This window comes from Sediminicola arcticus (genome assembly GCF_040566695.1).
Lineage (GTDB): Bacteria > Bacteroidota > Bacteroidia > Flavobacteriales > Flavobacteriaceae > Sediminicola > Sediminicola arcticus.
In genome coordinates this window covers 461,374-519,044 of sequence record NZ_JBEXAE010000003.1, presented here as the reverse complement: position 1 = coordinate 519,044, position 57,671 = coordinate 461,374, and the positions used below count along the sequence as shown (strand labels likewise).

General features: G+C 36.3%; 49 protein-coding genes, 1 tRNA gene and 3 pseudogenes (1 of these 53 running past the window's edge). 33 read left to right on the top strand and 20 right to left on the bottom strand.

Annotation, left to right across the window (positions count from 1 at the left end):
* Positions 1 to 146 precede the first annotated feature (146 nt).
* Positions 147 to 965, top strand: a complete 819-nt coding sequence (locus tag ABXZ36_RS09030; RefSeq protein WP_354615181.1) for an alpha/beta hydrolase — start codon at positions 147 to 149, stop codon at positions 963 to 965.
* Positions 966 to 1,818: 853 nt separating this feature from the next.
* Here ABXZ36_RS09030 and ABXZ36_RS09025 read toward each other — a convergent pair.
* Positions 1,819 to 1,903 (bottom strand) — tRNA-Ser (locus ABXZ36_RS09025).
* A 323-nt stretch (positions 1,904 to 2,226) separates the two neighbouring features.
* Here ABXZ36_RS09025 and ABXZ36_RS09020 point away from each other — a divergent pair.
* Positions 2,227 to 2,862: a nitroreductase family protein gene (locus tag ABXZ36_RS09020; RefSeq protein ID WP_354615180.1), complete on the top strand. Its 636-nt coding sequence runs from the start codon at positions 2,227 to 2,229 to the stop codon at positions 2,860 to 2,862.
* A gap of 69 nt (positions 2,863 to 2,931) precedes the next feature.
* On the top strand, positions 2,932 to 4,125 hold the full coding sequence (locus tag ABXZ36_RS09015; protein WP_354615179.1) for a DegT/DnrJ/EryC1/StrS family aminotransferase: 1,194 nt from the start codon (positions 2,932 to 2,934) through the stop codon (positions 4,123 to 4,125).
* Between the two features lie 29 nt (positions 4,126 to 4,154).
* Here the strand turns inward: ABXZ36_RS09015 and ribB are convergent, their stop codons facing one another.
* The 11 genes from ribB to ABXZ36_RS08960 all read right to left on the bottom strand — a co-directional run bounded on the left by ribB (position 4,155) and on the right by ABXZ36_RS08960 (position 15,217).
* The gene (gene ribB / locus ABXZ36_RS09010) at positions 4,155 to 5,285 is read right to left on the bottom strand and encodes a 3,4-dihydroxy-2-butanone-4-phosphate synthase (RefSeq protein ID WP_354615178.1); all 1,131 of its coding nucleotides are present in this window, start codon (positions 5,283 to 5,285) and stop codon (positions 4,155 to 4,157) included.
* Entirely contained in the window at positions 5,275 to 6,720 is a 1,446-nt protein-coding gene (locus ABXZ36_RS09005) for an LptF/LptG family permease (RefSeq protein ID WP_435602321.1), read from the bottom strand. The genes ribB and ABXZ36_RS09005 overlap by 11 nt, the downstream gene beginning before the upstream one ends.
* 73 nt (positions 6,721 to 6,793) lie before the next feature.
* Positions 6,794 to 7,435 carry an outer membrane lipoprotein periplasmic chaperone LolA1 gene (gene lolA1, locus ABXZ36_RS09000; protein ID WP_354615176.1) on the bottom strand — a complete coding sequence of 214 codons (642 nt, stop codon included), beginning with the start codon at positions 7,433 to 7,435 and terminating at the stop codon, positions 6,794 to 6,796.
* A gap of 7 nt (positions 7,436 to 7,442) precedes the next feature.
* Positions 7,443 to 9,821, bottom strand: a complete 2,379-nt coding sequence (locus tag ABXZ36_RS08995; protein ID WP_354615175.1) for an FtsK/SpoIIIE family DNA translocase — start codon at positions 9,819 to 9,821, stop codon at positions 7,443 to 7,445.
* Between the two features lie 63 nt (positions 9,822 to 9,884).
* On the bottom strand, positions 9,885 to 10,250 hold the full coding sequence (locus tag ABXZ36_RS08990; RefSeq protein ID WP_354615174.1) for a diacylglycerol kinase: 366 nt from the start codon (positions 10,248 to 10,250) through the stop codon (positions 9,885 to 9,887).
* Positions 10,243 to 10,749 carry a thiol peroxidase gene (gene tpx, locus ABXZ36_RS08985; protein WP_354615173.1) on the bottom strand — a complete coding sequence of 169 codons (507 nt, stop codon included), beginning with the start codon at positions 10,747 to 10,749 and terminating at the stop codon, positions 10,243 to 10,245. Before tpx ends, ABXZ36_RS08990 begins: the two co-directional genes overlap by 8 nt.
* A 115-nt stretch (positions 10,750 to 10,864) precedes the next feature.
* The gene (locus ABXZ36_RS08980) at positions 10,865 to 11,125 is read right to left on the bottom strand and encodes a DUF6952 family protein (RefSeq protein WP_354615172.1); all 261 of its coding nucleotides are present in this window, start codon (positions 11,123 to 11,125) and stop codon (positions 10,865 to 10,867) included.
* A complete protein-coding gene (locus ABXZ36_RS08975) occupies positions 11,106 to 11,420 on the bottom strand; it encodes a thioredoxin family protein (protein WP_354615171.1) in 315 nt (104 codons plus the stop codon). The genes ABXZ36_RS08980 and ABXZ36_RS08975 overlap by 20 nt, the downstream gene beginning before the upstream one ends.
* 74 nt (positions 11,421 to 11,494) lie before the next feature.
* Positions 11,495 to 12,139: a peroxiredoxin gene (locus tag ABXZ36_RS08970; protein WP_354615170.1), complete on the bottom strand. Its 645-nt coding sequence runs from the start codon at positions 12,137 to 12,139 to the stop codon at positions 11,495 to 11,497.
* A gap of 297 nt (positions 12,140 to 12,436) precedes the next feature.
* Complete coding sequence (gene nhaC / locus ABXZ36_RS08965) at positions 12,437 to 13,927, bottom strand: Na+/H+ antiporter NhaC (RefSeq protein WP_354615169.1); 1,491 nt, start codon at positions 13,925 to 13,927, stop codon at positions 12,437 to 12,439.
* A gap of 69 nt (positions 13,928 to 13,996) precedes the next feature.
* Positions 13,997 to 15,217 carry an aminotransferase class I/II-fold pyridoxal phosphate-dependent enzyme gene (locus tag ABXZ36_RS08960; RefSeq protein ID WP_354615168.1) on the bottom strand — a complete coding sequence of 407 codons (1,221 nt, stop codon included), beginning with the start codon at positions 15,215 to 15,217 and terminating at the stop codon, positions 13,997 to 13,999.
* Between the two features lie 155 nt (positions 15,218 to 15,372).
* On the opposite strand from ABXZ36_RS08960, the gene ABXZ36_RS08955 reads away from it, so the two are divergent.
* Together ABXZ36_RS08955 and lpdA are read left to right on the top strand one after the other, a co-directional pair.
* Positions 15,373 to 15,831, top strand: coding sequence for an Lrp/AsnC family transcriptional regulator (locus tag ABXZ36_RS08955; protein WP_354615167.1), 459 nt, complete (start codon positions 15,373 to 15,375; stop codon positions 15,829 to 15,831).
* A gap of 92 nt (positions 15,832 to 15,923) precedes the next feature.
* Complete coding sequence (gene lpdA / locus ABXZ36_RS08950; protein ID WP_354615166.1) at positions 15,924 to 17,330, top strand: dihydrolipoyl dehydrogenase; 1,407 nt, start codon at positions 15,924 to 15,926, stop codon at positions 17,328 to 17,330.
* 57 nt (positions 17,331 to 17,387) lie between these two features.
* Here lpdA and ABXZ36_RS08945 read toward each other — a convergent pair whose 3' ends face one another.
* Together ABXZ36_RS08945 and ABXZ36_RS08940 are read right to left on the bottom strand one after the other, a co-directional pair.
* On the bottom strand, positions 17,388 to 17,621 hold the full coding sequence (locus ABXZ36_RS08945; protein WP_354615165.1) for a CDGSH iron-sulfur domain-containing protein: 234 nt from the start codon (positions 17,619 to 17,621) through the stop codon (positions 17,388 to 17,390).
* A 57-nt stretch (positions 17,622 to 17,678) separates the two neighbouring features.
* The gene (locus tag ABXZ36_RS08940) at positions 17,679 to 18,875 is read right to left on the bottom strand and encodes a heparan-alpha-glucosaminide N-acetyltransferase domain-containing protein (protein ID WP_354615164.1); all 1,197 of its coding nucleotides are present in this window, start codon (positions 18,873 to 18,875) and stop codon (positions 17,679 to 17,681) included.
* A 127-nt stretch (positions 18,876 to 19,002) separates the two neighbouring features.
* Here ABXZ36_RS08940 and ABXZ36_RS08935 point away from each other — a divergent pair, with 127 nt between their 5' ends.
* The 13 genes and pseudogenes from ABXZ36_RS08935 to ABXZ36_RS08875 all read left to right on the top strand — a co-directional run.
* The gene (locus tag ABXZ36_RS08935; RefSeq protein ID WP_354615163.1) at positions 19,003 to 19,536 is read left to right on the top strand and encodes an NADPH-dependent FMN reductase; all 534 of its coding nucleotides are present in this window, start codon (positions 19,003 to 19,005) and stop codon (positions 19,534 to 19,536) included.
* A gap of 7 nt (positions 19,537 to 19,543) precedes the next feature.
* Positions 19,544 to 20,842: an anthranilate synthase component I family protein gene (locus tag ABXZ36_RS08930; RefSeq protein WP_354615162.1), complete on the top strand. Its 1,299-nt coding sequence runs from the start codon at positions 19,544 to 19,546 to the stop codon at positions 20,840 to 20,842.
* Between the two features lie 58 nt (positions 20,843 to 20,900).
* Positions 20,901 to 21,722, top strand: a complete 822-nt coding sequence (locus tag ABXZ36_RS08925; RefSeq protein WP_354615161.1) for an alpha/beta hydrolase — start codon at positions 20,901 to 20,903, stop codon at positions 21,720 to 21,722.
* Positions 21,676 to 23,043 carry a tRNA lysidine(34) synthetase TilS gene (gene tilS, locus ABXZ36_RS08920; protein WP_354615160.1) on the top strand — a complete coding sequence of 456 codons (1,368 nt, stop codon included), beginning with the start codon at positions 21,676 to 21,678 and terminating at the stop codon, positions 23,041 to 23,043. Before ABXZ36_RS08925 ends, tilS begins: the two co-directional genes overlap by 47 nt.
* Complete coding sequence (locus ABXZ36_RS08915) at positions 23,040 to 25,046, top strand: protein-disulfide reductase DsbD family protein (protein WP_354615159.1); 2,007 nt, start codon at positions 23,040 to 23,042, stop codon at positions 25,044 to 25,046. Before tilS ends, ABXZ36_RS08915 begins: the two co-directional genes overlap by 4 nt.
* Positions 25,046 to 26,935 carry a CocE/NonD family hydrolase gene (locus ABXZ36_RS08910; protein ID WP_354615158.1) on the top strand — a complete coding sequence of 630 codons (1,890 nt, stop codon included), beginning with the start codon at positions 25,046 to 25,048 and terminating at the stop codon, positions 26,933 to 26,935. Before ABXZ36_RS08915 ends, ABXZ36_RS08910 begins: the two co-directional genes overlap by 1 nt.
* A gap of 91 nt (positions 26,936 to 27,026) precedes the next feature.
* Positions 27,027 to 29,420, top strand: coding sequence for a penicillin acylase family protein (locus tag ABXZ36_RS08905; protein WP_354615157.1), 2,394 nt, complete (start codon positions 27,027 to 27,029; stop codon positions 29,418 to 29,420).
* 127 nt (positions 29,421 to 29,547) lie between these two features.
* A complete protein-coding gene (locus tag ABXZ36_RS08900; protein ID WP_354615156.1) occupies positions 29,548 to 30,288 on the top strand; it encodes a hypothetical protein in 741 nt (246 codons plus the stop codon).
* Positions 30,285 to 33,056: a TonB-dependent receptor gene (locus tag ABXZ36_RS08895; protein ID WP_354615155.1), complete on the top strand. Its 2,772-nt coding sequence runs from the start codon at positions 30,285 to 30,287 to the stop codon at positions 33,054 to 33,056. The genes ABXZ36_RS08900 and ABXZ36_RS08895 overlap by 4 nt, the downstream gene beginning before the upstream one ends.
* A gap of 15 nt (positions 33,057 to 33,071) precedes the next feature.
* Positions 33,072 to 34,286 (top strand): DUF4249 domain-containing protein, encoded by a 1,215-nt coding sequence (locus ABXZ36_RS08890; protein WP_354615154.1) that lies wholly within the window; start codon positions 33,072 to 33,074, stop codon positions 34,284 to 34,286.
* A gap of 11 nt (positions 34,287 to 34,297) precedes the next feature.
* Positions 34,298 to 36,055 (top strand): hypothetical protein, encoded by a 1,758-nt coding sequence (locus ABXZ36_RS08885; protein WP_354615153.1) that lies wholly within the window; start codon positions 34,298 to 34,300, stop codon positions 36,053 to 36,055.
* 437 nt (positions 36,056 to 36,492) lie between these two features.
* Positions 36,493 to 36,660, top strand: a complete 168-nt coding sequence (locus ABXZ36_RS08880; RefSeq protein ID WP_354615152.1) for a hypothetical protein — start codon at positions 36,493 to 36,495, stop codon at positions 36,658 to 36,660.
* Positions 36,581 to 36,781 (top strand): annotated as a pseudogene (locus ABXZ36_RS08875) (ATP-binding protein); the annotation flags it as partial. The gene ABXZ36_RS08880 and the pseudogene ABXZ36_RS08875, both read left to right, overlap by 80 nt.
* 197 nt (positions 36,782 to 36,978) lie before the next feature.
* Here the strand turns inward: ABXZ36_RS08875 and ABXZ36_RS08870 are convergent.
* Positions 36,979 to 37,407 (bottom strand): DUF6526 family protein, encoded by a 429-nt coding sequence (locus ABXZ36_RS08870; RefSeq protein ID WP_354615151.1) that lies wholly within the window; start codon positions 37,405 to 37,407, stop codon positions 36,979 to 36,981.
* A 318-nt stretch (positions 37,408 to 37,725) separates the two neighbouring features.
* Between ABXZ36_RS08870 and ABXZ36_RS08865 the strand changes: the two genes are divergently transcribed.
* The 9 genes and pseudogenes from ABXZ36_RS08865 (at position 37,726) to ABXZ36_RS08825 (ending at position 45,897) form a co-directional block, all read left to right on the top strand.
* Positions 37,726 to 38,775: a DUF3667 domain-containing protein gene (locus tag ABXZ36_RS08865; protein ID WP_354615150.1), complete on the top strand. Its 1,050-nt coding sequence runs from the start codon at positions 37,726 to 37,728 to the stop codon at positions 38,773 to 38,775.
* Between the two features lie 1,059 nt (positions 38,776 to 39,834).
* Positions 39,835 to 40,911: a ketoacyl-ACP synthase III gene (locus ABXZ36_RS08860; RefSeq protein WP_354615149.1), complete on the top strand. Its 1,077-nt coding sequence runs from the start codon at positions 39,835 to 39,837 to the stop codon at positions 40,909 to 40,911.
* Between the two features lies 1 nt (position 40,912).
* On the top strand, positions 40,913 to 41,134 hold the full coding sequence (locus ABXZ36_RS08855) for an acyl carrier protein (RefSeq protein ID WP_354615148.1): 222 nt from the start codon (positions 40,913 to 40,915) through the stop codon (positions 41,132 to 41,134).
* Between the two features lie 75 nt (positions 41,135 to 41,209).
* The gene (locus tag ABXZ36_RS08850; protein ID WP_354615147.1) at positions 41,210 to 41,875 is read left to right on the top strand and encodes an acetyltransferase; all 666 of its coding nucleotides are present in this window, start codon (positions 41,210 to 41,212) and stop codon (positions 41,873 to 41,875) included.
* A gap of 39 nt (positions 41,876 to 41,914) precedes the next feature.
* Positions 41,915 to 42,432, top strand: a pseudogene (locus ABXZ36_RS08845) (magnesium chelatase subunit ChlI family protein); the annotation flags it as partial.
* A 258-nt stretch (positions 42,433 to 42,690) separates the two neighbouring features.
* Complete coding sequence (locus tag ABXZ36_RS08840) at positions 42,691 to 43,569, top strand: alpha/beta hydrolase (protein ID WP_354615146.1); 879 nt, start codon at positions 42,691 to 42,693, stop codon at positions 43,567 to 43,569.
* A gap of 47 nt (positions 43,570 to 43,616) precedes the next feature.
* Positions 43,617 to 44,579 (top strand): annotated as a pseudogene (locus tag ABXZ36_RS08835) (lipid A deacylase LpxR family protein).
* 512 nt (positions 44,580 to 45,091) lie between these two features.
* On the top strand, positions 45,092 to 45,691 hold the full coding sequence (gene merTP / locus ABXZ36_RS08830; RefSeq protein ID WP_354615145.1) for a mercuric transport protein MerTP: 600 nt from the start codon (positions 45,092 to 45,094) through the stop codon (positions 45,689 to 45,691).
* The gene (locus tag ABXZ36_RS08825) at positions 45,691 to 45,897 is read left to right on the top strand and encodes a GDCCVxC domain-containing (seleno)protein (protein ID WP_354615144.1); all 207 of its coding nucleotides are present in this window, start codon (positions 45,691 to 45,693) and stop codon (positions 45,895 to 45,897) included. Before merTP ends, ABXZ36_RS08825 begins: the two co-directional genes overlap by 1 nt.
* Positions 45,898 to 46,087: 190 nt before the next feature.
* On the opposite strand, the gene ABXZ36_RS08820 is transcribed toward ABXZ36_RS08825, so the two are convergent.
* A complete protein-coding gene (locus tag ABXZ36_RS08820; protein ID WP_354615143.1) occupies positions 46,088 to 46,468 on the bottom strand; it encodes a hypothetical protein in 381 nt (126 codons plus the stop codon).
* 905 nt (positions 46,469 to 47,373) lie between these two features.
* Here ABXZ36_RS08820 and ABXZ36_RS08815 point away from each other — a divergent pair.
* The gene (locus ABXZ36_RS08815) at positions 47,374 to 50,238 is read left to right on the top strand and encodes a M16 family metallopeptidase (protein ID WP_435602296.1); all 2,865 of its coding nucleotides are present in this window, start codon (positions 47,374 to 47,376) and stop codon (positions 50,236 to 50,238) included.
* Between the two features lie 472 nt (positions 50,239 to 50,710).
* Here ABXZ36_RS08815 and ABXZ36_RS08810 read toward each other — a convergent pair whose 3' ends face one another.
* Together ABXZ36_RS08810 and ABXZ36_RS08805 are read right to left on the bottom strand one after the other, a co-directional pair.
* Entirely contained in the window at positions 50,711 to 51,052 is a 342-nt protein-coding gene (locus ABXZ36_RS08810) for a hypothetical protein (RefSeq protein WP_354615142.1), read from the bottom strand.
* A 221-nt stretch (positions 51,053 to 51,273) separates the two neighbouring features.
* Complete coding sequence (locus ABXZ36_RS08805; protein ID WP_354615141.1) at positions 51,274 to 51,717, bottom strand: hypothetical protein; 444 nt, start codon at positions 51,715 to 51,717, stop codon at positions 51,274 to 51,276.
* Between the two features lie 277 nt (positions 51,718 to 51,994).
* On the opposite strand from ABXZ36_RS08805, the gene ABXZ36_RS08800 reads away from it, so the two are divergent.
* From ABXZ36_RS08800 to ABXZ36_RS08780, 5 genes are read left to right on the top strand one after another with little or no spacing between them, the layout of a single operon-like run.
* Positions 51,995 to 53,095: a DUF2891 domain-containing protein gene (locus ABXZ36_RS08800; protein ID WP_435602294.1), complete on the top strand. Its 1,101-nt coding sequence runs from the start codon at positions 51,995 to 51,997 to the stop codon at positions 53,093 to 53,095.
* 1 nt (position 53,096) lies between these two features.
* A complete protein-coding gene (locus tag ABXZ36_RS08795) occupies positions 53,097 to 54,290 on the top strand; it encodes an Nramp family divalent metal transporter (RefSeq protein WP_354615139.1) in 1,194 nt (397 codons plus the stop codon).
* Positions 54,291 to 55,034: a 5-oxoprolinase subunit PxpA gene (pxpA, locus tag ABXZ36_RS08790; RefSeq protein ID WP_354615138.1), complete on the top strand. Its 744-nt coding sequence runs from the start codon at positions 54,291 to 54,293 to the stop codon at positions 55,032 to 55,034.
* Complete coding sequence (gene pxpB, locus ABXZ36_RS08785) at positions 55,031 to 55,768, top strand: 5-oxoprolinase subunit PxpB (protein ID WP_354615137.1); 738 nt, start codon at positions 55,031 to 55,033, stop codon at positions 55,766 to 55,768. The genes pxpA and pxpB overlap by 4 nt, the downstream gene beginning before the upstream one ends.
* The gene (locus ABXZ36_RS08780; protein ID WP_354615136.1) at positions 55,761 to 56,600 is read left to right on the top strand and encodes a 5-oxoprolinase subunit C family protein; all 840 of its coding nucleotides are present in this window, start codon (positions 55,761 to 55,763) and stop codon (positions 56,598 to 56,600) included. The genes pxpB and ABXZ36_RS08780 overlap by 8 nt, the downstream gene beginning before the upstream one ends.
* Positions 56,601 to 56,604: 4 nt before the next feature.
* On the opposite strand, the gene ABXZ36_RS08775 is transcribed toward ABXZ36_RS08780, so the two are convergent.
* Both ABXZ36_RS08775 and ABXZ36_RS08770 read right to left on the bottom strand, forming a co-directional pair.
* Entirely contained in the window at positions 56,605 to 57,333 is a 729-nt protein-coding gene (locus tag ABXZ36_RS08775; RefSeq protein ID WP_354615135.1) for a nitroreductase family protein, read from the bottom strand.
* A 9-nt stretch (positions 57,334 to 57,342) separates the two neighbouring features.
* Positions 57,343 to 57,671 carry the end of an aldehyde dehydrogenase gene (locus ABXZ36_RS08770; protein ID WP_354615134.1) on the bottom strand. The gene runs 1,051 nt beyond the window's last position, so the window shows 329 of its 1,380 coding nt (coding positions 1,052–1,380); its start codon lies off the right edge, out of view — the gene reads right to left on this strand; its stop codon occupies positions 57,343 to 57,345.

Below are 57,671 nucleotides of genomic sequence, written 5' to 3'. Positions count from 1 at the left end.
ATAATTTATTGTTTAGTTTATTTACTACAATTCAGAAAGTTTTGTACATTAGACAGGCATGAACCCAAGCTCGATTTGATAAATATCAAATCTCAACATCGGAATCTTAGCCTAAATGTTGTGAGGAATAAAAACTAAATAAAAGAATGAAAAAAAGGAATAAAATTATATTGATAATATTGTTAGTAGGAATTGCTGGATTCTTTGGCTTTCAAAAACTGGCTATTTTAGAGATAAATAATGCTGTTTTTAAAGTGGTTCCCGAAAAAGAGGGAATTCTTGAGGAAATACCTTTTGTCAACTTAAAAATTTCTTCAAATGACCGTCAATTGAATGCAAACTTTTTAATTACATCAAAGGGGGCTCCATCCGTTTTTATTTGTACTGGAAATGCCGAAGCCTTATATGAATGGAAGGAAATACAAGTCTATCTTAAGAGTAAAGGCTTTTCATCTTTTGTATTTTCCTACAGCGGATTTGGCAGCAGTACCGGTTCTCCTAGTATTGAGAATTTAAATCAAGACATCCTGGCTGCTTACAAACAATATATACAACTTACCCCAGAATCTTCTGAACGTATTGCTTTATCGCATTCATTGGGGAGTGGTCCTTTGCTAGAAATGGCCAACAAACTTATTCCAGCACCTTCAAAATTATTAGTTCACGCTCCCTTTTCTTCAATCAGAGAAGAAGCTATAGCGAGTGGTGATCTTCCAAGTAGTTTGTCATTTTTATTTCCTGATGTTTGGAATAATATGGAAAATGCAAGTAAAACAAGTTTACCATTGTTTTTAGTTCATAGTAGAGCGGATAATAGGCTTCCTTTTACTAACAGTGAGAAAATATTTAAAAATGCTGGAAACAATGCTCAATTATTATTAATTGATAATTATGGACACAATGCAATCTATCAAAATGTAAATGACGATTTTATGATTCCTATTTTAAATTTTATTAATAATTGAAGTTAACCCATAGATATTACTGAAATAAACGCATAACAACAATGTATATAAGCCATTAGAACGGCTCATAGACTAGACGTTAGCAACTGACCCGTCCTGAAATATGTATACAAAAAATCAATTATACACGCATAAAAAATGGGCGTATGATTTAGGCAAGTAAAAATAGATAAAGATTGAAATAATACAGGCGTGTTGGAATTGGATGACATGCCAGAATTAGGATCTTGTGTGCTTGGTGTAAGAGCTAGATTCTCCAAGGATTTACTTACAGTCTTTCAATTAGCAGTTAAAAACTCCTCAGTTTGAGGGCTCTTTTTATGCTGGGAAAGCATAGGTGAAACATTTTGATTTGTGCTTATAGCCATTAATAATTTTAGGATTTAATTGTAATTTATATACCTCAATTCTTGATAATAAATCACCAAATAGTAGGAGCAAGTAAGACACTCTCCAACATTTTATGTTTTTTCTATTAAAATGTACTGTTTTGGTGTTCTCATTTGAAACTACTCAGCGAATTCAGCCCTCATTAGAACTTCTTACATTAAATCCATTCCATCACATTGCCTCTCCATTCTGCTTCGCTCCATGTCGGTCAATGCGCTTCATGAAAACGTCTTGGACACTAGGCATTATTGAAAAATTTGATAGCTTTAAACTGGCTGTAGTATATCAGTATTTTAAGTGCTAAATCGGTGAGTAATTTTTTACAAATTTACTCACCGAATACCTCACCTTTTATTTGATATTATATGCATTTATTTGGTATCGGAGAAAATGAAAAAAGCCTGTGAAAATATAATTCACAGGCTTTTGATAACAATTGACACCAAATAGCATCAAATTTAAGCGGAGAAAGAGGGATTCGAACCCCCGGAGGTGTGACCCTCAACAGTTTTCAAGACTGCCGCATTCGACCGCTCTGCCATTTCTCCAGATAATCTTAGCGCGTGCAAATATATAAACCTTTTTTGTAATCCCTAAATATTTTTTGAGAATTTTTATAGATGAAATTATTACCACATTCAATATTAGAATTACGGACCATTAGTCTATACTTAGCTTTATCCGTTTGTATATTTGTAACACACCAGTTCTTTTTTCCAGTATTAAAAATAAAATTGAGAAAATAGTAGTAATTTTGACAGTTGGTTTCGTGGTAGAAGTGTAGTTAAAAGATAGAAGCTGTTACCTAATAATGGAGAAAATAGAATTTCAACATACACAATTTTGAAGCATCGCTATAATAGAAGAGAAAATGAAGGATAGTATTAAAAATTTAGAATGGCGTTATGCTGTTAAAAAGTTCGACTCAGAAAAAACACTTTCAAACGAGAAAATAGAAAGATTAAAAAAAGCATTCAATCTAACGGCCACCTCATATGGATTGCAGCCTATTCGAATGGTAGTATTGCAGAACAAGGAGATGCAGGGAAAATTGGTAGCCAGTTCTTATGGACAACAACAGGTATTTCAAGCTTCCCATGTTTTAATCATTTGCATAGAACGCGTAGTTGATAAAGATTTTATTTTGGAATATTTTAATAGGGTAAAAAATATCAGAAAAACTAGTGAAAGCATTATCAATCCTTTTGAAGATGCCTTAGTAAGTTCATTCTCAAAAAAAGACTTCAAGGAAGTAAAGGATTGGGCTACCAATCAGGCCTATTTAGCATTGGGAAATTTATTGACGGTCTGCGCTTTTGAAGAAATTGATTCTTGTCCCATGGAGGGGTTTGTACCCTCTGCCTATGATGAATTATTAGAGTTAGAGGAATTTGGACTTTCATCTGTGCTGGTATTGCCTGTTGGATATAGGGCGCAAGACGATATGTTTGCAGAGATGAAAAAGGTAAGACGCCCATTGAAGGATAGTATTATAGATATTATTTAAAATTGGTAAGTCCCATATAGATAAAATATTCCAAACCGAATTAGATTAATTTTTTACGATTTATATTTTATGCCAGGATTTGAACTTTTTGGAGATAAGGAAAGAGACCAAGTTAATGATGTTCTCAATTCCGGTGTTTTAATGCGTTATGGTTTTGATGGTAAGCGAAATGGCCATTGGAAAGCTAAGGAATTGGAGAAGGCCCTTGCAAAAAGAATGAAAGTGAACCACGCTCAGTTGGTAAGCAGTGGTACGGCTGCCTTAACAGTAGCCATGGCTAGTGCTGGGGTAGGAGCAGGGGATGAAGTGATCATGCCCACCTTTACCTTTGTAGCTAGTTTTGAAGCGGTACTAGCCTTGGGAGCGGTTCCTATTTTAGTGGACATTGATGATACCCTTACCCTAGAACCTAAGGCTGTAGAAAAAGCCATTACAAGCAGAACCAAGGTGATCATGCCAGTGCACATGTGTGGTTCCATGGCTAATTTAAGAGCATTAAGGGATCTATGTAATAAACATAGTATATTATTATTAGAAGATGCCTGTCAAGCCATTGGAGGCACTTATGAGGGGAAACCTTTGGGGAGTTATGGGGATTTGGGCTGCTTTTCTTTTGATTATGTAAAGACCATAACTTGTGGTGAGGGTGGCGCCATTATTACTAACGACGAAACTTATTATAAAAATGCTGATCACTATTCTGATCATGGCCATGACCACGAAGGTACCGATAGGGGAGCAGAAGCCCATCCTTTTTTAGGATATAACTACCGTATTTCTGAGCTACATGCAGCTGTTGGTGTGGCGCAATTGAAGAAACTAGATACTTTTTTAGGCATACAAGAAAAAAACTACAACACAATCAAAAAGGCGTTAAGTACAATTCCTGAAATCACCTTTAGGACAGTGCCTGAAAATGGCATTGAAAATTATTCTTTTATTAGTTTTTTCCTTCCTTCCGAAGAACAGGCCAGAAAGGTACATGGTTCGCTATCCAAAGCAGGAGTAGACGCTTGTTTTTATTGGTACGATAACAATTGGCATTACCATCGTAAATGGGCACATTTAAAGCACTTAAAAACACTTGGGTATCTTCCTTCAAAAGTCTACGACCATCTTCCTAATTATGAAAAGGCAGATTTTTCAAAATCAGATCATTGGATGGGAAGAACCATATCATGTTTAATCAAACTGAGCTGGACCAAAGAAGAGGTGAAACAGCGCGCCGAAACGATGGCCAAAACCATTCGCGAAAATCTTTAACTGAATATTATTTTAGTAAGTAGAAGAAATTAGTATCCCACGTATTCCTCTATGGTTAGGCCGTATCCTACAATTCCCACTCTCTTTGTTTGGGCAGAATTGGTCAATAATTTAATCTTAGCAATATTAATGTCATGCAATATTTGGGCCCCAACACCAAAATCTTTGGCATCCATATCTATTTTGGGTGCTTTTAAAACTCCTTTTCGTTGCAGGTCCTTCAACTCTGAAAGTCGACCCAATAGGTTCAAGGATTGAGATTCCTGATTGATAAAGACAAAGGCACCTCTCCCTTCAGTATTGATGGCATTAAACATATCCTCTAATTTCTTATCGGGATTATTGGTTAATGTTCCCAAAATATCATTGTTGACCAAGGTTGAATTTATTCTGGTAAGTACTTTATCATTTTTGGTCCAGGACCCTTTGGTAAGAGCTATATGTATTTGGTTGTTGGTGGTCTGTTTATAAGCTCTCAATCTAAATTCGCCAAATCGCGTAGTGATATTGAAATCCTCCTTTTTCTCAATCAGGCTGTCGTGTTCCATTCGGTAAGCGACCAGTGCTTCTATGGATACAATTTTAAGGTCGAACCTTTTTGCCACTACCATCAATTGAGGTAATCTGGCCATGGTGCCATCTTCGTTCATGATTTCTACGATAATACCCGCAGGCTGCAGTCCGGCTAAGCGAGCAAAATCAATGGCTGCTTCCGTATGTCCTGTTCTTCTCAATACACCACCTTCTTTGGCCACCAATGGGAAAATATGTCCTGGTCTTGCCAGATCATGAGGTTTGGTATCGGAGTGGGTCAATGCGATAACGGTTTTAGAACGATCAGCGGCCGATATCCCAGTGGTAACCCCATTCCCTCTAAGATCCACAGAAACTGTAAATGCAGTTTCCAAAGGATCTGTATTGTTGTTCACCATTCTATGAAGCCCTAGCTCCTTGCAACGCCCTTCGGTAAGAGGAGCACAGATAAGACCTTTGCCATGGGTAGCCATAAAATTCACCAGTTCTGGAGTGACTAGTTCTGCTGCAGCTAAAAAATCCCCTTCATTCTCCCTATTTTCGTCATCCACAACGATAATTACCTTACCGTTTTTAATGTCTTCAATAGCTTCCTCAATTGTATTCAGCTGTGTCTTATGTGTCATAATGGGTATTAACTTTTTTTGCGATAGTAAAAATTTTCTTGAAAAACTGTTTGAAAAAATCAGTGATATTTCCAAAAGTCATTAATCCTTTGTCGGCCGTGGCCCTTTTGGTCAAGTATACACCCAAAGGCAACATAATCAAGGTAGATAGCCAAGCACCAAGGATCGGATTTATATTCCCTTCTTTAGCATAGTTTCCTGCAAATACCCCAATAAAATAGTAGGTTAGGAACAAGATGATTGCAATAACCATGGGCAATCCTAGTCCGCCTTTTCTTATAATGGCGCCTAATGGTGCTCCCACAAAAAAGAGAATTACACAAGAGAGTGCCAAAGCATATTTTTTATGTAACGAAAGGATATGAAGGTTGTATATTTTATACTTTACTTCTAGCTCTTGTTTCTTGCCTTCCACGGATGTTAATATGTTATTGCTAGAGTTTTTGGCTGAGCTTAGTAGTTGTGCCTTTTGCCATTGAGGGTAAAGATCTATCACCTTTTCAATATCTGGAGCCTTAGATTGATCTGCCATCAAGGGAACAAAAAGACTGTCCATTGGTTTTTTACGAGTTAGACTATCCATTGGCCTTGAGAGAGGAATAAACGCTCCCATTCTATTAGCTATGCTCTTAGAAAAGGTTTCAACGGTTTTTATATTGTCTTCTCTTAAGGAATCTATATCCTTACTGAGTCTGGATATATTTTTCATTTTATCAGTGCTCACGTCTCTTTCTTCCTCCATATCCACATTATTGAGTTCGGAAAGATCCATATTTATGGTATAGGTCTCAAAATTTGATTTGGCAAAAGGATGTTTTTTGCTGTCACTACTGGATCTTGTTTGTACATCTTCGTAATAATGTCCGTCCCGCAGCACTAATTGTAAAATATCCGAATCCTCACTGCTTACTAATTCTCCTGTTTTGGCCTTGATGACCGTATTGTTGATATTGGTTCTAGATTTCTTATGGATAATAACGTTTTCTAAAAATCGGTCATTCTCCCCTGATTTTTTGTCAACCTTAATATTCATGCCAGTACCTTCAAAATCACTGAAGACCCCTTCCGAAATGGCCACGGCGGGTTTCACCTTAGCGATGTTCTTTCTTAGATTGTAAATTTTTTGTTCAGAGGCCGGAATAATATTATTCGCAAAATAAAAAGTCACACCTCCCAAAAACACCACTAAGATAATAAGGGGCAACATGGCTCTTTGTAGGGATATTCCAGAGGCTTTCATGGCAGCAAATTCATAATTCTCGGCAAAGCTCCCGAACGTTAAGATGGACGAAAGTAAGACGGTAAGTGGGAGTACTTTTTCCGTAAGATTGGGTATAAGGTAAAATAGGAATTTACCAATGATGGCAATATCTAAGCCTTTACCAGCCAAATCGTCAATAAAGAGCCAAATAGTTTGAAAAATGAAGATAAACATCAAAATGACAAACGAACTGACAAAATTAAAGACAAACCTCGATAGGATGTAGCGGTCTAGTATCCTCAACTTTCTAATTTCTTATAATGTAGTACCCTTCGTTCTTGTACTTGCTTTCATCAAATGTAAATAAGGTTTTTGATAAAGGCTGGTCAGTTTTAAAAGAATTAACAGTGATGGTGGTCTTTGTACCATTCTTTCCTGTTTCAATGAGTCTATAGATGTGTTTTGTCCCAATATCAATGCCCAATAAGATGGTTTTAATTTCTGAGTGGGTATCAATAGGGGTCAATTTAACGAACTGGATTTTTCTTCCTTGTATATTTTGAAGCACATCCCAATCATAATTATGTCCCGATTTATAAAAAGTTAGCATTTTGGAAGGAGTCACGGTATTTACGTCCTCAGACTTGTTCTCTATGGTTACTTCCTCATTTTCAGGGACAATGGTATATACTTTTTTACCATCAAACAATTGCTGTGAACCTAAGTAATTAAACAGGTATTTATCCCCTTGAAGGGTGACATCACCTCTAGTTTCTTGATTGATGTTGGCTTCGGTGTTTTGAAGCGCATATTTAAATTCTACATGGATGTTTTTATAACTCTGCACCTTATTATAAACTTCGTCCAATAATGACTTTGCCTTTGCAGCGTTTTGTGCCATGGAAAAGCTGGAGGTCAAGACAAATGCCAATACAAATAATTTTTTCATCACTTTGTTATTTTTTTTCATTTTCTAATAGTTGATCTAACGCATACATGTCTTGCACCAAAACCTGTCTGGCCTTGCTACCTTCAAAGGAACCTACGATTCCGGCTGCCTCTAATTGATCTATGATACGCCCTGCACGGTTATAACCTAGTTTAAGCTTTCGTTGTATCAATGAGGCGGAACCTTGTTGTGCCACCACAATCACCTCTGCAGCTTCTCTAAACATGGCATCTCTTTCCGATATGTCATTATCAAGACTTGTGCCAGAATCATCTCCACCTACATATTCAGGTAACATATGAGCATCTGGGTATGCGCGTTGGGAGCCTATATATTCTGTTATTTTGGCTACCTCTGGAGTATCTACAAAGGCACACTGAATTCTTGTAACGTCATTTCCTTGGGTGAACAACATGTCCCCTCTACCTATTAATTGGTCGGCTCCTTGGGCATCTAGTATGGTCCTAGAATCTATTTTAGAGGTAACCCTAAACGCAATACGAGCGGGGAAGTTCGCCTTGATGATCCCTGTGATCACATTAACGGATGGCCTTTGTGTGGCAATGATTAAATGTATCCCTATGGCTCTTGCCAACTGTGCCAATCTTGCAATTGGAGTCTCTACTTCCTTGCCAGCCGTCATAATAAGATCTGCGAACTCGTCTATAACCAATACGATATAGGGTAGAAATTTATGTCCGTCGTTAGGGTTTAATTTTCTAGCCTTAAATTTTGTATTGTACTCCTTAATATTTCTGACCATGGCAAGCTTCAAAAGCTCGTAGCGATCGTCCATCTCAATACAAAGTGAATTTAATGTATTGATAACTTTGGTGTTATCCGTAATGATAGCTTCTTCTACATCCGGTAATTTGGCTAAGAAATGTCTTTCAATTTTATTGAAAAGAGTTAATTCTACCTTTTTGGGATCTACCAATACAAATTTTACCTCGGCAGGATGTTTTTTATATAGTAATGAGGTCAATACTGCATTTAATCCCACAGATTTTCCCTGTCCAGTGGCACCTGCCATTAATAAGTGAGGCATTTTAGCCAGATCCACCACAAAGGTTTCATTGCTAATGGTTTTTCCAAAGGCAATAGGCAGTTCCATTTCTGCTTTTTGGAATTTCGGAGATGCAATCACAGATCGCATGGATACGATGGTAGCATTTTTATTCGGAACTTCAATACCGATGGTGCCTTTTCCTGGGATTGGTGCAATAATTCTGATTCCCAATGCCGCTAAGGACAAGGCGATATCATCCTCTAGGTTTTTAATTTTTGAAATACGAACCCCAGCTTCTGGTACTATTTCATACAGGGTTACTGTTGGCCCTATGGTTGCTTTGATCTGTGCGATACCAATCTTGTAGTTCCGCAGGGTCTCTACAATTTTGTTTTTGTTTTCTTCTAGTTCCTCTTGATTGATGGTGATACCTCCACCAACGCCATGTTGGTCCAGTAATTCTATGGTAGGGAATTTGTAGTTCCCCAATTCGAGGGTTGGATCAAATTCTCCAAAATCCTCCACCAATTTATTCGACAAAAGATCGGTATCTTCAACTTCTTCTTTGATCTTCTCCACTTCCATAGCGATATCATCCTCCTCATCACTTTTGCCGACTTCTACCTTAAATCCATCTTCAGTATCATCTAGTTGTAATGGGGGTATATCTTTTTTATGGGTATAGGTATCAATGACCTGAGGGGCTTCTTCTTTCTCTGGTAGTACTTCTGCTAAGTCACTCTGATCTATTGCCTTAGAAGGCTTTGTTTTTAAGTCGGTCCCCAGGGAGCTACTTTTCTGTTTAAAGTAATTAATGATGGTTTCTGGAGTAAATTGGAATAAGCGGACAAAGATAACCGTTAAACCAAACAACAATAGAAGGAACACCCCAATTTTGCCAGTATAGTCTTGTAGAAAATCATTCATTTCGTATCCAACAATTCCTCCCAATAAAGGCCTTTTTTCTGCAAAGAACCCAAGTGTAATGGATATCCAGATGATAAAGATTAGGCCCCAGATCCATTTCCTTAACAACCCTTTTTTATCGAGGCTAAGAAATAGGTGCAATCCAGTAATAAAAAACAGAAAGGTGAATATTAAGGAAGCCAAGCCAAACCCTTTATACACAAAAAAATGGCTAATGGAGGCCCCAAATTTATTTAGGAGGTTTTTCGCTTGCTCGTTTCTGTCCGAAAACTCACTCAAGAGGCTTTGGTCTGCCTGCCAAGTAAAATAGAAGGAGACAAAAGAAAAAAACAAGGCTATACTGAAAAGCATCAATAAGCTTCCCAATATTATTTTATTTTTTTTGGACAACTTTAGTGACCGTCCTTTTTTTGTAGCGATAGGCTTTGACTTTTTTACCTTCTTTGCCATTAAATCTTATATTCTTAGCGGCTAAATTACAAATTTAGTACGGAAGCCGATTCTACAATAGTTTTAAAAAATTTTTGGACAATAAATAATGAGACCTATTATAGATGCTGCAATGGATACCAACATAACTGCACCTGCTGAGACATCTTTTATAAATCCAATTTTAACGTCATATTTGGGTTGAACAAAATCGGCTAATTTTTCAATAGCAGTATTGAGCCCTTCCACCCCTAAGACCATGGCGATAGCGAAGATCTGTAAAATCCATTCCGTGTTTGAGATTTCAAAATAAAATCCGGCAGCAGTCATCAAAAGCCCAATAAAAATCTGAACCTTAATACTCGCTTCCGTCCGGATAAGTAATAAGGCACCACGCAGGGCAAAACCTACCCCTTTAATTCTATTTTTCAGAAACGATTCCTTAGGCATTCATAAGGGCTTCAAGGGCAGCACCATAATTGGGCTCATCCACAATTTCAGGTACCTGCTCGTTGTATACTACTTGCCCATTTTCATCTATAACAACAACTGCTCTAGAATGTAGACTTTGAAGTGGTCCGTTCGTGATTTCCAAGCCATAGGATTTTCCAAAACTACCTTCTCTAAAATCAGAAAGCATTTCTACGTTATTAATTCCTTCTGCTCCACAAAAACGAGCTTGGGCAAAAGGGAGGTCTTTAGACACGCATAAAACCACCGTATTATTTAATTTAGCGGCCTCTTCATTAAACTGTCTTACCGACTGGGCACATGTACCTGTATCGATACTTGGGAATATATTTAATACCACTTTCTTTCCTTTATAATTGGTAAGGGCTGAAGGTGACAAATCTGTCTTTGTCATATTAAAATTTGGAGCTGTTGTTCCTATTACTGGAAGTTCTCCCAAGGTATTGATATTATTTCCTTTTAAAGTAATTATAGCCATTTGAAGAAGTTTTAAAATTCGTGGTGAAATTATAAAATATATGTATTAAAGTGGAGGATTTGACCACAAAAAAAGTCCTTCAAAACATTGAAGGACTTTTTTTAAAGTGATTATATTATTTTTTGTCTATTGCACCAAGTACGCGCTGCATAAATTGGTTCAATGCCTCTTTTTTCGGGGTGCCCTCTTTTATAGCTTTGGCAACATCCAATGCTCCGTACATATTGGAAATAAGCTCTCCAATAACATCCAATTCTTCATCTTTTAAGGAGGGTAATTCGGTAAGTGCTTCCAAAGTCTCAATGGTCTCAATCACAAAATCCTCGTCTTTCTCCTCGATGAACGTGGTGAGGTGTTTAATTATAGGTAATTTCACTGATAAGTTCTTTTAAAACATCGTATTTATTCGTTTGAACCTGATTCTTTAATTTCCCCCCAGTAAAGGCTGCAAAAGTTGGTAAATTATCAACATTAGCAAGTTTTCTTGATTCGGGAAATTTTTCAGCATCCGCTATAACAAAGGTTATATTTTCATTTATGGAAGCCTCTTTTTTAAATTTGGGCTTCATGATACGGCAATTGCCACACCAGGTTGCCGAGTACTGAACTACAACATTTGTATTGTTGTCCAATATCTCTTGTAAATTATCTTTTTCTAATTCTAATATCATAACTATTGCAATTTTTTGAGTGGATAAAAATGCTTGGAGCAATCGCTCCAAGCATATAATTTAAAATATCTAACCTAGTTTGCGTGGGTAGAAAGATAATTGGCAACCCCCGTTCTATCGGCGGACATTGCATCCTTACCTTCTTCCCAGTTTGCAGGACAAACCTCTCCTTTTTCTTGAACATGTGTGTATGCATCTACCAAACGCAAATACTCGTTTACGTTTCTTCCCAAGGGCATATGGTTGATCCCTTCATGGAATACGGTTCCTTCCTCATCAATAAGGTAAGTAGCCCTATAAGTCACATTGTCACCATCAACGGTTACAACACCAGTTTCATCATCATACTGTTCGTTGGTAATGTCCAAGATACCCAATGTTGAGGCCAAGTTTCTATTGCTATCCGCTAAGATAGGATAGGTAACCCCTTCGATACCTCCGTTGTCTTTTGCTGTACTCAACCATGCAAAGTGAACCTCTGCAGTATCACAAGAAGCACCTATTACCAAGGTATTTCTTTTTTCGAATTCTCCTAAAGCAGCTTGAAAAGCGTGCAATTCTGTTGGACAGACAAATGTGAAATCTTTTGGGTACCAAAACAATAACACCTTTTTGTTATTGTTTTTTGCCTCTTCTAAAACATTGATCTTGAACGTATCACCCAATTCATTCATCGCGTTCACTGATAAATTCGGAAATTTTTTCCCTACAAATGCCATATTTTCTTTTTTTAAGTGTTAATTTTTTCCACAAAATTACATTTAAATAAGGCTCTTCTACGGCAGAGGGATTGGAAAATACTATGCAAGAATAATATTTATAAATACCAAAGGAACAAAGCTAAAATCCTTGACGACACGTTATTTTTAAGGAGTTTATTTTAAGAAAATACTAAAATTTACGCAAAGTAATTATGAATTTCATTTTTATGAATTTTCAAATAATCTAATTATTTTCAAACTCAATCTTGGAACCGAGTATAAAATTAGATTTGATAGACTTTTAATGCGCAAAAACTATGCAGGCTCTGTGGTCGATAATTGCTTGATTTTAATTTTTAAAGCAGCAAATAGCAGCGTCATAAATGGACTAAGCCAGTTGAAGATGGCATAAAAGAAATATTCACCAACACCAACACCCAAAACACCACTATGATAGGCCCCACAAGTATTCCAAGGGATCAGCACAGAGGTTACAGTACCGGAATCTTCCAAAGTCCTACTTAAGTTCTCTGGGGCCAGTCCTTTGTCTCTATATGCCTTTGCAAACATTTTACCAGGAACAACGATGGCCAGATATTGATCGGAAGCTGTAACGTTCAAAGCCAAACAACTGGCTACGGTACTAGCAAATAGACTAAAGGTAGATTTGGCCATGCCTAAAAGAGCGCTACTTATTCTGGCAAGGGCTCCAATACCATCCATAATACCTCCAAAGACCATGGCACAAACAATCAACCAAATAGTGCCCAACATTCCGGCCATGCCTTTGGACGAAAATAGGTCATTAAGGGCTTGGTTCTCTGTTGCTATATCTGTACTAATAGTGATAGCATTCATAATACCTTTATAGCCGGCTTCAAAAGTCATTTTAGTCGCTCCGGTTATTCCCATTACTATTTCGGGCTGAAAAATTAAGGCGAACACCCCTCCTAATAGTGTACCTATCAATAAAGCCAATAAGGGTGGTGCTTTTTTTAAGATTAGCAATATAACTGCTACAGGTACCAAAAACAACCATCCGTTTATATTAAAGGTATTGTCAATAGAATCTAATATGGCTTGGGTGTCGGCTGTGCCCGTCGTATCAATAGTAAATCCCATAATGATAAAAACTAAAAGGGTAACAGTGATGGTAGGGATGGTGGTAATCGACATGTATTTGATATGACTGAACAATTCACCCCCGGCCATAGCAGGCGCTAAATTTGTTGTATCACTCAATGGGGACATTTTATCCCCAAAATAGGCTCCTGAAAGGATGGCTCCAGCCGTCATTCCCAATGAAATTCCTAGGGTTTCACCAATACCAATCAAGGCAATTCCCACTGTTGCCGATGTGGTCCAAGAGCTTCCTGTAGCCACAGAAATTACGGCACAAATTATGACGCAGGCTGCTAAAAATATGGTTGGGTTTAAAACCTGCAACCCATAATAAATCATGGATGGAATAATTCCACTGATCAACCAAGTTCCAGAAAGGGCCCCGACCATTAATAAGATCAGCAGGGCCCCAGTGGTCGATTTTACATTTTCAGCTACCTCTGCCAGCATTTGGTCATAGGATACCTTATTAAAGACACCAACTATTGCCGCTACTGCGGCTCCCATAAGCAATATAAATTGGTTAGAGCCACTAAGGGCATCATCTCCATAAACAAAGACATTATAAGCTAACATCCCTACCAGCGCAAATACTGGAATTAGGGCCTCCCATATGTTTAATTCTTTGTTTTCAACTATATTTTCATCTTCTGGTTTAAGTGAATTAATGTCTTGACTCTGCATGAAAGGTATGTTAGTTACCTCGTAATATTACGATTTTGGGAATTGTTCTGCAAGTGTTTTGAATTTTGCTTATTTGCTCAATTTAGCTTCTTTTAAGATTCCCAATTCTAACATGCAGTTTTTCATGGTCTTATATGTTCTGTGGATATCATTGTCCAAGCCAATAGAAAAACGGATCAATCCATTGGATAAGCCCATTTCTTCTTGTTCTTCCATTGGTATCTCGGAAGAAGTAGATGTTCCTGGGGCACTGAACAAGGTTTTGTAAAAACCAAGACTCACCGCTAAATAACCCAAATTCTTTTTTTGCATCAATTCCATAAGAGCGTTTGCATTATCTAAAGAACCAACGTCCAACGTTAAGATCCCTCCAAAACCATACTCCTCCGTCATTTGATCTTTCATTACCTGGTAACTAGGATGTGATTTCAATCCCGGGTAAACTACTCTCAATCCGTCTTCAGTAAAATTCTCAGCCAAATAGATAGCATTTTCGCTATGTTTTTTCATGCGGATATGAAGGGTTCTCATGTTTTTTAAGATAGAAGCTGCCCTTAGGCTATCCAAAGTACTTCCCAATAGCATAGCAGCACCATTGTTCACATCTTTAAGACTAAGGCAAAAATCTGTAGTACCACATACAACACCAGCTACACAGTCACTACTGCCATTTATGAACTTGGTTAAACTGTGTATCACGATATCTGCACCTAATTTAGCAGGAGCAATGGAAAGTGGAGAAAAGGTATTGTCCACGATAAGTGGAAGATTGTATTTTTTTGCAAGTTTGGAAAGCGCTTTGATATCGGCTATTTCCAACAAAGGGTTACTCACTGCTTCACAGTAAATCATTTTTGTTTTGGGGGTAATGGCTGCCTCAACCAAAGCTAAATTGGTAATATCTACAAAAGAAGTTCCAATTTTAAACTTTTTAAGGAAGTTCTTCATAAAGGCATAGGTGCCTCCATAAATAGTCCTGCTACTAACGATATGATCTTCCGAATCGCAGAGTTGAAGAATAACAGCTGTAATAGCGCCCATACCGCTGGCAGTTACATTGGCAGATTCCGTACCCTCTAAAGCGGCCAAAGCCTCGCCTAAATATAAATTGGATGGGGTAGAGTGTCTGCTGTACAAATAACATCCTTCCGTATTTCCCTCAAAGGTGTCAAACATGGTCTTGGCTGACAGGAATGTGTAGGTTGAAGAGTCCGAAATAGAGGGGTTTACCCCTCCAAATTCGCCAAAATATTGCAAATCTTGTACACTGTCTGAAGCTTTGTAATCCATATAAATTTATTTTTATAGTTTAAAAGTAAGAAATACTAGTTTTGTTGTCAATGTTTATTAGTTTTATTAGAAAATAAACCTATATAATTACTATCTAGTAGATTTTAATGTTACTAATTATTGATTAGCGTACGTAATAATGAATAAGAATCGGAATGAAATTTGACGAAATTGATGTGAGATTATTGGGGCTTTTGCAAGAGGACAGTAAAAAGACCACCAAAGAGTATGCAAACCAATTGAATCTATCTGTTACGGCAGTTTATGAGCGCATAAAGCGTTTGGAAAAGACAGGGTGTATTACAAAGTATGTAGCCTTGGTAGACAAGAAAAAAGTAAATAAATCCTTTGTGGTCCTCTGTCATGTGAAATTGGCACAACACACCAAAGAGTTTGTGACCCTGTTCGAAAGGGAAGTCCTTAAGCTTCAAGAGGTGGTGGAGTGCTATCACATCAGTGGGGATTATGATTATATTTTAAAAATACATGTCAGTGATATGGAGGCCTACAGAGACTTCATGGTAGCGAAGTTAACGGCCATCAACCATATAGGAAGTACTCAGAGCTCTTTTGTGATCACAGAGGTTAAACATACCACCGCAATTCCTATGTAGTAACCCCTAAAAAATAGAACTTTGGAAGCTTCAAGGTTTCTAAATCAGAAATTAATACTAATTTTGTGATGTTTTAAAAATTAAGAATATTTATGAGTTCATACGACGTGGCCATTATTGGTTCAGGCCCAGGAGGATATGTTGCAGCTATACGTTGCGCACAATTAGGAATGAAAACAGCAATTATAGAAAAGTATTCTACTTTGGGTGGTACTTGTCTTAATGTAGGTTGTATACCTTCTAAGGCCTTGTTAGATTCATCCCATCACTATGAAGATGCCGTAAAGCACTTTGAGGAGCATGGTATTGAGATACCTGGGGAGATAAAAGTGAACTTGGAGAAAATGATTTCTAGAAAACAATCCGTCGTGGATCAGACCACCAAAGGGATACAGTTTTTGATGGATAAAAATAAAATCGATGTTTTTGAAGGAATGGGGAGCTTTAAAGATGCTACCCATATCAATATAAAAAAGAACGACGGTAAGTCCGACACCATAGAGGCTAAGAACATAATTATTGCCACTGGATCCAAACCTTCAACTTTGCCATTTATTAAAGTGGATAAGGAAAGGGTGATTACCTCTACAGAAGCATTAAAACTAAAAGAGATTCCGAAGCACATGATTATCATTGGCGGTGGTGTTATTGGTCTAGAATTGGGGCAGGTGTATAAAAGATTAGGTGCTGAAGTAACCGTTGTGGAATTCATGGACCGTATTATTCCGGGTATGGACGGAGCACTTTCCAAAGAACTGACCAAGGTTCTTAAAAAGCAGAAAATGAAGATCAACACGTCTCATAAAGTAAAATCTGTTGAAAGGAAAGGTGACGAAGTAATTGTTAAAGCCGATGATAAAAAAGGAGAAGAAGTAACCTTTACGGCCGATTATTGTTTGGTTGCCGTAGGTCGTAGCCCATATACTGCTGGTTTGAATGTAGAAGCAGCAGGAGTAAAATTGGACGAAAGAGGTAGAGTAGCCGTGAATGATCATTTACAGACTAATGTTTCAAATATATATGCTATAGGAGATGTGGTTAAAGGTGCTATGTTGGCGCACAAAGCTGAAGAGGAAGGAACATTAGTTGCTGAAATTTTAGCCGGACAAAAACCACACATCGATTATAATTTAATTCCAGGTGTTGTATATACATGGCCAGAAGTGGCTGCTGTAGGAAAAACGGAAGAGGAGTTAAAAGAAGCTGGTATTGAATTTAAAGTGGGTCAATTTCCAATGAGAGCTTTAGGTCGTGCTAGAGCGAGTATGGACATAGACGGATTTGTCAAAATTCTTGCAGACAAGAAAACAGATGAAGTATTGGGAGTACATATGATAGGTGCTCGCGTTGCAGATCTAATTGCTGAAGCGGTCACTGCTATGGAATTTAGAGCCTCTGCCGAAGATATCTCAAGAATGAGCCATGCGCATCCAACCTATGCGGAGGCTGTGAAAGAAGCTGCCTTGGCCGCCACGGGGGACAGGGCCTTGCATATTTAAAACACACCTGATTAAATAAAAAAATCCCATCAAGAAAAACTTGATGGGATTTTTTTATTAGTTGTTATGTGATCCGTCACAATAGGGCGGATTGTTGGTCTGTTTACAAGTACAGAGATATGCTTTTTTATCTTCCTCTACGGCAAAACCTAAAGAAGGGGTTGCATTATGTGCTCGGTGTGAACCATCGCAAAAGGGTTGGTTGCTACTATGACTGCAGGTACACCAGGCATATTTTTTATCTTTTTCTAATGCTACGGCTATTGGCGCGTAAACTTTCTTTTCGCTCATAATTATTTTTTAGAGCATAAAAGTAATGGAAAGAGAACCAGTGAAAAATAGAGAGGCTTAATTTTTAACCAATCTAAATAGCTTGATGATGGTCACCTTTACCTTAAATAAAGTGTCCTTGATCAATCTATAAGAGAATGTAATCCATGGGTCTGCATTCGCTGTGAATTGTTGCGCCAATTCCCATGCTTTTGATTTTATGACCACCTTATTGTCTTCGTATTTTAAAGCGCTGTAAACACAAGCAATCATAAAGAATAAGGCTCCTGGAATTACAATATACGGAGATAAGGAGTGGTGTAAAAAGGCGTAAAAACCTAAGCCAGTTAAACTGCCGTATAAAATCACAAAATGCGACATATATATAGATAGGGTACTAGAACCAATTTTTAGTACCGTACTGTTCAACATAAACCTTCTTAAGGTCATAAATACTCCAAAAACAACAAGGACGTTTCCTAGTCTAATAAAAAGATAGTTATTCTTGAAGAGCTCCGCGAACAATTGTAGGCCTGTGGTCTGTGCTAAATAGTTGACAAAAATTGAAGAATAAAGGATAAGACCAAAGCCAGTGGTAAATGCTGTTGTGATGGCAACAGGATATAAGTATCTGCTATCTTTAAATCTGGTAAAAATTAAGGAAAGGAAAGCACCAAAGGTGGCATACCCGAACCAAGGGAAAATGGTAAATACAGAACCATTAGCTTTTGTAAAATAATTCGCCAACATATCTGGTAAGTAAATGTGATCCATAAACTTATACTGTGGTTCCAAAACAAATAGAATAATTGTAGTGGAAAACAGTATCAATGGAAGTACAAATTTCTTTTTGGTACTGGAAAACAAATAAATCCCAATGATTCCTAAAATGGATAATCCAATACAATGCAAAACATCTACCAGATAGAAAGTACTATAAATTTCGCCTTTCAGTAGTCCAAATAGATTTAACCTAAGGATGTATCCAAATAACAACAATTGAAGCCCTCTTCTGATTCCTTTTTTAACCCTAGGGTTTTCAAATCCTTGTTGATCTCCTCTTACCAATAAATAGGTAAAGATAAAACCAGAAACTGTAAAGAAGACTGGTGCAGTTATACCCCTGAAATACTGCCAAATAGAAAAAGCCAAATTGGAATTGTCTCGGTAAGCGTTATCTAAAAGTCCATCAACAAAATGGCCTTGCAACATCATTAAAATAGCCCAAGCGCGCATGGCATCGACGAAGTATAAGCGGTACTTATTGTCTTTCATTTAAATCACGAGTATCAATTACCCTATATACTTGTTTAACAGGGTGTTTGGATGTTTCCGACTGCAAAACTAGATAAAATACTCGCACGTTTGCCTATTTTAGGGTATTTTTGTAAAAAAAAAATCTATGGCAACCATTTTGGCATTTGCGGGAAGTAATTCTTCTAGTTCCATAAACTTTAAATTGGTAAAATACACAGCAGATTTAATTAGAGAAAAGAAGGTAAAACTAAAGGACCTTTCCGGTTTCCCGCTGCCTATGTACAGTGACGATTCGGAGAATGAAAATGGTTATCCTGATGAAGTTGTCGGTTTCCAAAAAGATATTAAAGAAGCAGAAGGATTGATCATTTCTGTTAATGAACACAACGGCGCACCATCTGCTTATTTCAAGAATTTAATGGATTGGTTATCCCGTGTTGATAAGCGATTTTTGGAAGACAAAAAAATCTTTCTGATGTCTACCTCCCCCGGGAAAAGAGGTGCTATCTCCTCGTTGACTTATGTAAAGGATACACTTCCTAGATTTGGAGGCGAAATAATGAATACTTTTTCTTTGCCTTCCTTCAATGATAATTTTGCTGATGAAAAGGGAATTTTGGATGCGGCATTGAAAAAAGCCCACCAAGAGACCTTAGAAGGTTTTTTAAAAACATTATAACAGACTCTTGCGTACAGAAGTCAATTTTAAAGTTGCCGATATCCCTAAATTTAAAGAGGCCTTATTAAAATGGGCCCAGCAGTTCTATGAGATAGTATGGTTAGATAGTAATGAGCATAGTGGAGCCTACAGTTCCTTTGATGGGCTTTTAGCCGCAGATGCACTTACTTCTATGGTTACAGACCAACACAACGCCTTTGAGGAACTAAAAACATATCAAAGTGGGAGTGGGGATTGGCTTTTCGGTTACTTGTCTTACGACCTAAAAAATGATGTGGAGCAACTTTCATCATCTAATTTTGATGGCCTTGGCTTTGCCGATATACATTTTTTCCAACCTAAACGCATTATACGAATTCAAGGAGAGCAAATTAATTTTTGTTACCTGAATATGGTGGCTGATGAGATACAGGAAGATTTCAGTGCCATAACAAATCAAATTCACTTCGAAGAATTCGAATCGTCCATTGAGGCAACCATTCGCATAAAATTGCGAATTTTTAAGGATGACTATTTCAACAGAGTTAAGCAATTATTGGAGCGTATACACAGGGGCGATATTTATGAAGCTAACTTTTGTCAAGAATTTTATGCAGAAGATACAAATATTAATCCCTTGCGGACCTTTAAAAAACTGAATGCCATTTCCAAGCCTCCGTTCGCAGTCTTCTTAAAATTTAATGAAAGTTACGCGCTTTCAGCATCGCCTGAGCGCTATTTAAAAAAGCAGGGGACTAAAATTATTTCTCAACCCATTAAGGGCACAGCAAAGCGGTCTTTCGATATAGAGGAGGATGAGAAGTTGAAACTATATCTAGAGAAGGATCCAAAAGAAAGGGCTGAAAATATAATGATCGTTGACCTTGTGCGTAATGACCTATCTAAAAGTGCTCTAAAAGGGAGTGTGATTGTTGAAGAACTATGCAAAGTCTACTCCTTTGAACAAGTCCATCAAATGATTTCCACAATTTCTTCTAGAGTGGATGAGGATAGAAATCCAGTGGAAATCATTAAGGAAACCTTTCCAATGGGCAGCATGACAGGAGCTCCAAAAGTTTCTGCCATGAAAATTATAGAGGAATTGGAGGCTACCAAAAGAGGACTTTATAGTGGCGCTGTGGGTTATTTTACACCAGAAGGAGATTTTGATTTTAATGTGATTATCAGAAGCATTCTCTACAATGCCTCAAAAAAATACGTTTCCTTCTCTGTTGGCAGTGCCATTACTGCAAAGGCATCTCCTGAAATGGAGTACGAAGAGTGCCTATTAAAGGCCAAGGCCATGAGAATGGTTCTGGAAGGCTAGTGTTAGTTGGTGACAATTTCAAATTATTTGTTTATTTTTAATTCACGACCAAACAAAAATGCACCAACAATACAAGCTACCTTTTAAAAAATATAGTATTTCCATTATGTTTACCCAACCCAAAGAAATCTTGGGAGTGGTTGTAGTATGCCATGGTTTTGGTGAGCATTATGGGAGATATGTGCAAGATGTGATTCCTCAGTTAGAAGATTTGGGACTTGCCGTGGTGGCCTATGATAATATAGGTCACGGACAATCTTCGGGAAAACGAGGTCATTGCCCCAATTATAGCACCTTATTGGATCTTTTGGATGTAGTCATTGAAAGGGTAGAATCACGCTATCTAGACAAACCTTTATTCTTATACGGCCATAGCATGGGTGGAAATTTGGTTTTAAATTACGCCTTAAGAAGAACGCATCATATTCGTGGCATAATAGCAACAAGTCCTTATCTCCGTTTGGCATTTTCCCCTCAAAAATGGAAAATGATCTTGGGAAAGGTCATGCTCAAAATATACCCATCCATAACACTATCATCGGGGTTAGATCCAATGGGTATTTCACGAATTCCAGAAGAAGTAGAGAACTATAAAAATGATCCTTTGGTGCACGATAAAGTAAGTCCTATGTTTTCATTCCCAGTCATGGAGGCAGGGGAATGGGCTATTAAGAACAGTAATTTACTAAAGGTAAATACCTTATTGTTACATGGAACTGTGGATCCAATAATAGATTATAAGGGGACCGAAGCCTTTCACCAAAATGCGAGTACTACCACACTAAAACTCATGGTAGGGGGCTACCATGAGCTACATAAAGATATATGCCGTAATGAAATGTTGGAGTATATCAATAATTGGTTGGCGCAGCAACTTTGAGTACATTTATGGCGTGTTAGAAGAATTCAAAAATCATATTAACTCCTCTTTTTTCCACTTGTTGGAAGGGAGGTTTTTATTGGCCTGTAGTGGAGGGCTCGATAGCGTGGTACTTGCCCACCTGTGCCATAGTGCTGGTTTAAATTTTGCAATGGCCCATTGTAATTTTCAACTTAGGGGAGATGCAAGTGATAGGGACGAAACTTTTGTGAAACAACTAGCTAAGAAATTTAATAAAGAGGAACATGTAATTAGCTTTAATACAGCAGATTACATGAGTAAAAATAAAGTTTCTCTTCAAGTAGCAGCGCGTGAGCTTCGCTATGATTGGTTTTATGCTTTAATGGAACAAAAAGGATGGAAGACTTTGGTTACGGCTCACCACGCCGATGATGATTTAGAAACGTTTCTTATCAATCTATCTAGGGGTACAGGTATTGATGGACTTACTGGAATTCCAGAAAAAACAGAAAGTATTTCAAGACCTTTATTGAAATATTCACGGGAGCAGATAGCCGCATATGCCAAGGAAAAAGGATTAGAGTGGCGAGAGGATAGCTCTAATTTGGAGACCAAATACCTCAGGAATAAGATTAGACATCAAATTGTTCCTCTCTTGAAGGAGTTGCATCCTACTTTTCTTTCGAATTTTAATCAGACGCAACATTTTTTAAGACAGTCATCAGGGATTGCAGAGGACTATGTTGAACAATTGAAAAGAAAACTTTTTATCAAGGAAACGGATGTTATCAAGATCTCGATCTCAGAATTATTAAAATTGAATCCCATAGAGGGCTATTTATATGCTCTTTTCCATGACTATGGTTTTGTTGAATGGAATGACGTACAGTCTTTAATGACAGCAATGGGGGGTAAGGAAGTACGTTCCAAAACCTATAGGCTTTTGAAGCATAGGGAATATTTACTTTTAGAGGAAATTTCAATTCCTTTAGGATTGGAATATGAGATACAGGAAGAGGAAAAAAAAATAGAGGAACCTATAAAAATGTCTTTAGCTATTGTTGATAGCATTGAAGAGACAGGTAATACCATACTTTATGTAGATAAAGAAACGTTAAAGTATCCTTTGATGGTAAGAAAATGGAGAAAAGGAGACTATTTTTATCCCTTCGGCATGCGCGGAAGTAAAAAAGTGTCTAAGTATTTTAAAGATGTAAAAATGGACCAGATTTCCAAGGAAAAACAATGGTTATTGTGTTCCAAGGATAACATCGTTTGGATCATGGGAAAGAGGGGAGATGAACGATTTAAAGTAACTAAAGGCACTAAAAAGATATTAAAAATTAGCATACAAGAATGAAGAATTTTATTTCTGGGATACTAGTAGTACTTGCACTTACATCTGTTTTTGCTCAAACGGAGGATAACCCAGTAGTCTGGTCCTACGAGGTGAATAAGATTTCAGATACAGAATATGACTTGGTGATAAAAGGGGATATTCTTGACGGATGGCATATATACTCCCAATTTACTCCCGAAGGCGGATCACAGCCAAGTGAATTTACTTTTGAGCAAGCAGGAGAGTTCTATGAATTGGTAGGGGAAGCAAAGGAAGGAAAAACAGTTAGAGAATACAGTGAGATATTTGAAGTAGATGAAATTTTCTTCAAAAATAAAGCCCTTTTTACCCAAAAAATCAAACTGATAGATCCCGGTGTAGACCAATTAGAAATTTCCTTATTCTATCAAATTTGTAAAGAAGTATGCATTCCCAAGGATGAAGTTTTTAATATTTCCTTGAGCGGTAAGAAGGTGATGGTAAATGAAAAAGCGGTAGACGAACGAAGTCAAGCCCTTAGTGAGGCACTGATATTGGACCTTAAGAATGAGCATTTATTGAACGGGGATGCCGACATCGTCGATATAGGAAGCAGTCTATGGATGATTTTTGGACTTGGATTTCTGGGAGGGTTAATAGCTTTATTAACGCCATGTGTTTTCCCGATGATCCCATTAACGGTTTCTTTTTTTACCAAACAATCACAACCAAAAGCAAGGGGTATCACTAATGCCATGTTGTATGGTTTTTTTATTGTTCTCATCTATTTCTTATTGAGTTTACCCTTTCATTTGTTTGATTCGGTAGATTCGCAGATTCTGAACACCATAGCTACCAATGTTTGGTTAAACCTATTTTTCTTTTTGATTTTTATTTTCTTTTCGTTCTCTTTTTTTGGGTATTACGAATTGACGCTACCCAGTTCTTGGGCCAATAAAATGGATTCTGCCTCCTCTAAAGTAGGGGGTGGTTTTGGTATCTTTTTTATGGCCGTTACCTTGGCCATTGTTTCCTTTTCTTGCACGGGACCCATCCTTGGAGGATTATTGGGAAGTACGGCTCTAGCTGATGGTGATGTGGCCACAAATTTAACCGTCGGAATGTTAGGTTTTGGTGTAGCCTTGGCCTTACCTTTTGCTCTTTTTGCCTTATTTCCTGCATGGTTAAATTCTCTTCCTAAATCTGGAGGTTGGATGACCACTGTAAAAGTGGTACTTGGATTTTTAGAGTTAGCACTAGCCTTTAAGTTCCTATCAAATGCCGATTTAGTTGGGAACTGGGGAATTTTTAAAAGGGAAATATTTTTAGGAATATGGATATTATTATTTTTATTGATGACCTTATACCTTTTTGGGATATTTCGTTTTCCGCATGATGGTTCAAAACAAAAAATATCTAAAACAAGATTGGGTATTGCCATTTTGAGCGGCGCATTTTCCCTTTATTTAATGTTAGGATTGGCAAAAGTGACCGATCTAAAACTTTTGAGTGGTTTCCCCCCTCCTGAGTTTTATAGTGTTTTTGAACAAGAGAGCGATTGTCCTTTGGGGATTGATTGTTTTAAAGATTTTGATGAGGGGTTGGCTTATGCCAAACAAGTAAATAAGCCTATTTTATTGGATTTTACGGGTTGGGCCTGTGTCAACTGTCGAAAGATGGAGGAAACCGTATGGAGTGAGCCCAATATTTATCCATTATTAAAAGAGGATTATGTTTTGATTTCCCTATATATAGATGATCGAAAACCGTTACCAGAACAGGGGCAGTTTGATTTTAAATATGAATCAGGAAGGGTAAAGACCATTAAAACAGTTGGAGAGAAATGGGGAACTTTCCAAACTTTGAATTTTAATGCTGCTTCCCAGCCTTATTATGTTTTGCTTTCACCTAATTTGGAAGTTCTTAATTCTTCCATTCAATATACAGATAAGGAAACCTATTTAACTTGGTTGAAAACCGGTTTAGAAAACTATAGGTCCCTAGCATCAGATAATCCCTTTAACCAAACTAAAGCTCTCAACTAATGAAAAAACATCTAATTCTTCTTTTTGCCATGTTTCTGGCTATTTCCTGTAGAAATGTAAAAGTCCTTGAAAAAGAGATGCCAGGGGACGCCAAAACATCCTCGGTAGAAACCTATGTAGCAAAGGAACATTATACCAAAAAGGAAGTGACTATTACCATGCGTGATGGTATTAAATTACATACCACTATTTATTCCCCAAAAGACACTTCAAAAAAATATCCGATCCTTTTTCAACGTACCCCATATAGCTGTAAGCCCTATGGTGCAGATGAGTATAAGGCGCAAATTGGTCCCAACATGAAAATGATGATGGAAGGCAATATTGTGGTTTATCAAGATGTTAGGGGAAGATGGAACAGTGAGGGCGTATATGATAATATGAGAGCCTTTATTCCAAATAAAAAGGAAGGAGAGATAGATGAAGCTTCTGACACATACGATTCCATAGATTGGTTGGTGAAAAATGTTGCCAATACTAATGGAAATGTTGGGATATGGGGTATTTCTTATCCTGGTTTTTATTCCACCTATGCGTTATTAGATGCCCACCCTGCCTTAAAGGCGGTATCGCCCCAGGCACCTATAGGTGACTTTTATTTTGATGATTTCCACCACAATGGTGCTTATCTTTTGAGTTATTGGAGAGCAACTTCGGTATTTGGTTATATCAAGGATACGCCCACCAAGGAAGAATGGTATACCTATCCGGATATTGGAACCCAAGACCAGTACCAATTCTTTTTGGATAATGGCCCACTTTCTAATTTGGACAAATATTATAAGGAGGACAACGTATTTTGGCAGCAATTGAAAGAGCATCCAGACTATGATGAATTTTGGCAGAAGAGAGGAATTATCCAGCATTTGGAAAATATAAAACCTGCAGTTATGGTTGTTGGAGGATGGTTTGATGCGGAGGACCTTTATGGACCGTTGACGACGTATAGTACCATTGAAAAGCAAAACTCTAATTACAATACTATTGTAATGGGACCATGGAGTCATGGGGATTGGGCTAGGAATGATAAAAGGCAAGCTATTGGGAATGTTTATTTTGGGGATGATATTTCCAAATTCTTTCAAGAAAATATAGAAAGTAAATTTTTCAATTATTTTTTAAAAGGTGAAGGTGAACAAGGAAGTGAACTTCCTGAGGCCTATGTGTTTGATACTGGTACCAAGGATTGGAAACAGTTTGATGCTTGGCCACCAAAAAGCACCAAGAAAGAAACGTATTACTTGCAATCAAACCAAAGCTTGGAAAAAAATGCAATTAGTGGCACTATGGCTGAGGAGTTCATTAGTGATCCAAAAAAGCCGGTGCCCTATTCCGAGGATATTAAGGTAGTTTTTACGCCAAGGAAGTATATGACAGATGACCAACGCTTTGCCGCTCGCAGGCCCGATGTGTTGGTTTTTGAAACCGATGCTTTACAAAATCCGATAACGTTGGCCGGAGATATTATGGCAAAATTGAAAGTAGCCACTACGGGCACAGATGCCGATTGGGTGGTTAAGTTGATTGATGTATATCCAGCAGACCATCCAGATTACGAAGAAACGCAAGAGTATTTAAAAATGAGCAATTACCACCAAATGGTTCGCAGTGAAGTGCTTAGAGGACGTTATAGAAACGATTTTTCCAAGCCAGAAGCTTTTGTACCCAATAAGGAAACAGCCGTAAATATAAAGCTTCAGGATGTAATGCATACTTTTAAAAAAGGGCACAAAATCCAAATCCAGATCCAAAGCACCTGGTTTCCTTATATCGACATTAACCCACAGACGTTTGTGAAAAATATATTTTATGCCAAGCCAGAAGATTTCAAGAAACAGACGCACAAGGTGTTCAATAGTTCCCAGATAGAATTTACTGTTTTGGAGTAGTATCTTCCATTAATCAAAATAGAAAGGTTGCCCATTGGCAGCCTTTTTTATTTCCTAAAAATAAGGCTATCTTTCATTCTAAAAATAGGAAGTGAACAGAACTAAAAAAACTATAGGAATTATCTTCTTAGTATTGGGGGTAATGGCTTTAGCCTTGGTGATTTTTATCCAAAATCTAAAACCAGATTACAAAGGAAAAAAGGAGCTTAACGGTATATCTGAATCGGTCTCTGTATATTTTGACACCTATGGTATTCCGCATATTTACGCCTCCAATGAATTAGATGCCATCAGGTCTTTAGGATATGTACATGCTCAAGATCGTTTGTGGCAAATGGAACTTTTAAGAAGGATTGGGAGTGGTGGATTATCGGAGGTTTTTGGTGAAGATTTGGTAGGGACAGACAAGTTTTTCCTCTCCTTAGGCATAGATGATGCCTCTGCAGAGTCGGTTATATCATTAGATACTAACTCTAAAGTGTATCAATTGGCAGAAGCCTATTTGGATGGCGTAAACCAGTTTATAGAAAAAGGGCAGACCCCTATAGAATTTTACCTTACCGGACTCCAAAAAAAACCCTTCCAAATTAAGGATGTTTATAATACAGTAGGATATATGGCCTTTAGTTTTGCCATGGCTCATAAGACAGACCCATTGTTGACCAATATTAAAGACAAGTTAGGAATGCCTTATCTGGTTGATTTGGAGGTTGGGGTAGATGCCAATACAGAATGGATAAAAAACTATAAGAGAAAGACCTCGGATTCTATTCAGAACAGGGTGGTTACCTTGCTAGAAAATTCACTAAAGGATTTACCATTTCCGCAGTTTATAGGAAGTAATAGTTGGGTAATAGCACCTGAAAAGACCAAAAATAACAAGGTGATTTTAGCTAATGACCCCCACATTGGGTTTGCGCAACCTTCCGTTTGGTATGAGGCGCACTTAAGCACACCCACCTACGAGAAATATGGGTACCACATGGCTGGCATACCATTTCCACTTTTGGGACATGACAGAAAGTTGGCCTACGGGCTTACTATGTTCGAAAATGACGATGTAGACTTTTATTATGAAGAAACCAATCCTTTGGACAGTACTTTATATAAAACAAAAGAAGGATGGGAAAAGTATCAGGTTTTCAATAAGACCATCAAGGTTAAGGACGGGAAGGACGTTTCCTTTACCTTTAAAAAAACAAAACATGGACCAATTTTAAATGGAATTGCGGATCAAGTTAAGGGGCAGCGTCCCATTGCCATGTCTTGGATATATACCAAAGTTGAAAATAAGGTGATGGATGCTGTGTACGGGATGAGTCATTCAAAATCTTTAAACGAGTTTCAAGCTGCCTTACCCGATATTCATGCCCCAGGACTTAATATCATGTACGGAGATGCTGAAGGCAATGTGGCTTGGTGGGCTTCTGCAAAGCTATATGAGTTACCAGATACTACTAATACAAAATTTATCATGGATGGATCTTCTGGTAAACAGGAAATTTCTCATTATCTGGATTTTAAAGAAAATCCCCAAGCCATAAATCCTCCTTGGAACTATGTGTATTCGGCCAATAACCAACCAGATTCTATTGCAGGGATGCTATATCCAGGGTATTACCTGCCAGAGAATAGAGCCAAACGCATTGTACAGCTATTGGAACCAAAAAACGATTGGGATATGGCCGCCATCCAAAACATGCTGCTGGATGTAACTTCTTCAGTTGATACTGCTATTGCGCTAGATCTTATAGAGTCAATGGATATATCCCAATTATCCCAAGATAAGAGTACCCTACTGTCGTTATTGCGCCAATGGGATGGAAGTTATTCTCTTAAAATGGTGGAGGGAACAGTTTACAACAGATGGGTCTATTTCTTCCTTAAAAACGCTCTAGAAGACGAATTGGGAGAGGAGATGTTCCAGCAACTATTAGAAACCCATATGATAAAACGTAGTATAGCACCTTTGGCTGCCAAAACAACATCTGTTTGGTGGGATAATATACGAACTAAGGACCGTATAGAAACCAAAGAAGAAATTGTTAAACTTGCTTTTGAGGAAGCCATTACATCCTTGAAAGCTGATTTAGGAGTGGATACTACCCAATGGACATGGGACAAAGTACACACTTTGGAGCATGGTCATCCTATAGGAAAGGTAGCCTCTTTGCGCAGTTTTTTTAATGTAGGTCCTTTTTCCGTAATTGGGTCTAGAGAGGTTATCAATAATATGGAGTTCTCCTTTGATAACAGCGGGTTTTATAAGGTAAGTTCAGGACCATCAACCAGACGAATTATAGACTTTTCGGATATAGAAAATAGCATGAGTATTCTCCCAACGGGACAATCAGGTAACCCATTTAGTCCGCACTATGAGGATCAGGCAGAGATGTTCATTCATGGGGAATTCCGTAAAATGATGATGAATGAAGAAGACATTAAGAATACATCCAAAAATCTATTGATTTTTAAGGCCAAATAATTTTTGGCATAATTCTAAATATATTATGATTAGTTCATTTTTTATAGAAACCATAAAACTTTATTTGTATTTATAATATTTCGATTCCCCTTTTATTTTTGCTATTTTTAAACGGATTACCAACCCTATGAAAACCAATACAATAATTTATTTGTTATTGTTTACCATGATTTCTTTCAAATCAATGGTGGGCCAAATAACGCAAAAGGAACCTGACTTCTATAACTGGTTCGACGATAAAGTAAATAGATTTAATACCGGTCTTTTTAATGGGCTTGAATATATAGAACAATATAGGACCATTAATAATAGGTATAAATTTTTCAAGAGCAGTGAGTTCCAAACAGGATCAATAGTCTACGATGGTCAGTTTTATGATAAGGTGCTTTTAAAATATGACTTAAACACAGACGAACTTCTTTTTAATGTTGGGTATAACTATCCCTATCCAACTTTAATTTTATTTAAATCCAAAGTTAAAAGTTTTAAACTCGGTGAAAATGATTTTGTTCATATTGCCAGAAGTGAGGGTAGTAATCAAATGACTGGTTTTTATGAGCTCTTATTGGTCAGGGAACCTATAACACTCTTGAAAAAGAATAAAAAGAAACGCTTTAAAAGAATTAAAGGCAATACGGTGTATTTCGAGTTTGGTCACGAGGATGAATATTTCATAAAGTTCCAAGGAAAATACCATGAAATAAGAACTAAAAAAGACATCAATAGGTTATGGCCAGATAAGAAAGAATTTATTAATGACTATTTTAATCCGGTATTAAAAAAACACAATCAGGACACTTTTTGGTCTAGTTTCTTTTACAAATTGGCCGATACATTTATTTCCGAAAAAGTGAGAGAAGATCTATGATAAAATATATACAATTGCTCATTCTGCTTATAGGACTTCACGTTTTTGGGCAGGAAAAAGAAAAAGTATTTAATTTTGAATTTGAAAATAAGGATATCTTAGAACTGCTATTAGACATTGAAAAAGAAGCAGAAGTCACATTTTACTTTGATAAAAAATGGGTAGATGGAAAAAGTTACTCGGGTAATTTCACCAAAGCAACTCTTGTTCAAATTCTAGGAGAGGTTTTTGAGGATACAAATCTAAACATTTTCGTACTTAATGATTCCAAAATAATTCTGACCCAGAATAATATTATTTATAAAGATTTACCAGAAGGTTTCTTTGGGAAAAAACAAGTAGACTCCATCATTGAAAACACCAATCATACTAGAATTTCAAGTAATCCAGTATTCTCCAATATTGAGGCCTCTACTAAAAGTGCAATTACCAGAACAGTAAGAATTGGCAAAGAAAAATTAACAAATACTCGAAGTAACTATACCATAAGAGGCTATGCCAAAACTACAGAACAAGGTCAAGCAATCTCTAATTTATCTATTATAGTAAACGGAAAAAATTCTGGATCAGTCACAGATGATGATGGATATTATGAATTAGAAGTGCCAATGGGAATAAGTATTTTCAAAACAAGTTCTCTAGGTATAGAGCCAAGCACTACAAGAGTTATTGTTTTTAATGATGGTGAGTTGAATTTTAACCTAAACGAGAGCGTAGAATTTTTGGATGAGGTTATTGTCCAAGCCAATGCCGCCAAGAATGTTGAAGAAGCATTATCTGGTAGTACCGAGTTGGTGGTAGAGGAAACCAAGAATATTCCTTTGGTACTTGGCGAACGGGATGTATTAAAGGTGGCAACGACCCTACCTGGCATTTCCACAGCAGGTGAAGGCGCAGCAGGGTTTAATGTACGGGGCGGTAGTACGGATCAAAATCTTATTTTATTAGATAACGCCGTAATTTATAATCCTTCCCACTTTTTTGGTATTTTTCAGGCATTGAATCCTTTTACCACTAAAGATCTTAAGATTTTGAAAGGGGGTATACCGGCTGAATATGGTGGGCGTTTATCCTCTGTTTTTGATATTACTTCCAAAGATGCTAATACAGAAAAAATATCTGGAGAGATGGCTGTTGGCCCCGTAACATCTAACGTGACTTTGGAAATACCTGTGGTGAAAGGTAAATCCGGACTGATAGTAGGCGGAAGAGGCACCTATTCTGGATGGATATTAAGATCTTTAAAGGATGAATCACTTAATAATAGCAAAGCTTCCTTTTATGATGCTATTGCAAAGTATACCCATGTTATCAATGACAAAAATACGGTAAGAGCTATGGGTTATTATAGTAATGATGCCTTTAGTATTACATCAGATTCGGTATATGGCTATAATAATAGATTACTTTCCTTTCAATGGGACCATAAGTTCAATGAAAAAAATACGGGAAGTCTAATTTTGGCCAATAGCAATTATAAATTCAATATTGCTTATGAAGGAAATTCAGATAGCAATTTTAATTTAGGCTTTATTGTTGACGAAACGGAGGCCAAATTTAAATTTACCTATCTGCATAGTAATGCCCATAAATTTGATTACGGTCTTTCTGCAAAATTATATAACGTACAACCAGGTAATTTAGAGCCTAATGGAAGTGGTTCTATCGTAGATTCCAAAAATATACCTACTGAAAAAGCGGTAGAGGCAGCACTTTATGTATCGGATAACTTTAAAGTGAACGATAAACTATTAATTGATGTGGGTCTTAGATATTCCATGTTCGCAACGTTGGGACGCACAGAAGCGCGTATTTATGAGGAGAATATGCCAAAGAACGAGGAAACATTGGTAGAAACTGTTTCTTATGACAAAAATGAAGTTGTAGATACGTATGGCGGACCAGAAGTAAGGCTTTCTGCGCGGTATTTATTAAGTCCTAACCTCTCTTTAAAAGCCAGTTATAACAGTACCTATCAATATATTCATAGATTATCCAACACGACTACGATTAGCCCAATCGACACATGGAAACTATCTGATAATAATATAAAGCCCCAAAAAGGAAGACAAGTAGGGCTCGGTTTATATAAAAATTTGGAGGGTAATCAGTTTGAAATAAGTTTGGAAGGCTATTATAAGGAGGCCGATAATTTGTTGGATTTTAAAGTAGGTTCAGAGCTTTTACTGAATGAAACCATTGAAACGGAGACCCTACAAGGAGATGGCCAGGCATATGGAGTGGAATTTTTGATCCGTAAAAATTCGGGAAAACTTAATGGCTGGCTAGGGTATACCTATTCACGTTCCTTTTTAAAATTAGATAGTGAATTTGCAGAGGAACGCGTAAATAATGGGGAATTTTTCCCTACCAATTATGACAAGCCACATGACTTTAGTGCGGTTTTAAATTATAAGTTAACCAAAAGGTATAGTCTTTCGGCAAACTTGTCCTATCAGACGGGAAGACCTGTTACTTATCCCGTAGCACGCTATAATTTTAATAATTCAGAATATGTGGTCTATAGTAACCGTAATGAGTTTAGAATACCGGATTATTATAGATTGGACCTTGGGATTAACATAGAGGGCAACCATAAGCTTAAAAAATTAGCACATAGTTTTTGGAACATATCCGTATATAATGTGCTTGGGAGAAATAATCCGTATTCTGTTTTCTTTGTAACAGAAAACGGGGAATTAAAAGCCTTTCAAAGCTCTATATTTTCAATTCCAGTTCCAACAATCACTTATAATTTTAAGTTCTAATACAACATGTTAAAGTTGATAAAAATAATTAAATATGGTTTTTGCGGTGCTAGTTTACTTTTGTTACTAAACTGTATAGATCCGTTCGAAATTGAAGCCACGGAATTTAAAAGTGCTTTGGTAATAGAAGCGACCATTACAGATTGGGAAGAAACCCAACGAATTAAGGTTTCCCGAACGTTTCCATTGGACACCGATCTAATTACGGGAGTGAGTACTGCAACGGTATCGGTTTTTGATAGTAATGGCAGTTTTTATGGATTTAGTGAAACTTTCCCAGGTGAATATTGGTCCAACAGTCCATTTGCTGCGGTATCGGGGCTAACCTATACCCTAAAGGTGGAGACTTCGGATGGTAACATTTATACTTCGGAGGAGACATCGGTACCTGCCAAAACAACTATGGACAACTTGTATGCTGCAAGGGGTTTTAAGGATGGTGGTACAGAGGAAGGTATGTTCATTTATGTAGATAGCTTTGATCCCACCGGGCAATCCAAGTACTATCGTTATGAATATGAAGAAACATATAAAATAATTGCGCCCTTTTGGAGTGCAGAGGAAGCGTACATCGTTTCCCCTTTACCCAATCCGGAAGTGGCTACAAGAGCCAAGACAAGAGAGGAACGGGTTGCTTATAATACAAATCTCTCGAATACCATTATCCAAGAGAATACTACGGAATTTGGCGAAGATCGTGTCAATAAATTTCCAGTACGTTTTATTAATAGAGAAAATTATATACTATCGCACCGCTATAGTATTTTAGTAAGGCAATATGTGCAGAATAGAGCCGCATTTTCCTATTATGAAACCTTGGAAGCACTATCAGGTACAGAAAGTCTTTTTTCACAAAGACAATCTGGTTTTTTAGAGGGCAATATAAAATCCGATTTAAACCCTGAAGAAGAAGTAGTCGGTTTTTTTCAAGTAAGTACTGTTTCTGAAAAAAGAATATTCTTTAACTATACCGACTTTTTTCCAGGTGAAAATTTACCAAAATATCCTACTGATTGTTTTTTGGTGTCTCCCCCTATTATTACAGAGACGGGAGCCTCACCATTGCTAATAGCTATAGAATTGGAAACCCTTAAATATGTAGAAGATTACGATCAACAAACCAATCCCAACAACTTTAGTGAATATGGGCCATTCTTAATGGTACAGACCCCGTGTGGGGATAGTACGTTTTATGGCAGTAATTTGGTTCCTGATTTTTGGGAAGAATAAAAAGTAATGATATGGAGGGAAAGATAAAAGTAGTTCTTCTTATTTTAGTTCATTTTGCTATGCTGCAAATGAATTCACAAGGAACATCGGTCAAGGATTTGAACAACGGTCTAATGGTTCCAAATCAAGAACAGGTTTACCTACATGCCAATTCCAGTCTTGTTTTTGTGGGGGAATATCTGTATTACACGATTTACTGTTTAAAAAATAATACAGGCCAATTGAGCGATGTTAGTAAAATTGCTTATCTAAAATTGATAAACCAGGATAAGGAGGTTGTTTTAAACCATAAAATTGAATTAACGGATGGTATTGGGGATAGTAATTTTTTCATTCCGTCCACTATTCCTTCCGGTAACTATAAATTGATTGCGTATACGCAATGGATGCTCAATAATGGAAGGGAATATTTTTATAGTGAGGATATAACGATATTAAATCCGTATACCAGTGATCAAGCTATTTTTAGAAGCAAAAACAAGAACGACTCCGTTGTTTTTATGTCAAAAGTAAGAAGGAATAGCAGCCATACCTTTTTAGGTAATGCACCCCTTCAAATAGAATTAAATGAAACATTTTATGCGCCGCGAGAATCCATTTCAATAAAAATAACTTCTCGTACAATGGAAGGTTTAGGTAATTATTCAATTTCGGTCAGAAAAGTTGATGAATTGGAAGCCAAGGGCAAAACTTCTGCGGAAGAATATCAAAAGGTTTACCCTCAGAAGAATAACATCGATAAACTCATTTTACCAGAACAGAGAGGTGAACTTTTAATGGGGGAGCTAATAAACTCAGAGAATGATGTTCACCTTGAAAATAGGGCCATAGCAGTTTCATTTCCAGGAGAGGATTATCTTTTCAAGATAGTGACAACAGATAGAAAAGGGCAGTTTTTTATAAATGTAAATGAGGATTACAATGCGGAAGAGATATTTGTTCAGGTCTTATCCAATGATGTGGAAAAGTTTAGAATAGAGCTTAAACCGGAAGAAAAGTTAGACCTGGCTGATTTAAAATTTGAAGCGTTTACATTAGACAGGAACATGGATTCGATAATTAAAGAGCGAAGTATATACAATCAAATTGAGAATGCATACTATAGCAGTAAACCGGACACCATTTTAATAGGAAAACCCAATGAACGATTTTATGGCAATGGTACCATTGAATTTGTTCTAGATGAATATACCAGATTTCCATCAATTAAGGAAACCTTTTTGGAGGTTATAGAACATGTATGGATCCAACAAAACAAAGATGGAAAACAAGAATTTCATGTACGGCCTATAGCACCTTATGTAGAGTCGGGCAAATCACCTCTGGTATTTGTAGACGGTTTACTGATAGTAGATCATGAACGGCTTATAAATTTATCGGCCGCTAAGGTAAAGTCAATTAACATCTCTAGAAATCAACATTTTTACGGAACAATTACCTTTCAGGGTGTGGTAGATGTAACCACTTTTAAATCGGACTTTTTTAAAAATTATTTTGCCGATAATTTATTGTCCCACAAGCTTTTTAAGCCCAATGAAAGCAAGAATTATTACCATCAATCATATGAAGGCGAACTGAAGGATGATAATAAACGATTGCCAGATTTCAGATATCAATTAATTTGGTTGCCAAAGTTTAAAATGACAAAAAAGGAACAACATATAGAAATTTATAGTTCTGATATTCTGGGTGAATTTGAAATTTCACTTGAAGGTTTCACAAAATCTGGTATTCCCGTATCTTTAAGAAAGACCTTTTTTGTTAAATAATTGGAAGTAATGTCTCATTTAACTCCGTATAATAATCTACTCTTTCTTGCAGGCCTGTCGTATCGCCTGCACCTTCATATTTCACATTTCTCAGGAATTTAATAGTATTTACTTGTTGTTTTCTGTCTTCATTCCAATTCTTGAGTAATACGGCTTACCTCATTTGCTTTAATGGCCTGTTGTGATCGGAGAGTCGTCTATGTATTTTACGAAAGAGGTTGATCATAGAGAAAATGGTTGGTGCAGTATTCTCTTATATACTCAAGTATGTATGACGTATTTAACTAAATTTCAAACATGTTGAATATCAAAGTACTGAAAGGTATATAGTATCCTAAAAGGCATTAGTTTAGAATTGCGGATTATATAAAAGCGAATTGGACTTTATTTAAATGCTGTATGAATATTTACTATATTTAAAAAAAATACTATTCCCTATGTTGTTAAAGATTTATGGAAGTGCAGTCTTTGGGGTGGAGGCTATAACAATTACTGTTGAGGTAAATGTAGACAAGGACATAGGTTACAATGTTGGCCAAACGTTTGCCCTCCATATTACCGCCCATGACCCTGCACGAGGCATTGGAAACCACAAAAATTCATAGCTTAGTGGGTAAAATAAAGAATATGGGGTTGATGAATCAGCGTCCTTTTCGAAGTCCACACCATACTATTAGTGATGTTGCCCTTGTCAAAGGCGGAGCCTACCCACAGCCAGGCAAAATTCCATAAAAATAACGCTAGTGCGAGCAGCTTGTGCTGAACTTGTTTCAGTATGACGCTCGTACCGTCAAGTATGAGGGTTTAGTTTGATAGGCGGTCGCCAGCTACAAGCTATCGGGACTGGAGCTGTGCATGTTTGATCATAAAATACTCTTTCGAAATTTTGAAAGAGTATTGTTTGTACAGTTGGTAATTACATTTTAAACCCTGTAAACATCTGCCCTCCAATTTTTTATGAGCATTTTTATTTCTTTGTTCGTTAAGTTTTCTTTTAAAGCTTTTTCTACTAAGGGTAAAAACTCCTCATCACTCGCAAAACGTAGCGCTATAATTTGGGCTACTTTTAGTTCTTTAGGGAATAGTTTGCCTGTCATTACATAATACCTCAAATTTTCTTCAGCTTTTATGGCCCTGTCTTGTGCTTTTAAAGGAAAGCTACGTACAAACCATGCCATAATTAAAAATATAATAGCGATTAGCACTACTAAAGAAGCCAAATACAGGTTATCAATACTGGTACGAATAAGATTGGTTATAGCACCGATTAATAAAGCTAGTATCGCAATAAACAAGAGTCCATGAAACCCTTTTACAAGTTTACCATGATTTTTAAAATTCTGTTCTTCCATTTTTTTAGTTTGATTTAAAGATAATCTTATTAATTAGTACTTTTCTAATATAAAGAAAGCCAATCAAACTATCGAGTGGCTTTGTTATTATAATTATTGATTGATAGCGCAATTAATATTCCAATGACCACAAGAACAATCTCTCCAATAGCATACCTCATGCACTTTAAAGGCTTGTTATCGTCTGCAAGTTGTTTACGGATTTTTCGAAAGAAGTTAATCATTTGAAGTATTAGTTGGTGACTTACAACAAAGCGCCTGCATGAAAAATAGTATTTAATATGCTACCTTTTTGTACTTTTAGATAAAGCCTTTTATATGCCAACCACAGAACAGTGTAAAAACTGCGAACAAACATTTGATTCATCTTTTGAATACTGCCCTCATTGTGGCATGGAAGCTACGGACAACCTTACCGTTGGTGTCTTGTTTAGTAATACCATAGAAAATTACTTTTCCATAGACGCTAGATTCTTTAGGAGTTTTCTTACCCTTATGATAAAGCCAGGGGTACTTGCACGGCGATTTGTTGATGGAAAACGACTTAAATACCTGCATCCTGCACAGTTTTATCTCTTTATCTCAGTTGTCTTTTTTTTTATTTTTTCCTTTACTGTTCGTAAAGCGGATAATGAGGTTTCTGAGGTAATAAAAAAAGGGTTGGAGCAGGAAATAAATATAGATTCTATTGCGGTCAATGCAGATTCATTGGATATTACAGAAGCCAGAAAGGCCCTTAAAAAAAATCAAAAGATTATAGGGTTATCCGACGAAGAACTAGTAGGGTTAGATTCGGTAATGACTTCAGATTCGGGGAAAGCAAACATATCATTTGGTTTTGAACGCAAGTTGTTGGATTCTCTTATCGCCGCAGGTGCACCATTAAATCAAAAATTAGAGGTTATGGGAATGAAGGCAGATAAAAATGCCTTCGGACGCAGGTTCTATACCCAAATGCTGAAGTTTTATGAACAACAGGGTGGAGGTATTATTCAGGTATTATACGATACAATACCTATTGCAATGTTTCTACTTTTACCACTTTTTGCCGTATTTCTTAAAATATTTTATTGGAAACCGGCCACCTTTGCGCATCATTTAGTATTTAGCTTTTATTTCTTCACCTTTATGTTTACAACGTTCTGCGTTATACTTTTAGTTAATAAAGTATGGGAGATTCCCATTTGGATTGAAGTGCTTTTTTGCTTCTCTTTTATTCTTTACCTAATGATTGCCTTACGAAATTTTTATAGGAGTTCATGGTTAGGCGCTTTCTTCAAGGCCAGTATCATTTCATTTCTCTATACGCTTATTATTGTGCCAGTAGCTGCAATAGGAATAATTATGGTAGCCTTTATGCTATATTGAGTTTTTGCAAAATGCCAAAGGGATATAATACGTTCACTATTTTATTAGGTCCAATTTATTATTGGTTACGCACTTTATTTCTCTAATAGCATATGGTAGATATTTACTCAACTTAATTTCATTTAGTAGTTTTTTCTGGATTTTACGAAAGAAAGCAATCATGTTAGGAAAAGATTGGCGGTTTCTTCATCAAGATACGGAAATATTTAATTCATAGGACTCAAGATAAATAAGGCTCATTTGATTTCTTACCAAGGATTTGAATGGAGTAGCAGTAGCTCTGATTTTGTATTTCAGGCTTACACAATCGGGTTTATAGCTGAAGCCACCCAATACAGGAGCTTAGATCGGGAAGGTTGGTTGGGGTAACATTATGTTATAAACACATATTCTTAACTAAGCCGCAGGTATATTGAGATTGACATTTTAGCTCCTAAGAATTTCCTTTTGATAAAATCAAAGCAATTTTCAATATTATAAAGAAGCGAGCTGGAACGTAATATCTACTAATTAGATTTTATTTTTCTAGAAGTTTTTTGTGTTTAAAAGTGATGGTTACCAATCTACCCGTTTTATTGGATAAAATTATATATTATGTTAATATTCTATCAATTCTAAAGGGTAATTCTTTAAATAAACACTTTTTCATCACCTAAATTGAATATGATAAAACTTTTTAGAAAAAATTACCACGCTTTTAAAACAAGGATCTAGTATTTTGAATTCTTTAAAATTGCAAATAATGATGATTTCAGATTTAAAACTTACATTTATAATCTTGATGTCAATAGCCTAAAGAAAGTTTTATTTCATTGGATTTAAAAATATAAAATCAATCTTAACCTTTCTTAACCGGTAATTTTTAATGAAATTTGACTAGAAATGAAATTTATTTTATGAAATTGCGTTATTAAGGAATAATCAATCCTTTTGATACAGTTTATTTGGTTACAATATTGTTTGAACAATGGTCTTCTATTTTGAAAAAAATAATTCTTACAGAAGTTTGTTAAATATATATTCAATGATGAGTTGGTTGAGGAAATATTTAGATACCCCATGAATTTAAAATTTAGAAATAAAAAGATTACCGGAATACTAGCCATTCTTCCAGAAGTTGAAATTAATTTTGAGGAAGAAATCGATAATTACACCTTTTCGAAAGGTCAATCGATGAAGCTTAAGTCAATCATGGGATACGGAAAGAGAAGGGTTGTAAAAAAGGGAACCACTGTATCGGATTTATGCGTCTTTGGTATGAATCATCTATTTGACAATGGACTTTTAAAGAAAGAAGATATAGATGCAATTGTCTTAATTACCCAATCTCCTGATTATCTAGTACCAGGAACAAGTTATGTTATTCATGGTCGCTTAGATTTGAAAGAGGATATTATATGTATGGATATAAATCAAGCCTGTGCAGGATATTGTGTTGGGCTTAACCAAGCTTTTATGCTTTTAGAACAAGATGAAATAAACAAAGTTGTAGTAATGAATGCTGATGTAAGAAGTAGCAGAGTATCAGTCAACGATAGGAGCTTAGGCCCCTTAATTGGAGACGGCGCAGCTATAACTATTGTAGAAAATGATTCATTGAATAAAGTAATAAATGGTTCTTGGAACTCAAATGGTAAAGGAATAGATTCTATAATGATACCTGCAGGGGGTTACAAGATGCCTTCTTCAGAAGAAACCGCTAAGCCTGTTATGGACAGTAACGGTAATTTAAGAGCCTTAGATCACTTAACAATGAAAGGGGATAAGGTTTTTAATTTTGTGCTAAGAGAGGTGCCTTTGATGGTACGGAAATTATTGAATATTTCGGGAATAAAAGAGGATGAAATTGATTATTATATTTTTCATCAACCAAATAAATTTATATTAAAAAAGTTGGCGGACAAAATGGGAATTTCCTATAATAAGATGCCTAACAATGTAGTGGGAAATTTCGGAAACTCAAGCAGTGCAACAATACCAATCTGCCTTGCATATAATTTGGAAACTAAATTGTTAAACCAAACCTTTTTATTTTGTTTGGGGGGGTTTGGTGCTGGTTTGAGTTGGACATCATTAGTGATGACTATAGGTAAATTAGATTTTTGTGAAATAGTAGAACATAAATTAGAGAAATAATATGGATAAATTTGAATCTTCAATTGCCCAAATCCTTGAAGTGGATGAGGTGAGTTTAAATGACGAATTGGAATCTTTTGATGCTTGGGATTCAATGACAATTTTATCAATAATAGCTTTTTGTTATGATGAATACAATACATCTTTAGATGCCAATGAAATTAAAAGTGTAAAAACAATACTCGGATTAAAGAAGCTTATAGAGGGTAAGAAATTAGTATAAATTTTAATAAGCAGTTCTATTCCAGTTCATCAATTGAATTGCTTTATATGGCTGTTAATAGTTTTTATTTGTTTTATGAGAAACGTAATTATATTGGGTACAGGTGGGTGTGCCGCGCAACTGACATATTATATCGAGGATAATAATTCAAGAGTCAAAGAGGATGATAAGATTCGTATCTTAGGTTACATTGAAGATGAAAAGAGTATCGACGAATATTATAATAAATACAATTATAAATCACCGGTATTGTGTGATATTGATGGATATGAGCCAAGACCGAATGAAGAGGTGTTAATCGCAATAATGAATATTGATCTAAGAATTAAAATGATTGATAAATTATTGAAAAAAAAGGCTTCTATAGGTAGTTTCTTCCATGGTAGTGTACTCATATCTAATGATATGGACATCGGTGAAGGAAATATCATATTTCCTTATTCCATGATTTTTGAGAATGCAATTATTGGAAAGTATAACCTACTTACTTCCCACAGTTTTATAAGTCATGATTGTGTAATAGGGGATAATAATTTCTTTTCTCATGCTGGGATAGCTGGAAATGTAAGAATTGGCAATAATAATTATTTTGGTATTCGATCAACGGTAATTCCATCAATTATTATGGGAGATAATAACATTATTCAAGCAGGTATGGTTGTGGATAAAAATCTAAAAGATTCTACTACATACTTCTATCGTTTCAAAGAGAAGGTTCTTGCAATTCCGGCCAAATCATAGGTTCACTTTTTTTATGCAATTATATTCTTAATTAATACCAGCAGTTTTATTCTGGTAGTCATTATGAATTCTAGTTCCCGGCACACTTTAATGATCTAGTCGTACCTGTTACCTCGTCACTGGCATAAATACAACGCTATTTAAGCAAGATTTCAGGACCTTTACTGGATCGCATTGATATTCATATAGAAGTTACCCCGGTACCTTTTGAAAAACTATCTGAAGATAGAAAAGGAGAGAGTAGTGTAGACATACGGAAAAGGGTTACCGAAGCACGTGAACCGCAGACTAGGGGTTTTGAAGAACTGGAAAATGTACATTACAATGCACAAATGAACACCAAACACATACTGCAATATTGCAAACTGGACGATGTTTCTAAATCCTTGCTGAAAAATGCCATGGAATACCTTAATCTTTCTGCAAGGGCATATGATAGGATACTCAAAGTGGCGAGAACCATTGCGGATCTGGACAATTCCCAGAAAATAATCGGTTCTACTATAGGAGAGGCCATCCAATACAGGAGCTTAGATAGGGAAGGCTGGTTGGGGTAGTTGTATCGCACGCAGGTAAAAGTGTCATGCTTTTACGCTCTTACCAACATCAAAAAACCGTGTACGAAGGCATACTATATTCAACCAGTCCTTTTTAGAGAAATGAAATTTCTTGACCAACTACCTAGAAATACATTTTTTTTAAGCAATGTAGAATCCTTTTATTATCTTAAAACATTTAAAGTTACATCGATGGATAAGGTATAACTTGAATTAGGCTTAGGCTTAGGAGGTTAATGAATTTAAATATAAATTTTTATGAAAAAATATTGCCTATTCCTTTTACTGTTTACTATCGCTAACACCTTTTTTGCGCAAAGCAAACTCATGGAGGGCCTAAGTATGAAAAGCGCTCTTTTGAATACTGAGATAAAATATTCGATCTACTTACCAGATGGATATGAAACTTCTGAACGTCATTATCCAGTGGTTTATCTTTTAAACGGGTATACAGGTGACGAAACAAGTTGGATTGAGCAAGGCGGAATGCAGCACATAGTAGATCATGAAATTGAACAAGGAAATATCCAGAAAATGGTTATTGTGATGCCCGATGGGGATGACAGACTTTATATGAACAGGACAGATGGCACCTATCCCTTTGAAGATATGTTTATGAAAGAGTTATTGCCTTTTATAGAAACTCAATACCGTGTTCGCAAAGGAAAACGATATACAGGAATTAGTGGTCTCTCCATGGGAGGAGCGGGTTCCTTAAAACTAGCTTTAAAGTATGATACGTATTTTGGAGCCTGTGCTGCATATAGTTCAGCTGTATTTACGGAGGAATCGGTGACCAATTCGGATCAAGAAGCTATGAATGGATACATAGAAAAAGCAATGCCCGATATGTTAGGTGCCACGGGTAGAAATAGAATTAATAAAAGCTATAAAGAGTACGATGTACTTCACCTTGTTAAAACCAAAGATCCAGAGCTGCTAAAAACAGTAAAAATATATTTTGATTGTGGGGATGATGATTTTCTTACTCTAGGAAATTCCCAATTACATAAAGAACTTATAGAAAAGCAAATACCCCACGAATATAGGGTCCGCGATGGAGCGCACACTTGGCCTTTTTGGCGGGAGTCTTTGCCTCTAGGATTAAAGTTTATTAGTGATTCTTTTTGGAAATAGGTTTTTGGAGTACCAAACTAAGCGTAACTATTTCTCGTACATCTGGTATGAGAGAAATTATTATTGTTTGTGTTATTTCAGTTCTATTTTTACAGAATTCTATTTCTCAAAAAATAGATAACTTGGTATCTTTTAAGGACATAAAAAGTACCAACTACTTTAGGTTTAATTATGATAATGATTATTTTGCTTCTAGTGACAAGAACTATACTCAAGGCTATAGTTTTGAATTAGTTTCTCCTTTCTTTAAGACGAACCCCTTTAACCATTTGTTTTTCAAACTTAAAGGGGTTTAAACACGCCATGGTCTAGTTGTTGAGCATATAGGATATATTCCTAGCAGGTATGAACTTCCAGATATTAAATTTGGAGATAGACCGTTTGCAGCGGCTATTATGCTTAAAAGTTTTATAATAGCCACAAATCATTTAAAAAACAGTCGATTTACTTCTTCATTCAATTTAGGGATTATTGGTCCTGGCGCTTTTGGGAAGGAGTTACAAGTAGGTATTCATAAAGCTACTAGAAACAAAATACCCTTAGGGTGGCAAAATCAAATCAAGAATGATATAGTAATTAATTATGAAATAGGTTATGAGAAACAACTTGTTAGATATCGAGATTGGTTTTCGCTTCAAGCAAATATGATTGCTAAAGTAGGTACCCTTTTTACAAACGGTTCTTTTGGAGTTAATACCACCTTCGGAATCATAAATTCTCCTTTTTCATCAACCCAAGAAAGAAATGATTTTAAAATGTATGGGTATTCTCAACCAGTTTTAAGTGTTATTGGTTATGATGCTACGCTACAAGGCGGAGTATTAAATAGGCAGAGCCCATATATTATTTCGCCAGGTAATGTTGAGCGATTCACAGGACAAGTAAACTATGGACTTGTTTTAAAGACAAAAACCCTTTATTTTGAATATTCACGGTCCATAATTACAAGAGAATTTGAAAGTGGAGATTCTTATAAATGGGGGGGTATTAAGATAGGATTTACACTTTAAATTAGATTGGGATTAGAAAATCATATCCATAAGTATAAGATCTTATTTTACATTGGTGTTTAACGTTTTTTGCGAAATAGATACAACGCTTAGGTTGATTTTATTGAGACGATATTTGCTAAAACAGTAGAGGCCTGAGTGCTGCTATCCAAGACTTTTCCACTTTTGAAATAAGGTTTTAATGAACAAATAAATAGTTAAAAAGTCATAATTTCTGAATTATGGGAAACGTTTGACAGTTTGGCAAATAGACATTCATTATTTGGAAACAACCTTAGATTAAAAAATATCTCTTATCTTTTTGAATAAAAAAGTCTTTGCGTTTTTAATTTGAGCGACATTTTCGGAATGAATATTAAGCTATCTTGCACATCTGATAAAAATGAAAGGCCGAAACCTAATAGAAGATGAAAGGGAGGCTCAAACTATTTTTTACTCATGAAGTGCAGAATATTCACGGTTACTGAATTCATTTTTTGAGATACTATATACGAACAAAATTTCAGCAAGATATGAGAAGTGAAAACAGATTAATCGGAGCCGGTATTCTAACTGCAATTACGGCTTCTCTATGTTGCATAACACCTGTTTTAGCTCTTATTGTGGGTACAAGCGGAATGGCTTCAAGATTCTCTTGGATTGAACCATTTAGGCCATATTTAATAGTACTGACTATTTTGACGCTTGGATTTGCTTGGCATCAAAAACTAAAACCGCAAAAAGAAATGAACTGCGCATGTGTATCGGACGAAAAACCAAAATTTATACAATCAAAAACGTTTTTAGTAATTGTATCAGCATTTGCAATTATTATGTTGGGTTTTCCGTACTATTCGGGAGTCTTTTACCCGAGTATACAAACGCAAATAATTGTAGTTGACAAATCGGACCTTAAAAAAACTGAATTTAAAATAAGCGGAATGACTTGTGCGAGTTGCGAAGAACATGTCAATCACGAAGTAAATAAACTTAGCGGAATAGTAAACTCAAAAGCGTCATACGAAAATGGGAACGCAATTATTGAATTTGACGGAACCAAAACCAATGAAACGGAAATTGAGAAAGCAATTAAATCAACAGGTTACAAAGTGACTAGTAAAACAGACAATTAATGGAAATTCTATTAAAATCAGAAATTAAGTGTTCAAACTGTGGACATAAAAAAATAGAAAATATGCCAACAGATGCTTGCCAGTTTTTTTATGAGTGCGAAAACTGTAAAAAAATCTTGAAACCAAACCAGGGCGATTGTTGCGTGTACTGTTCGTATGGAACAGTTCCTTGTCCACCAATTCAAGAAAATAAGACTTGTTGTTAAAAGGAAAAAAAACGGGGTACAACAATGTAATTGAAATCATAGGTCTCTCCGGGACGCTTCACTTAAGTTACTAAACGTTAATTACATTTTCATTATTTCCCTTGTATAATAGGGCCAATATTTTGCAGTATGGAGCGTCAGTTTGCGTAATCATTTTTATTACGCATATTGTTGTTTATAATGTAGCTGCTTACCATGTACCCGCTGGAGAAAATAAAAAGTCAGTAGGATTATCAATGTCATATAAATACTGATACCCTTTAGTTTCTTTCTCACAAAAGGGTTCTAAAAGTTTCAACATAGTAGTATAACCTTCTAGTGTTAAAGCACAAAAAAAAGTTTTGTTATCACTACTAAGTATTCCTTCATCTGTTTTAAAGAGTCCAAGAATTAAATTACAATTTCGAATTTCAATGAAATCAACTTTAGAGAGGTCTAGTTTTTGATTTTTATTTACAATTGTCTCCTTTATTAAGTCTCTAAATTTAATAACTTGACTTTTATCAAAGTTGTATAATCTAACAACGTTTTCTCCAAATTCATTTATATTTTCTATATAGTCTAGTTCCATCAAATGCGTATTAGATAAATTATCACTAAGGTGTTGGTATATAGGTATTTGAGTAAGACACCTAGATATCAAAACTGAATGGAAATTCAGTAGAATTCGGGTATTACTTTTTAAACACGCTACAGTCCATAAATATACAAGGTGTTGGCCTTTTATGGTTTTATTGGTTCAATATTTTTTAAAATTAATTGAATCATTTTCATAAATGATTCAATCGATAATATTTAGCATTGTATCGGCCTAATTTTAGGATAAATTTTATGCTATTGATACGGGAACAATAATGAAACATTTTAAAATTGTAGCCTTGTTAGTAAGTAGCTTTAATTATCTTAAAAGGTTATTAGTATACCAATCTGTTAATGTGAATTTTACTATTTGATAATTTTTAGCAAAAGATACATGCTTAACCCCAAACAAAACACTTTAATAAACCTATATTGGACATTTCGTTTGGCTCAAATTCAGGAATTGTAGAATTCGTAAATAGTCTTCAAAAGATTAAAACTACTGAGCTCATTAAACTAGAAATAAGAAATCCATTTGTAATTGTTTTATTTTCTGTTGTCATATTTCGTATACTCCACTACGTACCTTTTGTTCTATTAAGTTATTCTGTAAAATTCCAATATAATATCCTAAGCACAAGACCTTGACAGCATTATTTATAACTTATCTTATTGAAAAGCAATAAGATAACATATCTTTTGGTATAACTAAAGAACAATTATAAAGAAGACCACTACATTGAATGCCTTCACAAAACGGATACTTAGGTTGGCTACAACCATGGCGGTTAAAAATAAATTTCTAGATTTTAGGGCTTTTTCTATTTAACAGAGAATTATGTCTATTTTCAAATCCACAATTGTATATTTATGAATTCCTAAAATAAAAATCATCTTATGAAACCAACAATGAATCTAAAATCTATTTTATTGGCGTTTTTTAGCATGACTTTGGTCTTGACTTCTTGTAAGACCGAAAAAAAAGTTGAAGAAACAGCTAAGCTTTCCATCGATTTTGAAAAATACGAATTGGATAATGGGCTAGATGTAGTCCTTCACCAGGACAAAAGTGACCCAATTGTTTCACTGGCCATCCAATATGGTGTAGGCTCCAACAGAGAAAAAACGGGACGAACAGGATTTGCCCATTTGTTTGAACATATGTTATTCCAAGAATCGGAGAACGTAGGTCAGGACCAGTTCTTTAAAAAAATACAGGATGCCGGCGGCACCCTAAACGGGGGAACTTGGAAAGACGGTACTGTATATTACGAAGTAGTCCCAAAAAATGCCATGGAAATGATCATGTGGTTAGAGAGTGATCGAATGGGATATTTGATTAATACCGTCACGGAATCAGCCTTTAACAACCAACAGGAAGTTGTACAGAACGAGAAGAGACAGCGGGTTGATAATAATCCCTACGGTCATACAAGCTGGGTAGTAGATAAAAATTTGTATCCAGAAGGACATCCCTATAATTGGCAAGTTATTGGTGAATTGGCTGATCTTCAAAATGCAACCGTTGAGGACGTAAAAGAATTTTACGATCGTTTTTATGGTCCCAATAATGCCACCTTGGTATTGTCTGGTGATTTTGAAACAGCAGAAGCAAAAGCTTTGATCGAAAAATACTTTGGGGAGATTAAGCGCCGTCAGGAGGTTGTGCCTATGGCTCCGCAGCCTGTAACACTTTCTGAGACCAAGCGTTTTTACCATGAAGACAATTTTGCTAAAACGCCACAATTAACTATGGTCTGGCCAACACCTGAACAATACACGGAGGACGCCTATGCCCTTGATTTCTTGGGGGAAATTTTGGGTAATGGAAAAAAGGCGCCTTTGTATAAGGTCTTGGTCAAGGAAAAAGATTTGACATCACAGACAACTGCCTATAATAGTGCACAAGAATTGGCGGGGGAATTTCAAATTATCATCACGGCCAATAATGACAAAAGCCTAAAGGAAGTAGAAGCCGGGATTTTTGAGGCTTTCGCGCTTTTTGAAAAAGAAGGTGTTTCAGATAGAGATATTGAGCGTATTAAGGCGGGATTGGAGACTCAATTTTACAATGGCATTAGTAGTATCTTAGGAAAAGGGTTCCAATTGGCACAATACAATGTTTTTGCCGGAGATCCGGGGTTTATTGAACAGGATATTGAAAACATTAAAAAGGTTTCCAAAGAAGATGTGCTCCGTGTGTACAATATGTATATCAAGGACAAACCCTTTGTTATGACCAGTTTTGTGCCCAAAGGAAAAATGGAATTAGTGGCAGATAACTCTTTGAAGGCTTCCGTTGTAGAGGAAGAGATAAAAGAAAATGTAGCAAAAGTAATAGAGGACAGTAAAGAAGAAATAGTAAGGACTCCTTCAAATTTCAATCGTGCTGTGGAGCCCAATCAAGGGACTTCTCCTGCTTTGTCCATTCCAATAACTTGGACCTCAGAATTAAGTAATGGGATAGATGTTTATGGTATAGAACAAAATGAAATACCTACTGTAAACTTTAGTCTTGTTATTGAGGGCGGCCATCTATTAGATGATAAAAATAAAAATGGAGTGGCCAATTTAATGACCGATATAATGATGGAGGGCACAGCCACTAAAACTCCAGAGCAATTAGAAGAGGAGATAGAGTTACTTGGAGCGTCTATCAATATGTACACTACCAAGGAATCTATCGTAATACGAGGAAATACCCTAACTCGTAATTTTGATAAAACATTGAAGCTCATAGAGGAGATAATATTGGAACCTCGTTGGGATAAGGAAGAATTTGCAAGAATTAAAACGAAAACAATCAATAGCATAAAAAGGGATGAGGCAGATCCTAATGCCGTTGCAGAAAAGGTGTACGATAAATTGTTATATGGGGAGGATCATATCTTTAGTTACCCCATAAGTGGCACAGAAGCTTCCGTAGAAGCAATTAGCATAGCCGATTTAAAGGCCTTTTACAGCCAAAACTTTTCACCATCTATAAGTAAGTTTAATGTTGTGGGAAAAATAGACAAAGCTACAGTATTAGAAAACCTTAAAGATTTGGAGGGAAAATGGGCAGCCAAAAAGGTAAGTATCCCAGAATATCCCTTACCAAATAAAAGGGATAAGGCATCCCTTTACTTTGTAGATATACCTAATGCTAAGCAGTCTGTAATTAATATTGGGTATTTGGCCTTACCAAGAACAGATAAGGAATACTACCCTGCGGAGGTAATGAATTACAAACTCGGGGGGTCCTTTTCTGGGAATGTAAACCTTATACTACGAGAGGAAAAAGGGTATACCTACGGCGCGCGTTCAGGCTTTGACGGGGGTAAAGTACCTGGAACATTTACTGCATCTTCTAGTGTGCGGACTAATACCACAGGGGAATCGGTTCAGATTTTTAAAAACGAGATCGCTAATTATAAAAAAGGAATATCGGCTGAGGACTTGGAATTTACCAAAAATGCCTTAATTAAATCCAATGCCAGACGTTTCGAAACCCAGTACTCCCTTTTAGGAATGTTACAAGAAATGAGTAATTATAATTTGCCTAAAAATTATATTGAAGGAGAAGAACAAATTGTTAAAGGAATGACTTTGGAACAGCACAAAGAGTTGGCAAATAAATTCTTAGATGAGTCAAAAATGGCCTATTTGGTTGTTGGTGACGCCGCCACCCAATTTGAACAATTCGAAAAGATGGGATTTGATGAGGTGATGCTTGTTGATAAGGATGGAAAGGAATTAAAGCCCATAAAAATAAAAATGTAATTTTATTAAACTCTTCAAGTATTTATTTCTAAAGTAGTTACTCTCATTAACAGCCAAAAATAATAAAAGCAGACCATAGAATAGAAAAGATACAAAAGGCGTAAAATAGAATGGATATAGTAGATCTTTTTTTCATAAGAATGCTTTATGAGGAAAACGTTCTTAAAAAATGCAGAATATTCCTACGCTACAAAAAGTCGAAATATTCGTTAAGTGGTTACATTTTAGAATATTTTTTTATTTTTTATGGAGGTGATACTTCTGGAGAAAAAAGTATAGAATGTTTAAAGGTATTGAAACTGGGTTTAAAGTGGGAAGTTCATATTTTAGAAAATCAGATCTATTAAGATACACTTTTTAGACCTCAAAACTTAGGTTGAGTTATTATGTTCTGAAATATCTGTTGATAAAATAAAAAATAGAATATCCGAAATGAAAGAACATAAAAACACGTGATCAACTTTAGGTGTAATTATGATTTTTCTTCCCTCAATTCTTGCGCAAAAATATCCTTAAAGATGTATACGGTAATCAAAAATACGACTAGTGTTAGAAGCGGAAGGGCATAATCCCATTCCAAAAGCATAAAGAATCCTCCCGTCATTATAGCAATACTGCCTAGTGCCATAATTAGGTTCCAAATGATTAGGCCTGTGTTTAACTTCCTGTTTATATTCTTTTCGGAAAAATAGGCTGTTCCTTCCAGAATGAACCAAATAACCAAGGAGATCACAAGTATCCCTTGGGTATAAAGTGCGATAGGGAGATGAAATATCTGGATAAGGCCATTGATGGACCAGAAAGAAATCAACATTAATTTATTATAGGCTAAAAATATTTATTTTTGCTTTTTCTGAAATTGTATCACATAGAGTACCAAGATACTTATAAAAGCTAATGTTAGTAAGGTTGATTCTAGTGGCCAATGTAGGATTTTAAATAAAAATCCTACTAGAATAAAGAACATAGAAACTCTTAATGGAATACTCAGAATTTTTTTATTGTTCTCCATAATTATTGGTTTTATAGGTTATTTCATATTACCTTGATGTTCGCTTTTAATCCTTCCATAATACCCAAAATGTTGTTTACTGTTTCTTTTAAGTAATATTTTATAACAACGTGTGGAATTCTAATGGTTGTAAATCCATTTTTAAAAGAATGCATAGCCTCTTCTAAATCATTAATGGCCTGTTCATGAGTAATCATACTGTATTCTGTGTCTATTTCTATATTGAGTTTTACCCTAGAGATAGCTATATCTACAGATTTTTTTCCATCCCACCATTCTAACATAGGATGAACTCCTGCATTTTTAAGACCGTAATACAATTGTACGGCTTCAACAGGGGTATTATTTTTATGGATTAATTTTCTTAATTGAACAAAGTGCTTATCACAAAGTTCAACTCCTAAGATGTCCATGGAATTTTTATGGTCAATATAACTTAGTTCTTTTTTACACTGTAAGCAGGTCATTAAATAGGTCAATTAAGGTTCGGGATTAGTATAACCGTAATTTTTTAGGAATATTATCTGGAATTGTCAACTTTTAGATGAACTGCAAAATTTTAGACGAACTACATTGTTTATGATCGTTTTAATACGTTAGGCACGGGTTTAAGACCAATTTGATTAGCAGTAATTTGAAATGAAAAATAACTAGAAATCTCCTCATTATACGGAAATTCACTTATTTGTGAATTTTAGGTTCATTATATGTACTTTTAATTTTTATATAAATAATATGTTCCCCATGAAGTGTAAATTTACTCTATGCTTAGTTCTTCTAACATTATTCCTCAATTGTAAAGAGAAGCCGAAACCAAAAAATCAAGAGCTACCTATTTCTAAAGCCCCTTTTTTAACCTTGTCTGAGGCAAATAGGCTGGCAGAATTACCTTTAAACTGTCTGCAGGTTGAGTATCCTAACAAACTAGGACAAACCTTAAACGACTCTACTCATTTAAAAAATCCAAAAGCCTTACATCCTTCATTTTATGGTTGTTTTGATTGGCATTCGTCTGTTCACGGGCATTGGTCCTTGGTCTCATTGCTAAAGCAATTTCCTGACTTGGGTAAGGCAGCTTTGATTCGTGAAACACTTACAGAATCATTATCAGGTGAAAATATTGCACAAGAAATGGCCTATTTTGAAATGGCAGGAAATATTTCTTTTGAACGCACCTATGGATGGGCCTGGATATTAAAGCTAGCTCAAGAATTACATACTTGGGACGACCCCATGGCGAAAGAATTGGAATATAATCTAGAGCCCCTAACAAGATTTATTGTTGCCTCCTATGAATCGTTCTTGCCAAAATTAATTTATCCTAGTAGGGTAGGGGAACATTCCAATACAGCTTTTGGACTCTCCTTGGCTTGGGATTATGCAGTTGCTATAAATGATGTTTTGTTAATGCAGTCGATTAAAGACGGCGTAGACCGATTTTATACCAATGATCAGGGTTGCCCTATAGAGTGGGAACCAAGCGGGTTTGATTTTCTTTCTCCTTGCTTGGAGGAAATTAACCTTGTTCGTAAAGTATATGCCAAGGAGGCTTTCAAGAAATGGTTGGATGCTTTTATGCCACAATTGGGAGATCCTAGTTTTAAATTGGAACCAGGTAAAGTAGCCGATAGAACCGATGGTAAGCTGGTACATCTTGACGGGCTTAATTTTAGTAGAGCTTGGTGTTTATATGGAATCGCTGAAACCCTGCCAGAATACGGTCATTTAAAGAATATAGCCAATGCCCACATCAATTATTCTCTTCCGAATATAGTTGACAATAATTATGAAAGCACACATTGGTTGGGCACCTTTGCTCTCTATTCTTTAAATAAAACCAAGTAATATGTTTAAAAATATTGGTCCTGGAGTATTAGTGGCAGCGGCATTTATAGGTCCAGGGACAGTCACTGCTTGCACTTTGGCTGGGGTGCAGTTTGGTTTCTCCTTGTTATGGGCAATGCTGCTTTCTATAGTTGCGACCATTGTACTTCAGGAAATGTCGGCAAGGTTGGGCATTATTACCCAGAAAGGCCTTGCAGATGTCATTAAAGAACAAATCCAAATTCCATTGTTCCGTAATTTGGTAATTGGGATAATCCTAGGGGCTATTGTCATTGGAAATACGGCTTACGAAGGGGGGAACATAGGCGGGGCCACCTTGGGCCTCGAAGCTATTTTTGGTAGTGGATACATTGCCTATTATCCATTTATTGTAGGAGCCATAGCGTTTTGTTTATTGTATTTTGGAAATTATAAAATATTGGAAAAAGTATTGGTCACCTTAGTGATTATTATGAGCCTTTCTTTTTTACTGACTGCTATCATCACTAAACCCAATATTCTGGAAGTATTGAAGGGTATGTTGGTTCCATCTATGCCAGAAAACAGCATTTTTACCTTAATAGCATTGGTGGGGACAACCGTAGTTCCTTATAATTTGTTTTTACATGCTTCTCTGGTTAGTGAAAAATGGAAATCTAAGGAAGATTTAAAAGCTGCTAGAAAGGATACTTTCATATCCATTACCTTGGGAGGCTTTGTTTCCATGGCTATTATCATTGCAGCTACCACCATTCCTAAAGGGGATGTCTCTTCGGTGTTGGATTTAGCCAAAGGTCTTGAACCATTGTATGGTAATGGGGCCCGGTATTTTATGGGAATAGGGTTATTCGCTGCAGGAATCACTTCTGCAATAACGGCTCCCCTGGCTGCTGCCTATGTCGTAAACAGTTGTTTTGGGTGGAAAGCAGGTCTGAAAGATCTAAAATTTAAATTGGTGTGGATGGCTATTATAGTTTTAGGCGTCCTTTCATTGACATTTGGAATTACTCCATTAGAAATTATTCAATTCGCACAGGTAACCAACGGTATTCTATTACCCGTCATAGCCATTTTTTTATTGTGGGTGGCCAATAAAGTAGCTCTCATGGGTTCCTATAAAAATTCAAGGTTACAAAATGTATTGGCTATTTTTATAATTTTATTGGTGATAGTGCTGGGAATGAAGAGTATTTTAAAGGTAATTGGACTTTTTTAGATGGAAAAAAACTATATAGACATCAATTGTGACGTTGGTGAAGGCATAGGAAATGAAGAAAGTTTGTTTCCTTATATTTCCTCCTGTAATATTGCTTGCGGTGGTCATGCAGGTGATAAAGAGTCCATGAAAAGAGTAGTTGTTTTGGCTAAAAAGGAACAAGTGAAAATTGGGGCACATCCTTCTTATCCAGATAAAAAAAATTTTGGACGGGTATCTCTATCAATGCCCATTGAACTATTGAAAAGTTCTATTGGGGAGCAGGTATCTGCCTTGGTTTCTATTTTGCAAACCGAAGGGATAGCTCTACATCATATAAAAGCGCACGGAGCATTGTACAATGATATTGCCAAGGACAGGGCTTTGGCCATCGTTTTTTTGGATGCTGTAAAGCAGTTTAAGGAAGGGTCACATATTTATGCACCATATGGATCTGTTTTGGAGGAGGAAGGCTTAAAGCGTGGTTTTAAAGTATTGGTGGAAGCTTTTGGGGACCGAAACTATAATTCAGACCTCACTTTGGTATCTAGAAGTACTCCAAAAGCCGTTATCCACAATCCCGTTGAAGTCTTAAATCATATCACTACTATGGTGAAGAATAAGGTAGTAAACACCTTAAATGGGACAGAGCAAAAGATGGATGCGAAAACCTATTGTATTCATGGAGATACCCCTTCGGCATTACAAATATTAATGTATCTTTCAAATGAATTGCCCAAACAACAGATCTATTTAATATCGTGAACTCTTATACAATTTCCATTCGTCCTTTTGGGGATTTTGCTGTACTCGTAGAATGGCCCAATAAAGTTGAAGAACAGATCTTGAACGATATCCTTCATTTCACTAAGCATTTAAAGGAGAACCATTTGAATGAAAAGGAATGGGAAATGGTCCCTGCCTACAACTCTTTGGCCCTAATTCATCGGGCAGGAAAAATCGATTATAAGTCATTCAGCAAAGAACTGAAAGAATGGTATTCCCAAAAATTAGGAGATCATCATGTAGAGAAATACCTATGGGAACTGCCAGTGTGTTATGAAGGGAATTTTGCCGCTGATATAAAGGAGGTGGGCGAAAAACTGACCATGACACCATCAGAAGTAGTTTCCCTGCATACAAAACATACATATACCGTTTATGGTATCGGTTTTCTACCAGGTTTTATGTACTTGGGCGGATTACCTCCATCCCTAGAAATCGTTAGGAGAGAAACCCCTAGGCTAAACGTTGAAAAAGGTTCTGTAGGACTAGCCGGACAACAAACAGGAATTTATCCACAAGAATCTCCAGGAGGATGGAATATTATCGGGAATTGTCCAGTTCCATTATTTAATAAGGACAATGAAAATCCTTGTTTTGTAAATGTTGGGGATAAGATTAAGTTTTATGCCATTACCAAGGGAGAGTTCGACCTACTTAAATTACAGGGAGAAGTGGGGATTTATAAATTGAAAAAAACTAAGATGGATGCTTAAGTTTATAAAGTCTGGGTTTTTTACTACGGTACAAGATTTGGGAAGGTTCAATTACAGAAATAAAGGGGTGCCCGTTAGTGGGGTAATGGACTCTTTTACCTATGCCATGCTCAACATGTTGTTGGAAAATGATAAAAAGGCAGCGGTTTTGGAAATTACCATGACAGGCCCAACCCTAGAATTTGAGTTAGATACCTATATCACAGTAGGAGGTGCTGAACTCTCCGTGAGCTTAAACGAAAAGCCTATAAAACATTTCAAAGTTCATAAGGTTTTTGCTGGGGATAAACTTTCTTTTGGAAAATTAGAACATGGATGGAGGGCATATCTTGCAATCAAAGGTGGTTTTAAACCTCCGCTTGTTTTAGGAAGTAGATCCTATTACAAACCCTTGACCATTTCTTCAAGAATTAAGGATTATGATGAAATACCCTATGAAGAGTGTAAAAGTTTTGACCCTAAAATACAAGAACTTAAACCACATACGTTATTAAAAGAAACAGTTTTGGAGGTTTTTGAGGGTCCAGAATATAGATTATTGACAGACCAGCAACTAGAAGTTTTGTTCAGTGGGGAATTTACAGTAGCCAAGGAAAATAACCGAATGGCATATCAGCTCAATGAAGCCATTGATATCCATTCCATTTCCATGTTAACCTCGGCGACGCTTCCAGGAACAATTCAACTGACCCCTTCAGGGAAATTGATCATTTTAATGAAAGACGGTCAGACCACCGGGGGATACCCCCGTATTTTCCAACTTTCCGAAAAGGCGATTTCCATTCTTTCCCAAAAGCGATATGGGGATCATCTTTCTTTTAAATTGATATAGAAAATTACACCTTTTTGTAGACTTCTTCAAACGGCACCCTAAATCTGGGGCCATAGATGCCATTTTCATCCCTTACCCCACATCCAATAACCATTGTGATTTCAGCTCCATAAGGTAGTCCTAACATTCTTTTTACCATGTTGGTGTCGCTTCCTTCCATAGGACATGTGTCATATCCAATTGCGGCCATACTCAACATAAAGTTTTGTGCTGCCAAACCAGCACTTTTATGGGCTACAATTCTCATGTCAGAATTTCGGACCTGTTTGTACATGGGTTTAAAAAGCCCTATACTATTAAAAATTACGTACCTAACAGCACCTAAAATGCCTAAAAATTCTGTATAAAGACTAGGAATTAATTTGGAGTAGTAGTTTAAGGCAAATTTTTCCCTTTTGGTGAGGTCTTCCTTTTTTTTGTTTCCAAAACTTTTATTTAAAAAATCTAGGTTTGCCTTCGCCCTCTCACTCCAAAGATCTCTTCTGGCCACTACCACGACTATTTGTTTGGCTGTTTTAGCTGCATTTTGGTCTAAACATGCTTTAGTCATTTCCAAACGCACCTCTTTAGAAGTTATATGGTAAAATTCCCATAATTGTAGATTACTGCTAGTGGGGGCGAGCGTTGCATTTTTAATGCATTGTACAACCTTGTCATCATCCAATTCAACAGTATCATTAAAAATACGTACAGAACGCCTATAATTGATTGCTTCGGTAACTGATTTTTCCATTGTTTGGTTTTAAAGTAGAGTTTTCAACTTTTTTGCAAATTTGATAGGCAATGAGTAGGGAGGATATCTAAAAGGGACATCTAACCAGGTAGCCCTATTTACAATAGGTTTATGGTGAGAGAAAAGGTCGAAGCTAATTTTTCCATGGTAAGCACCAATGCCACTTGCTCCAACACCCCCAAAAGGCAATTTCTTATTAGCTACTTGTATAACGGTATCATTAATTGCACCTCCACCAAAACTATATTTTTGTATAATTCTATTTTGAAAGGCTTTGTTGTTCGAAAAAACATAGGTAGCTAAGGGTTTACCGTATCTTTGAACAACCTTATGGATAT

Excerpts from the sequence above, each read along its gene's own strand:
- ABXZ36_RS09030 (WP_354615181.1), top strand. The coding sequence starts at position 147 with ATGAAAAAAAGGAATAAAATTATATTGATAATATTGTTAGTAGGAATT.
- ABXZ36_RS08935 (WP_354615163.1), top strand. The coding sequence starts at position 19,003 with ATGGCAACCATTTTGGCATTTGCGGGAAGTAATTCTTCTAGTTCCATA.
- ABXZ36_RS09020 (WP_354615180.1), top strand. The coding sequence starts at position 2,227 with ATGAAGGATAGTATTAAAAATTTAGAATGGCGTTATGCTGTTAAAAAG.
- ABXZ36_RS08975 (WP_354615171.1), bottom strand. The coding sequence starts at position 11,420 with ATGATATTAGAATTAGAAAAAGATAATTTACAAGAGATATTGGACAAC.
- ABXZ36_RS08910 (WP_354615158.1), top strand. The coding sequence starts at position 25,046 with ATGAAAAAACATCTAATTCTTCTTTTTGCCATGTTTCTGGCTATTTCC.
- ABXZ36_RS08940 (WP_354615164.1), bottom strand. The coding sequence starts at position 18,875 with ATGAAAGACAATAAGTACCGCTTATACTTCGTCGATGCCATGCGCGCT.
- ABXZ36_RS08840 (WP_354615146.1), top strand. The coding sequence starts at position 42,691 with ATGAAAAAATATTGCCTATTCCTTTTACTGTTTACTATCGCTAACACC.
- ABXZ36_RS08810 (WP_354615142.1), bottom strand. The coding sequence starts at position 51,052 with ATGTTGATTTCTTTCTGGTCCATCAATGGCCTTATCCAGATATTTCAT.
- ABXZ36_RS08825 (WP_354615144.1), top strand. The coding sequence starts at position 45,691 with ATGGAAATTCTATTAAAATCAGAAATTAAGTGTTCAAACTGTGGACAT.
- nhaC (WP_354615169.1), bottom strand. The coding sequence starts at position 13,927 with ATGCAGAGTCAAGACATTAATTCACTTAAACCAGAAGATGAAAATATA.
- tpx (WP_354615173.1), bottom strand. The coding sequence starts at position 10,749 with ATGGCTATAATTACTTTAAAAGGAAATAATATCAATACCTTGGGAGAA.
- ABXZ36_RS09015 (WP_354615179.1), top strand. The coding sequence starts at position 2,932 with ATGCCAGGATTTGAACTTTTTGGAGATAAGGAAAGAGACCAAGTTAAT.
- ABXZ36_RS08775 (WP_354615135.1), bottom strand. The coding sequence starts at position 57,333 with ATGGAAAAATCAGTTACCGAAGCAATCAATTATAGGCGTTCTGTACGT.
- lolA1 (WP_354615176.1), bottom strand. The coding sequence starts at position 7,435 with ATGAAAAAATTATTTGTATTGGCATTTGTCTTGACCTCCAGCTTTTCC.
- ABXZ36_RS09005 (WP_435602321.1), bottom strand. The coding sequence starts at position 6,720 with ATGTTTATCTTCATTTTTCAAACTATTTGGCTCTTTATTGACGATTTG.
- merTP (WP_354615145.1), top strand. The coding sequence starts at position 45,092 with ATGAGAAGTGAAAACAGATTAATCGGAGCCGGTATTCTAACTGCAATT.
- ABXZ36_RS08850 (WP_354615147.1), top strand. The coding sequence starts at position 41,210 with ATGAGAAACGTAATTATATTGGGTACAGGTGGGTGTGCCGCGCAACTG.
- ribB (WP_354615178.1), bottom strand. The coding sequence starts at position 5,285 with ATGACACATAAGACACAGCTGAATACAATTGAGGAAGCTATTGAAGAC.
- ABXZ36_RS08870 (WP_354615151.1), bottom strand. The coding sequence starts at position 37,407 with ATGGAAGAACAGAATTTTAAAAATCATGGTAAACTTGTAAAAGGGTTT.
- ABXZ36_RS08925 (WP_354615161.1), top strand. The coding sequence starts at position 20,901 with ATGCACCAACAATACAAGCTACCTTTTAAAAAATATAGTATTTCCATT.
- ABXZ36_RS08970 (WP_354615170.1), bottom strand. The coding sequence starts at position 12,139 with ATGGCATTTGTAGGGAAAAAATTTCCGAATTTATCAGTGAACGCGATG.
- ABXZ36_RS08895 (WP_354615155.1), top strand. The coding sequence starts at position 30,285 with ATGATAAAATATATACAATTGCTCATTCTGCTTATAGGACTTCACGTT.
- ABXZ36_RS08855 (WP_354615148.1), top strand. The coding sequence starts at position 40,913 with ATGGATAAATTTGAATCTTCAATTGCCCAAATCCTTGAAGTGGATGAG.
- tilS (WP_354615160.1), top strand. The coding sequence starts at position 21,676 with ATGAAATGTTGGAGTATATCAATAATTGGTTGGCGCAGCAACTTTGAG.
- lpdA (WP_354615166.1), top strand. The coding sequence starts at position 15,924 with ATGAGTTCATACGACGTGGCCATTATTGGTTCAGGCCCAGGAGGATAT.
- ABXZ36_RS08865 (WP_354615150.1), top strand. The coding sequence starts at position 37,726 with ATGCCAACCACAGAACAGTGTAAAAACTGCGAACAAACATTTGATTCA.
- ABXZ36_RS08800 (WP_435602294.1), top strand. The coding sequence starts at position 51,995 with ATGAAGTGTAAATTTACTCTATGCTTAGTTCTTCTAACATTATTCCTC.
- ABXZ36_RS08945 (WP_354615165.1), bottom strand. The coding sequence starts at position 17,621 with ATGAGCGAAAAGAAAGTTTACGCGCCAATAGCCGTAGCATTAGAAAAA.
- ABXZ36_RS08885 (WP_354615153.1), top strand. The coding sequence starts at position 34,298 with ATGGAGGGAAAGATAAAAGTAGTTCTTCTTATTTTAGTTCATTTTGCT.
- ABXZ36_RS08805 (WP_354615141.1), bottom strand. The coding sequence starts at position 51,717 with ATGACCTGCTTACAGTGTAAAAAAGAACTAAGTTATATTGACCATAAA.
- ABXZ36_RS08820 (WP_354615143.1), bottom strand. The coding sequence starts at position 46,468 with ATGGAACTAGACTATATAGAAAATATAAATGAATTTGGAGAAAACGTT.
- pxpA (WP_354615138.1), top strand. The coding sequence starts at position 54,291 with ATGGAAAAAAACTATATAGACATCAATTGTGACGTTGGTGAAGGCATA.
- ABXZ36_RS08860 (WP_354615149.1), top strand. The coding sequence starts at position 39,835 with ATGAATTTAAAATTTAGAAATAAAAAGATTACCGGAATACTAGCCATT.
- ABXZ36_RS08955 (WP_354615167.1), top strand. The coding sequence starts at position 15,373 with ATGAAATTTGACGAAATTGATGTGAGATTATTGGGGCTTTTGCAAGAG.
- ABXZ36_RS08780 (WP_354615136.1), top strand. The coding sequence starts at position 55,761 with ATGCTTAAGTTTATAAAGTCTGGGTTTTTTACTACGGTACAAGATTTG.
- ABXZ36_RS08915 (WP_354615159.1), top strand. The coding sequence starts at position 23,040 with ATGAAGAATTTTATTTCTGGGATACTAGTAGTACTTGCACTTACATCT.
- ABXZ36_RS08900 (WP_354615156.1), top strand. The coding sequence starts at position 29,548 with ATGAAAACCAATACAATAATTTATTTGTTATTGTTTACCATGATTTCT.
- ABXZ36_RS08815 (WP_435602296.1), top strand. The coding sequence starts at position 47,374 with ATGAAACCAACAATGAATCTAAAATCTATTTTATTGGCGTTTTTTAGC.
- ABXZ36_RS08795 (WP_354615139.1), top strand. The coding sequence starts at position 53,097 with ATGTTTAAAAATATTGGTCCTGGAGTATTAGTGGCAGCGGCATTTATA.
- ABXZ36_RS08960 (WP_354615168.1), bottom strand. The coding sequence starts at position 15,217 with ATGGATTACAAAGCTTCAGACAGTGTACAAGATTTGCAATATTTTGGC.
- ABXZ36_RS08880 (WP_354615152.1), top strand. The coding sequence starts at position 36,493 with ATGTTGTTAAAGATTTATGGAAGTGCAGTCTTTGGGGTGGAGGCTATA.
- ABXZ36_RS08995 (WP_354615175.1), bottom strand. The coding sequence starts at position 9,821 with ATGGCAAAGAAGGTAAAAAAGTCAAAGCCTATCGCTACAAAAAAAGGA.
- ABXZ36_RS08990 (WP_354615174.1), bottom strand. The coding sequence starts at position 10,250 with ATGCCTAAGGAATCGTTTCTGAAAAATAGAATTAAAGGGGTAGGTTTT.